Source organism: Gilliamella bombicola, from assembly GCF_900094945.1.
GTDB classification, from domain to species: Bacteria; Pseudomonadota; Gammaproteobacteria; order Enterobacterales; family Orbaceae; genus Gilliamella; species Gilliamella bombicola.
This window is the reverse complement of sequence record NZ_FMAQ01000008.1, coordinates 1-57,671: the sequence shown is the minus strand read 5'-3', so window position 1 is coordinate 57,671 and position 57,671 is coordinate 1. Positions and strand designations below refer to the sequence as shown.

Sequence of the window (57,671 nt, the reverse complement as noted above, 5' to 3'; positions counted from 1 at the left end):
GTAAAATACGATGTCTTAATAAATAAGCTCAGTTCTTTATAAAACAGTGCTTAATTGAGTGTTTTCCTTACTGCTAATGTAGCTTCAACAAGATGCTGTAAGCTTTCAACCACTTCTTTTTCACCACGTGTTTTTAAACCACAGTCTGGGTTAATCCATAATTTTTGTTTATCGATCTTCGCCAGTAACTTTTCGATCGTCGCTTTAATTTCAGCAACAGGTGGAACGCGTGGCGAATGGATATCGTAAACACCTGGCCCAACTTCGGTTTTAAAATTATTGGCATTGAGCACATCAATTAATTGCAGATTAGAGCGAGAAGCTTCGAACGAAATTACATCAGCATCCATGGCATCAATATCTTTAATGATGTCAGCAAATTCGCTATAACACATATGTGTATGAATTTGGGTATCAGCTTGTACTTTGCTATGTACTAATCTAAATGCCGGAATCGCCCAATCAAGATATTCGCTGTTCCAATCCGCTTTACGCAGTGGTAATTTTTCTTTTAACGCGGCTTCATCAATTTGAATAATCTTAATGCCTGCAGCTTCAAGATCTAACACTTCATCACCAATGGCCAATCCAATTTGGAATACCGATTCTTTTTGCGAAATATCCTCACGTGGGAATGACCAGTTAAGAATCGTTACCGGTCCAGTTAACATCCCTTTAACTGGTTTATCTGTCAGACTTTGTGCATATTTTGAATATTCAACCGTAATCGGTTTAGATCGTGAAATATCACCCCAAACAATCGGTGGCTTAACGCAACGTGTACCGTAAGATTGTACCCAAGCTTTTTCGGTAAACACAAAGCCATTTAAGCTTTCGCCAAAATATTCGACCATGTCATTACGTTCAAATTCACCATGCACTAACACATCAATGCCGATCTCTTCTTGCAATTTGATACACTCAGCTATTTTTTGTTGATTAAATTCAGTATATTGATTCAAGCAAATTTCGCCTTTTTTGAATTTAGCACGATTTAAACGCACATCAGGTGTTTGTGGGAATGAGCCAATGGTTGTAGTTGGTAATAGTGGTAAATTAAAGGCTTTCTTCTGCGCCGCTTCACGCACTGAAAACTCTGGTAAACGGGTAAAATCAGACGCATTTAATGCCGCCACTTTTTGGCGAACCGCGTGGTTTGCACCTTCACGTTCACGGGTAAATAGTGTTTGATTAGCTTTATAAGTCGCATTATTTTCAGGATTTGCTTCTTTAAATAACTGACCTAGTTCAGCAAGCTCTTGCAGCTTTTCTTGGGCAAAAGCAAAATAAGCACGTTGTTGAATGGTTAATTTGGTTTCATTTTGCAATGTATAAGGAACATGCAGTAATGAACAAGACGTATTAATGACAATATTTGTGGCTTTTTGTTTGATTTTACTAAGTAAAGCTAAAGTTTTTTGGTAATTGTTTTTCCAGATATTTTTGCCATTAACAACACCGGCAAATAATACTTTATCAGCAGGGAAGCCATTATTTTCAAGTAAAGCTAATGATTGCTTACCTTCGACAAAATCAAGCCCAATACCATCAAAAGGCAGTGCCACTAATTCTTTATAACAATCACGCACATCACCAAAATAGGTTTGTAGAACAATTTTGGTGTTACCTTTAACTGATAAAATCGCTTGATAAAGTTCGGTAAATAAGGCGATATCGTCTTTATTTAGATCGGTCACTAAAATTGGCTCATCAATTTGGATCCACTCAGCACCAAGCGTTGTAAATTTTTGGATGATTTCTTGATAAGCTTTAATAATATCGGCTTTAAAATCACCAAGCTGTTTTTTACCTAAATACTGCGCTAATTTAAAAAAGGTTAACGGCCCAACCACAACCGGTTTGGTTTGCACACCTAGCGCTTTCGCTTCTTGATATTCGTCAAAAGGTTTCGTACCTGTTAACTTAATTTGTACTGAATCTTCTATTTCAGGAACTAAATAGTGGTAATTGGTATTGAACCATTTTTTCATAGCCAGTGCGCGCACATCGCCTTTTTCGCCCTGATAACCACGTGCCATGGCAAAATAACGGTCAAGCTCAGGTAAACCTAAATCTTGGTAACGTTTTGGAATAACATTAAGTAAACACGCTGTATCTAACACCGCATCATAGAATGAAAAATCATTAGATGAGATAAAAGCAATTTTTTGAGCAGCTTGTTGTTTTAAATGCTCAGCTCGTAACGCTTTGGCTTCGTTTAATAATTCGGCTTGAGTTTTATTACCTTTAAAATAGGCTTCTGTTGCAAATTTAAGTTCACGAAGCTTACCAACACGAGGATATCCAATAACAGCAGTATTCATTTTTATTTCCTTTTATCCATTTTCTTATAGTGATAAAAAGATAACAAAAAAAATAGGTATTGAATAATTCTAGTTTTTTATTGATTGTTATAGTTTTTAACTATATCAATTCAAATAAAAAATCCCACTATGGTTAAATAGTAGGATTTAATATTAACTGATGAAAGCTAAGCCAATTATTGACGCCACTCACCATGAATTGGTCTTGCAAAATGAGCAAGTACTGCAATCATACACACTTCGATCGATACACCCCAATAGATATGACCTAGAATTTCACTCCAAAGTTCATAACCATTTAAGTTCCATAACCAACCAACCGTACCTTCCGCATCATAAGCAGGATGACGGAAACCAAGCAATGGAATTAAAAAACCGTGCATCACAACAGTAATAATAATGCCGTACAATGCCCCATACCATAAGCGGATTTTGTTGCAATAATATGCACCTGCAACATAAACAAAGGCGAAAGCAAAACTAAATAACCAGTGATAAAGTGTCACTGCACCTAAAACGCTTGCCCCTTGATAAATATAATCAAGCGAGTGAGAGTTAATCCCAAGCCAACCCAGCCATGCATCAATATGTGCCGCAGGTGGAGAAATTTCACCAGGTACTCGTGGAGGCATATTAACTTCTGAACCCCATTTTACTAATGAACTGAAAAATCCGCCGATAATTGTTGTCCATATAATTACTTGGCGATTTGTTTTATTTCCAAACATACTTAGTTTCCCATAGTTATAATAAATAGGTGTTCAAATTATACTACTGTGTAATTTTAGATAAAAGAAGAATAAGTTGGGGGGAGGTGTAAAAGTATTTTGATGAGTGGTGGTGATTATATAATCCTAGCTTAAATGAATCAGATATCATGATTATTTGCTATTAGACGATATAGATAGGCTTATGAATCTTTTTTACAATGTGATAAGTTTATTTGTAAGCTAATAAAATATGGTAAAGTTTTAAAGTTTGTTAGGGATCTTTTAGCTAACTTAGGGTTGTCAATAAAATCAATTATTCTTGTTCCGTGGAATGAAACCTACTTATTCTGCATTACTAGAAGGATGCTCAAGTATTGGTGTTGATCTGTCGGTTATTAGTGAAAAAAACTATCTCCGTTATGTAGATTGTGCATTTCGGATGTTAGATGAATTAGTAACATTAATTTTTGATGCATATAAAAATAAAAAATATCGTTATAATTTGTGATAGTCATTATTCCATCATAAAACGAAAATAAACCAACCAATAAAAAGGTGAGTTTATTCATTCAACTGATTAATCGCGATTAAAGATTAAATTCTAATCATTTGATTAACAAATTATACTCTATATGGGTAACTAACCTTTTATTTTAATCTTCAGTCTGTTCTTCAAATACTGACATATCAATGCTAAGTAATTCTAAAGAATGATTTCGTTTAATACCTACTCCATTTTCAATAAGTAATTCAATTAATCGAGTGCCATCAATTAAAGTAATTGGGGCGGCACCCGGATAATTCGCAGCTTCGGCACAACCAGATGAAAATTTGCCTGTTGTGATTAATGTACCTCTAATTGCTTTATGATAAGGCAAAGCCCCTCTTAACTGATCAATCAATGGGCGATTAACAGAATTTTGCATGCGTTTTACCTGAACGACTTCAGTAATACGCGTAATACCCACTTGCACATTGCCAACAACATCAATTCCTTTATCTCCAGATGCTTTCGTCACATTCACATCTTCATAACCCATCGCTTGTAATAATTGACCAATTAATATTTCAAAATGATATGGATTCATATTCTGTAACTGTTGTGATAATAATAGTTTTTGCTGCTCATTATATCGAACAATAGAATCCATAATATCATCTAATGGATCGCATAGCTTCCCTTGTGGCGCTGCATCTAACCATTTCCGACCACTATCTGTTATTTGATAAATAATTCCTTCACGTTTTAAGAGTTTTCGATCAACTAAATTTACAAGGCGAGCATATAACGTAGATTTACATGCTTGTTCACTATTCCACTTAGAATTTTGACGTAAATAAGTCATCCATTCTGGTAATAAATCTCCATTTTTAGCTTGTCCACGAACGCTAAGCAATTCTAATAATTGCAATATGCCTTCTGAATCATCTAGTTCTAGCCAAACATCTTTATCCCCCTTTAAAAAAGCTCGCCCTTTTGGTGAAGGTTGCCAATAACCTTGCATATCGACAGTCATTAGATCGCTATTATTTATAAACAAATAAGCACCATAGCTATGGCGAGGATTTAACACATGATTATCCTGCACCCATATTTTATTTGCTATTTCAGCATATTCACCACTTAGTCGTTCACTAATCCAATCATCAGGTTCTGACCAGTCAACTGGATTCTGTGGAGTTCCAGACTGGCCACGAATATCACTAATCATCCCGTGTACAGACTTTTTACTGTAACCTGATACCGCTTTAATCATTGCAATAGTTCGTGCATATGTTGGAAATAGTGGCGTTATTGTCTTATGCTTCACAGCTGATTCCTTATGTCTTCGAGAGAAGATAACATATTAAAAATAATTAATTAAATAATGACTATTTTTAATTAATCTAAAGTTTAATTGATTTTATAACAAAAAATAAGTCTCATAAACAAAAACACAAACCTGTATTTATTTACAGTGTTTTTACTGCTATACTGCCAATATGATAACTAGCCTTATGTATTAATTTATTATGATAACTCAACTAACTATTAATAATTTTGCTATTGTAGATCAGCTTCTTGTCGACTTTACTACTGGGATGACCGCTATTACGGGTGAAACGGGCGCAGGGAAGTCGATTGCTATTGATGCATTGGGATTATGTTTAGGTAATCGTTCTGATGCTTCATCTATTCGGCATGGCGCTGATCGTGTTGATATTTCGGCTTGTTTTGTGCTTGATGATACGCCAGCGGCTTTTGCTTGGTTACGCGAAAATCAACTTGATGAGGGTAATGAGTGCATTTTACGCCGAGTGATTAATCAAGATGGGCGTTCTAAAGCATTTATTAATGGTCGTGCGGTACCTATTTCGCAATTAAAAGATTTGGGGCAAATGTTGATTCAAATTCATGGGCAACATGAACATCAGCGCCTGTTACGCAGTGATTATCAACAACTGTTACTCAATCATTATATGAATGAGCCCACCTTGCTTGCCCAAATGCAGCAAGCCTATAGACAGTGGAAAGAAGCAACACGAGCTTATCAGCAGTACGAAACCTCACGACAAGAGCGTGATGCGCATATGCAGCTTTTACAATATCAATTGAAAGAACTTAATGAGTTTTCGCCAATTGAAGGGGAATATCAACAAATTGACGAAGAATACAAACGATTATCTAACAGTGAACAATTAATCAATCTAAGCCAACAATCTGTGATGTTGTTAGATGAAGCCGATGAATATAACGTCAGTAATTTGCTTAGTAGTGTTAAAAATAGCGTTCAAGAATTGGTTGAGCTCGATCCAACTTTAAATAGTGTTTGTAATATGCTGGAAGAGGCATCAATCCAAATTAAAGAAGCAAGCGATGAACTTCGTCATTATAGTGAACGTTTAGAGCTCGATCCTGCTCGAGTCATGCAACTTGAACAGCGGTTATCAAAACAAATTGCTTTAGCGCGTAAGCACCATGTCACCCCTGAAGCATTGCCCGATTTACATCAAACCTTGTTAACTGAATTTAAACAGATCAATCAGCAAGATGAACAAAGCGAACAACTTAAAACCGATATTACCAAATACCATCAACTCGCGGTTGAAATTGCCACAAAATTGCATCAAAAAAGATTAACGATAAGCAAAACTTTAGCCAAAAAAGTAACCACTATTATGCATGACTTATCCATGCCTAATGGACAATTTAGTATCGATGTCACTTTTGACGAAAACCGATTAAATGAAGACGGTGCCGATCAAGTCACCTTTTTAGTCAGCACCAATGCTGGGCAAAGTCCACAACCGCTTGCTAAGGTGGCCTCTGGTGGTGAGTTATCACGTATTGCCTTAGCTATTCAAGTTTTAACTGCGCAAAAAATGGATACACCAGCATTAATATTTGATGAAATTGATGTCGGTATTAGTGGATCAACTGCCGCTAAAGTCGGCCAGTTATTAAGGCAACTGGGTGAATCAACGCAAGTGATCACTGTAACCCACCTGCCACAAGTTGCTGGGCAAGCAAATCAGCACTATTTTGTTAACAAACAAACCAATGGCAAACAGACTTCAACTGATATGCAAAAGCTAGATAATACTGGACGTTTAAACGAACTTGCTCGCTTATTAGGAGGAGACAAAATTACTGACGCAACATTAGCCAATGCGAAAGAGCTACTTATTATCTAGCTGAATTGTGGTAATATAGCGCTTTCATCTTGATGTGAAGGAAGCTTGATCATGAGTCTATCGGGTAAACATATTTTGTTAGGCATTACTGGTGGTATTGCCGCTTATAAATGTCCTGACCTTGTTCGCCATTTAAAAAAAGCGGGTGCGCAAGTACGTGTTGTTCTGACTGATTCTGCTAGCCATTTTGTGACTAAAATGACTCTGCAAGCTGTTTCTGGCAATCAGGTTTCCAGTGATCTCTTTGATCCATCAGCCGAGCTGTCTATGAGCCATATTGAACTGGCCAAATGGGCTGATTTAGTCCTCATTGCCCCAGCAACGGCCAATATTATTGCCAAAATGGCTAACGGCATTGCTGATGATCTGCTGTCAACAGTCTGCTTAGCAACCCCATCGCCAATTGTTATAGCGCCAGCCATGAATCAACAAATGTATAAAGCGGCAGCAACGCAACATAACTTATCAGTATTGGCCTCAAGAAATACCTTAATTTTAGGGCCTGACAGCGGCTTTCAAGCCTGTGGTGATATAGGGCCTGGGCGAATGTTAGAGCCTGAAACGATTGTTGAAAATATTAGGCAGTATTTTTCAACCACTGCTGCGCTTTCAGGTATATCTATAACCATCACGGCAGGCCCAACGATCGAAGAAATCGATCCAGTTCGTTACATTAGTAATTACAGTTCAGGAAAAATGGGCTTTGCAATTGCAAGTGCAGCAGCGCAAATGGGCGCTACCGTTACATTAATTAGTGGACCGGTTCATTTAGATACGCCAAATGGTGTCAACCGAATTAACGTTAAAAGCGCTAAACAGATGTATGAAGAAGCATTAAATTATGCGCAAAAATCAACTATTTTTATTTCGTGCGCGGCGGTTGCCGATTATCATGCCAAAACAATTGCGACACAAAAAATCAAAAAAACTAGCGATAACAATGAACTTATTATTGAATTAGTGAAAAACCCCGATATTGTAGCAAGTGTCGCAGCACTAAAAACGAATCGTCCTTTTGTGGTAGGATTTGCTGCCGAAACTCATGATGTCAAAACTTATGCACTAAAAAAATTAACTACAAAAAATCTAGATTTAATTTGCGCTAATGATGTTTCAGACAAAACCATCGGCTTTAATTCTGATCAAAATGCATTAACACTATATTGGCAAAATGGTGAGCAAACGTTACCATTAAGCAACAAACAACAATTAGCAATACAGTTACTTGAAGCAGTTATAACACGATATAAAGCGAGTCATGATGAAAAGAAAAATTGATATAAAAGTATTAGACAAACGTTTAGGAAATGAATTTCCACTACCTACCTATGCAACCGAAGGTTCAGCAGGTATTGATTTGCGTGCAATGTTTGATAAAACCACCGAAATCAAACCCGGCGAAACCATCTTAACGCCAACAGGTTTATCGATGCATATTGCTGATCCTAGTTTAGCTGCCTTAGTATTACCACGTTCTGGACTTGGTTCAAAAAATGGTATTGTGCTTGGTAATTTGGTTGGTTTGATTGATTCGGATTATCAAGGCCAGTTATTTGTTCCTGTTTGGAATCGTAGTCAAACGCCTTTTGTGATTGAAGCTGGCGATCGAATTGCCCAACTAATCATTGTTCCGGTTGTACAAGCCGAATTTAATATTGTTGATGAATTTATTGAATCAGCACGCGGAGAAGGTGGATTTGGACATTCGGGTAAAAAATGATTGTGACAAATAAAAATAAAAATCGCAAAGAAGATATCTTACAGGCCTTGGCAAAAATGCTTGAATCTAATGAAGGCACTCAACGCATTACAACAGCTAAATTAGCTGCAACAGTAGGTGTTTCTGAAGCGGCGTTATATCGACATTTTCCAAGCAAAACAAAAATGTTTGAAAGCTTAATTGTCTATATCGAAGATATTTTGTTGTCTCGCATTAATGTCATTATGCAAGAAGAGCCCAATACCTTTACACGCTTACAACTTATTCTTGCGTTGATATTAGGCTTTTCTGAAAAAAACCCAGGATTAACCAGAATTATGACGGGGCATGCATTAATGTTTGAACAAGACCAATTACAAGAACGTATTAGCCAACTATTTGAACGAATTGAAATCCAAATCAAACAAGTTTTACGGGAGCGCAAAATACGTGAAGGTGTTGCTTTCATCACAGATGAACGGATTTTGTCTAGTCAGTTATTGGCTTTTTGCGAAGGCATGATGGCGCGTTATTCTCGTTCAGGTTTTAAATATCTACCAACTACTAATTTTGATACACGTTGGACTTTATTAGTTAAACAATTGGTTTAGCCAATTTTGCACTAAAACACATTGATAGAAATTACTATTCCGAATTACTGAGGATAATAAGATGAATTTTGAAGGTTTCTTAAATTACACCCTTAACTTTATCAAACGATATGATGGGGTTGTATTTAGCTATATCGCTCATTTCTGCTTTGCTATTCTTATTTTTGTTATTGGTAGAACTATTGCTAGATTTATTAGCAACCAATTAAAACGGATATTATTTAAACGGCACGTTGACCCAACGGTTGTTAAATTTGTCAGTGCTTTGTCGTACTATGCCGTTATTGTTATGACATTAGTGGCGGTTTTAGGCCAATTAGGAGTACAAACGGCTTCTATTGTTGCTATCATTGGTGCGGCTGGTTTAGCTGTTGGTTTGGCGTTGCAAGGTTCGCTATCTAACTTTGCGGCTGGGGTGATTTTAATTATTTTCCGCCCATTTAAAGTAGGCGAAACAGTTGTAATAAATAGCCAACAAGGCGTGATTGATTCAATACAGATCTTTTCAACATCGATGATCACATCAACTAACGAATTAGTGGTGATACCCAATAGTCAGGTCGTCAACACCAATATTATCAACTATACCCGTTTACCAGAAAGGCGTTTAGATTTGGTCATTAATGTCGGCTATGATTCTGATATTCAAAAAGTTTACCAAGTGTTAAAGCAAGCGGTTGATAAAACACAAAACATATTAACATCCAAAGAGCCAACGATTCGATTAGATGTGTTAGATGCTTCCTCAATGAATTTTAATGTATTAGTTTGGACATTAAATGAAAACTACGGAGCAGTAAAAGGGGATCTGCTTGAAAATATCAAAAATGGATTAACTGCAAATAATATTAATATTCCATATCCAACAATGGATGTAAATCTTAACAATAAATAATCCGTTATAAAAATGCCGTCGATACAAATCAACGGCATTTTTCATTATACGCATCGCAATTAAATATCTTGATCCATATTTAAAGCAGGCTTATCGCAATCAGGGCAACCCACCACTTTTGCGGGCACACCGGCAACGGTAGTATGTGGTGGCACAGGATCTAACACCACAGAACCCGCACCAATTTTAGCGCCTTTGCCTATTTCAATATTGCCTAAAATCGTGGAATGCGCACCAATCATTACACCCTCACGAATTTTTGGATGACGATCACCATTTTGCTTACCGGTGCCACCTAAAGTGACGGATTGCAAAATAGAAACATCGTTTTCAATTACCACGGTTTCACCAATCACAATTCCTGTCGCATGATCAAACATTACCCCACAGCCAATTTTTGCCGCAGGGTGAATATCCACACCAAACACTATCGCAATCTGGCTTTGTAAAAAAATGGCCAATGATTTACGGTTTTGCTTCCAAAGCCAATGTGCAATTCGATAAGCTTGTAGTGATAAAAAACCTTTGTAATAAAGAAGAGGGGTTGAATAATAGTTGGTTGCAGGATCACGAATATAAACCGCAATAATATCACTTACTGCAGATTGGATAAGGCGTTGATCAGCTTGATAAGCCTGCCGAGCAATCTCACGAATCTCAATAGCAGGCATTACTTGTGTTGCCAGTTTATTAGCTAAAATATAACTTAATGCACTGCCTAAATCCTCGTGATTGAGTAAAGTCGCGTGGAAATAACTTGCCAGCATTGGCTCGCTTTCGACTAACTCAAAGGCTTCTTGCCGAATGGTTTGCCACAGCCGTTCGGGTTTTACAACTATTTTTGCATCGCTCACAACAAGTCCTTATACACAATAACTAAAATTGTTCACATTGTTTCGCAAACTTAACCTAGAAGCAAGTTTTGTATTCATTTATCATCACGTTAAAAAGCCCAAAAGAGCCAATATAGATAGCATCACCTTATTAAAAAAAGCCTCTTTGTAAGTGGAATAAAGTATATTAGATCAAACCAAATAAAGGCATAAAAAACAGATCTAAAACATTGTTTAACCGCCAATGCCTAATCCCATTTTCAATTTTGTCTATTTTACTTTTAATGATGACGGTTAATTCCGTCATTAAATCCTATAATAAATAGATCTATGACATCGGCATCATTTAAATTTGTATGGTTAGATTAAAATTTTTAAAACAATAAAATATTATAACTTTCAACGATAATAAGAAAATTAGCCATTGTACAATGGGTTAAGTTCTATTATTATAAAAATATAATTTCATTATGGAGTATACCTGTGTAACTTTTTGCGCGTTCTTTCTATTAATAATAATTATAGTTACTCGCGTGATGCACAGAAGTCATATCTTTCCTATCAACTTTTGATAACCTTATAAATGCATTGCTTCACGCGGCAATTTTCCTTTTTTTCAGTGGTGATTAAATTCAATGCAATCTTTACGCACACAATGGTTTTCCAATATCAAAAATGATGTTCTATCGGGCATCGTTGTAGCACTTGCCCTTATTCCTGAAGCAATTGCTTTTTCTATTATTGCCGGTGTTGACCCTAAAATGGGGCTGTATGCGGCTTTTTGTATAGCGGTTATTACTGCTTTTGCCGGAGGTCGCCCGGGTATGATATCTGCCGCTACCGGTGCAATGGCGCTAGTGATTGCTGGACTGGTTAAAGCACATGGGGTTGAATATTTGCTTGTTGCGACAATCTTATGCGGTATTTTTCAGATTATTGCCGGTTTTCTTCAATTAGGGAACTTAATGCGCTTTGTTTCTCGTTCTGTGGTAACAGGTTTTGTTAATGCATTAGCCATCTTAATTTTTTTAGCACAACTTCCTGAGCTAACCAATGTCACATGGCATGTCTATGCAATGACCATTGCTGGGCTTGGCATAATTTATCTGTTCCCTTATATCCCCAAAGTAGGAAAAATGATTCCTTCACCACTACTTTGCATTCTTATTCTTACCGGTATCTATATGTATTTTGGCATGGATATACGCACGGTGGGTGATATGGGTACATTACCCACTAGCTTGCCTACATTTTTACTGCCCAATGTTCCTTTTAACCTTGATACCTTATTGATTATTCTGCCTTACTCTCTTTCATTAGCCATTGTCGGCTTATTAGAATCAATGATGACCGCAACCATTGTAGATGATATTACCGATACACCGAGTGATAAAAACCGAGAATGCAAGGGGCAAGGTATTGCCAATATCGTGACAGGATTCTTTGGCGGTATGGCTGGATGCGCGATGATTGGGCAATCAATTATCAATATGAAGTCTGGCGGACGAACGCGTCTATCCTCATTTATAGCCGGAACTGTACTTTTATTATTAGTAGTTTTTTTACAAGACTGGGTAAGCCAAATTCCAATGGCTGCGTTAGTAGCTGTGATGATCATGGTTTCCATAGGAACCTTTAGCTGGGACTCGATTAAGAACCTTAAATCGTACCCACTTTCAACCAATATTGTGATGCTGGCAACTGTAGTTGTCGTTGTATTTACCCATAACCTTGCTTATGGCGTATTTGTTGGGGTATTACTAGCATCACTGTTTTATGCCAATAAAGTCGCTCATTACCTACAAATTCAAACTGAGCAACCCAGCAAGGAACAACGTATTTATACCGTGTATGGACAAGTATTTTTTGCTTCTTCTACCAAATTTATTAGCTCATTTGATTTAAAAGAAGTTGTACAAAAGGTAACAATTGATCTTACCCACGCACATTTTTGGGATATAACCGCTGTAGCAGCTTTAGATAAAGTGGTAATTAAATTCCGCAAAGAAGGGGCACAGGTGGAAGTGTTAGGGCTAAATAAAGCCAGTAGTACAATTGTAGACCATTTTGGCGTTTATGATAAACCCAAGGCGAAACAAACACTAAATAATCACTAAACCAATAGGTAATAAAAAATAGCTGCATTGATAGTTTTACTATCATGACTTATTGGTTGTGATTATGTGGAATGAAACAATAAAAATACAGATTTTAAAACGAAAATTCACTGCCAATAGGCAGTGAATAGACATTACGCATAAATAGGCTGCAATTGCCAACTTTCCAATTTTGTTACTTTCGCTTTTCCGTTTTCAGCAAAGAGGTTGATAACTCGCTTGGCTGGTAATTGCGGGTAAATACGACTAGTGAGACTATACAAATCATCATTAACAAAAACCTCGACAGATGAGGCATCAACAAAAATATGCAAAGTTAGCTTATCTGTTTTTGGTAGCGGTACGCTACGATAACCGGTTAATTCAAGACCGGATAAACTGCGATCAAGTATAATTCGCTCGGATTGTAAATCAACATATAGTAATGTTGCTTGTTTACCATCTTCTGTGGCTGCAAGCTGCAAACCAAAACGCTCAGCATCGCTTTGGATTAAATCAAACTCAACGTTAATCTCACAGCTAATCGATTGAATATCGGTGTTTTTAAGCTCGTTTTTTAAGAGGATATTACTTAGCGATTCTGGTTTTTCGCGCAATGCTTCAAGTTCTTTAATGGGGCGATTACGAACATAATTATCCTTATCTAAAAACAATTCACGCGGCAAAGTAAAAGCGCCTACCCATTTATCTTTTTTACTTGGCATGGTCGATTCCCACATATCCATCCAAGCGAAAACAATACGACGCCCATCAGCCGCAAGAAATGATTGCGGTGCATAAAAATCGTGTCCAAAGTCCATTTCTTGGAACGGTTTAATGATTGAAAATCGCTCGCCTGGTTGCCAATTACCCACAATATAACCTGATTGGAACAAATTACGATATTGATAGCCTTTCGCTTGCATACCTTGTGGTGAAAACATCAACACCCACTTATCACCAAGGGGAAAGAAGTCAGGACATTCAAGCATATACACATTTGGATCGATATGACTAACAACAACATGATCGAACGTCCAATTTGTTAAATCACCTGAACGATAAAGCAATACTTCACCCACATTATCTGGGGTTCGTTGCCCTACCACCATCCACCATTGACCATCTTGTTGCCAAACTTTGGGATCACGAAAGTGCATAATCCCGACTTTAGGCGCAAGTACCGTACCGTGTTTTTCAAAATGAATACCATCTTGGCTACTTGCAAGGCATTGAGTTTGGCTTATCTGCTCGTCATCACCTTGGCCACTCAACCAAACATGTCCAGTATAAAATAAACACAGCTCACCATCGTTATCAACAGCAGAGCCCGAAAAACAACCGCTTTTATCAAATTCTTGATCAGGGGCAATTGCGATTGGTAATCTACGCCATGTCACCAAATCATCGCTAACAGCATGCCCCCAATGCATTGGACCCCAGTTTTCATCGTAAGGATGATGCTGATAAAAAGCATGATATTGCCCTTTAAAATAGATCAAACCATTAGGGTCATTCATCCAACCAGATTGTGGCGCTAAATGAAAATGTGGGTAATACTGTTTATTAACAAGCTGCGCTAATTTGTTAACTGCTTGGTTAGCTTTATCGATAGCACTAGACATACAATCCCCTTATTAACCCAATATTTGATAGCATTAATCGTAGCCGGATTTACCTGTTAACATTAACCTATGGTAAAATAGCTCACCAACAATGTGACAAATGTCATACTTTTTAAATATTATCCATGATTTTTTTGATCGACGATTTATCCTATTATTAACCTTTGATCAATATATATCAAACAATAAAACCCTAACTTATTTATACAAAAACCAAAATATATTCACTGAATTTAACTAACCACAAATTGAGTCATAAAATGAATAATACTAAAGTTTGGTCTCTTGGAGATGCCGTTATTGATTTATTGCCATTTGGTGATATGAATTATAAAGCTTGTGCTGGCGGCGCACCGGCTAATGTCGCAATTGGTATTGCAAAATTGGGTCTACCCTCCGCTTTTATTGGCCGTGTTGGGAATGATCCCTTTGGTCATTTTATGGAAAAAACGTTCCTTGAATATCATGTGGATTGCCAAAGCCTTGAAAAGGACGAACACTATAAAACAAGTACTGTTGTTGTTGATTTAGGTCAAAATGGGGAGCGGAGTTTTACTTTTCTTGTTTCACCTTCTGCTGATCAATTTTTGTCTCAGCAAGCGATACCTGATTTTAAACAAGATATTTTACATTTTTGCTCTTTGGCACTCGTTGGTCACACTTGTCGGCAAACGCTTAAAACAGCCATTGAAAATCTTACCGCTAAAAATGGATTAATTAGCTTTGATGTTAACTTGCGTGAGCAGATGTGGGCAAATAAAGATGAAATGCGCACAACTATTACTCAATTTTGTCATGATGCCGATATCCTTAAACTATCAGATGAAGAATTATTTTGGCTGACGCAATGCAATGACTGGCATGAAGCATTAAGTAAACTACAACAACACTATAAAGCACCATTAAAGTTAATCACTAAAGGTAAAGATGGCAGTATTGTATTATGGCAAGGTAAAACTTTTTCGTTTGATTCGTACCAAGTAAATAGTATTGATACCACCGGTGCGGGTGATGCCTTTGTAGCAGGGCTACTTAGTAGTATTGCTTCATCAGGAATGCCTGAAGATAAACTCATGTTAGAAAGCATGATGACGATAGCTAGTGCTTGCGGTGCCTTAGCGACAACCCAAAAAGGCGCGTTAACAGCACTCCCCGATAGCACATTTTTACAATCATTTATTAGCGATAATCCAACATTAACGGCTAAACAAATCGCTTAGTCAAGAAAAGCATGAATAAGGGCAGCCAACCACATTTTCAAAATAAATTGTGCTCAGCTGCCCTTATTGCCTATTTAATTCACTGCTTATAAAAATCAAATCGTCTTTAGTACCCGCCACATTGCGATCTTGCCCACTGGTCAATTATAAAAACTTCGTCAATGGTGGTTGGATCAGGGAAAGCTAATTGATCTAATACCTTTGCTACATTTTTGGCAATATCCATAAAACCAATTTTATGTTGCAAAAATGCTTCTACCGCAATTTCATTGGCTGCGTTAAGTGCCGTTGTGGCAGCTTGCCCTTGATTAGACGCTTCTATTGCCAATTTTAAACAAGGATAACGATTAAAATCAGGCTGTTTAAACGTTAAAGCCGAAATTTGACAAAAATCCAAAGGTGGTACACTGGATAGAACACGATCGGGATAAGACATGGCATAAGCAATAGGTGTGCACATATCAGGCACCCCCAGTTCTGCCACCACACTACCATCTTGATAACGTACCATGGAGTGAATAATCGATTGCGGATGAATAATAATTTCCATTTCGTCAGCACTTGCATTAAATAACCAACGTGCTTCGATATACTCAAGTCCTTTATTCATCATGGTTGCCGAATCCACAGAAATCTTTTTACCCATCGACCAGTTAGGATGTGCAACCGCTTGCGCTGGCGTAACCGATGCAAGCTTATCTATTTCCCAATCGCGAAATGGCCCACCAGAACCCGTTAAAACTATTTTAGTAATACCCTGTTCAGCCAAATTAGCAAAACCTAAATTATGCTGTACCGTCATTGGCAAACTTTGAAAAATCGCGTTATGTTCACTATCTACCGGTAACAGCTCAGCGCCATACTCTTTAACTGCTTGCATAAACAGATGCCCACAAGTCACAAGTGATTCTTTATTGGCAAGTAAAATACGTTTACCTTTTTTAATTGCCGCAAGGGTTGGTTTTAGCCCTGCAGCACCAACAATAGCGGCCATCACTTGCTCTACTTCGGGCAACTGCGCTAAATCACAAATGGCTTGCTCACCGCTTAACACTTCAATATCCAATTTTAGATTGGCAAGATTTGCTCTTAGCTCATCAGCTACTTGCTCTGTTGCCATGGCAACATATTTAGGCTTAAATGCCAAACATTGCTCAGTCATTTTGGCTACATTATTGCCACCCACTAAGGCATATGCCTTAAACAGATGTGGATTTTGAGCAATAACCGCTAGCGTACTGCAACCAATTGAACCAGTCGACCCTAAAATTGTGATATTTTTCATATTAATACATCAGTTTTATATTATGGTTATTGAAAAAAGAGATAAATTCCTTAGTGGGGGCTTTATCGGTAATAATTTGATTAAACAGCGTTAATTCACTAATCAAAGCCGGTTTAACTTGATTAAATTTAGTATGATCGGCAATCAAAATACGCAGGTCAGATTGTTTCATGGCTTGCAACTTCATATCAAGTTCATCAAAATGATAACAAGTGACTCCTCGTGATATATCAACCCCAGCAGCTGAAATAAACGCTTTATTTGGGCAAATCGAATTTAATTGGCAATGCTGTCCAATAGAGGTAAAAATAGCATTATTAACCTGATAATAACCACCACATAAAATTGTCTTACAATTAGGTTTATTTTGTAATGCTAAAAATGCGTTTAATGAATAGCAGATAGCGGTAAAGGTTATTTCATCATCAATAGCATCAATGATAAAAGGGATTGTGGTACCGCAATCAAAAAAGACAGTATCATTTGCATAAACAAGTTTGCTGGCTAGTTTAGCAATATGTAGCTTTTCGTTAACTTGTTTATCTTGCTGATCTGAAACAAAATATTGCGTTGCTTGATAACGAGCTTCACTAACAATATAACCGCCTAAAACCGTTAATGATGTAGGAATATTATTTAAATCTCGTCGAATGGTCATTTCTGAAACAGCTAACAACTTAGCCGCCTCTTTTAAATGAACCTTATCTGTTTTTTTTAAAATTTGAATCAGGTCATTAATTCTTTTTTGCGATTGCGTTTCCATTCAGTTTCCATCAATATCAATAAGCGACATAAAGTAGCTTATTGATAAGTTTATTGATTAATAACTGCTTGATGATGTGGTATCACCCGATACAATAGCAATGCCTGCGCTTGCACCTAAACGCGTTGCCCCAGCTTGAATCATTTTTTCAGCGGTTGCACGATCGCGAATACCGCCCGATGCTTTAACACCCATCTCTTTACCTACAGTGTCGCGCATTAATTTAACATCCTCAACAGTTGCACCCGACACGCTAAAACCAGTTGATGTTTTTACAAACGCAACGCCAATTTCTTTACAAATTGTACAAACTTTGACAATTTCTTCTTTGGTTAATAGACAGGTTTCTAAAATAACTTTTAATGGCACAACGCCACAAGCTTTAAATACTGCTTCAATATCATGTTTAACCGCATCGAAATCATTGCTTTTTAACCAACCTACATTAATAACCATATCGATTTCTTGAGCGCCAGCTTTAACCGCCATTTCGGTTTCGAACGCTTTAGCGCTAGTGAGCATGGCACCAAGTGGAAAGCCAACCACCGCACACACTTTTACATCACTGCCATTAAGTAAGCTTGCCGCTAAAGGTACATAGCCTGAATTTACACAAACCGAATAAAAATGATATTGTTTGGCTTCATCACAAAGCTTACGAATTTGATCTTCTGTCGCATTCATTGCGAGTAAAGTATGATCAATATACTTTGCATAATTCATAACGAGATCCTTAAAATGTCTTTGTAATAATGTTTAATTAAATATTGTTAGTATCTAAATAAATAGAGATGTTATAAAAATAACAAATATAGCTAAATGTTGTTATTTTTATAACATTATGGCGAAATTGTTTGAAATAGTACAGATAAAAATCTGTGTTTGAGTTTAAGCTTTTTTTGAAATAAGTAACATTTATGTCAACGCTTAGGTTTCGGCAAATTTTGATGCCGGAATGAGACAAAGAAAATAAGCTATTGTTTTTTTGTTAAAAACAGAAACAAAAAACTTTAATAAAATCAATACCTTTTCTGACCGATTTTTACTATGTTTTTTTATGGATTGCCGTATGGTTATCTTTTAACTTTGTTTTGAGGGCCAAGTCAGTTGGTGTATAACTAAAATCAAAAATCATTCGCACCCCAGTCGGGAAGTTGCAACCTAAGATGCGTATGTCGCTGATTTAGCCATATCCCCCTAACTTTCTTCCCTTTTATCAGCAAGCTTGCATGACAATTTTAGGTTGAAAGTCTTGGGTGATGAATAAGTGCTGTGCTAGTAGTGCTAATTTTACTGTTAGGCATATTATGCCAAGTATTTAATTGATTCCATTCGTTAAACTAACACCACTATTTCAAAGTACACAACAAACACTTATCCACCAACTGCTTGGTTATTCTTATTTGTTTTATATTCACTCCCAATCTTATTAACTCGGCGCTTCACAGTACGGGGGCGCTGTTGTTTGTTAGATTATTCTCTATTTGCACCATAACCACCCCCGCGGCCCAAGGATTAAGGACTAAGATATAAAAGCTAAGGTGTGGTACAAAGGCCATAAAGGCTGTAACCGGCACTGAAGCTGTTAATGTCGCCGAGGTCCCAAGCGACAGTGAAGCTATTGCTACCTGAAGCGTCGCTCGTCCAGTAGATGTTGTCGACAAAACCCGCATCAGCGTAGTGGTAAAGGATGCCCCACTCCGTAAAAAACCCAGCACCTATGTGACGCTTGTAATGATTATTACTAGACGACGGCGTGGCACCTACTGCGCCTCGACACCAAAATCCTGAATGCCAACCAGAACAAACCGCATTAGTTAAATCCTTAACCTGTGGCGCACGATAACCCAAACGATTGCACCAAGATATTTGGTCAGACTGACTAGCGTCTTTATTACCCCGATGGACGAACCACTGCTTCAACACAAATCCATATTTAACCACCACATTATCCCTACTATCCCTACCCACCAACTCAAATGTCTGTGGCAAAGATGGCAATGGAGTAAGCGGACTAGGATTATCTGACCCTATCTGAGTACTATCAGCCCTAGGACCGCTTAACGTTACCCGTGCGACAACTTTTTCTTTATCAACACCAGGAATCCACCTATCATTAGCTGCTACACTTGTCACCGTAGCCGTTATTCCACCACGCGTGACCGGAGACCATGTCAATTGACTTCCATCCACTCCACCTATGAGCAAATCAAAATACAATCCATCGGCACCTGTAGTTGGAAAGTTTTGGTCGTAAGATAATGAATCATTTGACTGACTTAAAAAACCCTTTGTAAGAGACCATATGTTAGATGGGCCGGTGAAATCGTCTGTGCCATAACTAAGATTTGGCCTTGTGTGACAAACAACAGGACCACCATACGGATTGATATAATATGTCACCGTCTGACCACTAAAATTGGTCCTATTAGGAACTCCGTACTGTGTTTGTAAATATCCCCCTGAACTACTTAAAGTTACCCTATAAGGAGCCTTACATATACTTAATGCATCGTTACGATTAACTGTATTGTCATCCTTATCCGTAAATGATACCGATATATTCCCCGATGCGGTAACTCCATTTGTTCCCTGTCCATCCCCATCATCATCTCCCCAATTACCCTGAACAACCAAATCATTTATACTAATTGAACTCTGTGACGACGGAACAACCATTGCTATATGACTTAAGTTACTCCCCACATACGGCAAAATTATCGGATTTGTCACACTTGATGGATTAGTAGATGGCGTGATTACCCGACCATCCTGCAACTTAATAAACAATAAACTGTCTGTATCTGTTACCTTTGTCCAACCACCGTCAAACATTAAATACGGCAGAGTACCTTCAATTACTCTTGATGTATGCGCCGTTAATGCCACAGAACTCTGTGTATATGACAACAACAGCACGAAGAACAGCGACAATCTAGGTAAGCTAAATGATCTAAGTAAGCTTGGTAACTTAAGTAAGATAGAAAAATTAGAAAAACTAAGCGAGCTAAGTAAAAAACCTAACCACGACGAACACCCCGACGACCTCGCCAAGCGCAATGAGTTTGATAATTTCGGTGATGAAAATAAGAACTGTGTCTGATTTCGACTACGGTGAAATTGAAAAAGATTTAGGGCGTAGGTTTGGCATGCCAGATGCCAGATGCCAGATGCCATAAATGGTAGCGCATTTCGATCATCCTGTCAAGTAAATTTTTGTTTTATTTACATTTTTTGTAACTAACTGCTCGACTAACGAGCACTCCTTTGCTTTGAAAGCCCTTAAATTATAGCCGCTTGGTTAATAATGCGCTACTTTTTCCGTTAAAATTTTGTAAAGTTTTGTTAAAGCTTGAGTCAACATACGTTGGCGGGCTTTGGGGGAGGATTTTGGGTGGTGTTTTTTGACTAAAAAACACTGTATAAAAAATTTAATAAAATCAATATGTTTTCTGACTGATTTTTGGGCGGAAAATTAGGTCTTTTTTGGGTTTTGGTGAATAGAAGAAATTAAGTGCGCAGGTTTCGGACGTTTTGACCTTGGGTGGTCACAATAGCTATTTTATTCACCCAAAGTTAAAACGTCCGAAACCTTGCTGTACTATAAATAGACCACGAATTTAAACCGCTACAGCATAACCTTAAGGGAAATGCTCAACTTACGCGGGGGCTTTATTCTTTGATAAATTATCCTCTATCTGCACCATAACCGCCCCCGCGGTCCAAAGACTAAGGTATAAAAGCTAAGGTGCGGTGCAAACAGCGTAACCACTGTAGTAAACGTAGCCGCTGCCGACGTGGCCGTTGTTTGAGTTGACACTGAAGACATTGCGACCTGTTGTGTCGCTTGTCCAGTCGATGGCGCCGGGGACGAAGCCCGCATCAGCGGAGTAGGTCATGTAGCCCCACTCCGTGAAAAAGCCAGCACCTATGTGACGCATGTAATAATTATCAGATGAGGATGGCAAGGCGCCAGAAATAGAAGGACTATCTGTTTTGACTGCATTAGTTAAATCACTTACACTAGCAAGACGATACCCCAAACTACTACACCAAGTGGATTGGTTGGACTGAGTATCGAGTTTACTACCCCGATTGACGAACCACTGCTTTAACACAAATCCATACCTCACCTCATTACCACGACTATCCCTGCCCACCAATTCAAAGGTCTGCGGCAAAGATGGCAACGGAGTAAGCGGACTAGGATTATTTGAGTTTATTTGAGTACTAATTGCCCTAGGACCGCTTAACTTAACTCGTGCGACAACTTTTCCTCTATCAACACTAGGAAGCCAATTATTATAAGCTATTACACTTGTCACCGTAGCCGTTATTCCACCACGAGTGACCGGAGACCACGTCAACTGACTTGCATCGACGCCACCTATGAGCAAATCAAAATACAACCCATTAGCACCCGTTGTAGGAAAATTTCGGCCGTAAGATGATGAATCATTTGACTGAGTTAAAAAACCCTTTGTAGGAGACCATATGTTAGCTGGGCCTGCGTAACGAGGTTCATCATTAGAATTGATGCCAGTAGTACCACCCAACAACAAATTAGGCCTTGCGTAACAAACACTAGGACTACTGTCATACGGATTAATATAATAATCCACCATAGCTCCACTAAAACTAGTCCTATTAGGAACTCCGTACTGTGTTTGTAAATAACCCCCTACACTACTTAAGGTTACCTTATAAGGAGCCTTACATTTATCTAATGCATCACTACGACTTACTGTATTACTATCCTTATCCGTAAACGATACCGATATACTCCCTGATGCGGTAACACCACCTGAACCTTGGCCATCTCCATCATCATCTCCCCAATAATTATACCTAGTGACTAAATCACTTAAATCCACTGAATTCACTGATGATGGGATTAACATATCTATATCTCCCAAAGTACTTCCTGCATAAGGTAATCTTATTGGATTTGTTGAACTTGATGGATTAGTTGATGGCGTAAGGGTAGTACCATCAGGCAACTCAATAGCCAGTAAACTCTCGGTTGAAGTTACCCTAGTTCGGCCTCCATCAAACGTCAAATACGGCGCAGAACCTTCAATAGTTTGTGATGTATAAACCGATAACGCCTGTACACTAAATGAAGAAAGTAATAACAAAGGTGATAAAAATATTGATGTCAGTAAGAATGCTAATAATTTCGCGAAATTCATAGGTAAAAATAAAGCTCGTGAGAAATTTTGATAACTGCAACTTTGATAACCCAAAAGATACGTTGAGTAATTACAATACATAACGACCCACCTTTTAAGTGAACTTTTTATAATAATTTTAGAATTATTTGCTTATTTAATTATCCGGACCTTTGTCCATTAAACAAAATTATATTCTGCATCAGAATAAACAACTAGCTTTTTTTTGTTGATTTTTGTAAAGTTTTGTATAGAAGCGATGTCTTGGAGAATGTTTTTTTGCGGTTGTTTTGAGTAAAAACAACCAAACAAAAAATTTAATAAAATCAGTATCTTTCCTGACCATTTTTTAACAAAAAACATCAAAAAATATTCAAGCAACATATTGATTTTATATATTTTTAGTTATCTCTTGCCTCCGCTTCATTCACTAATTGGCATTTAAAAAGCCACCTTAGAACACTCATCTGTGTAAGTCCAAGGCTTATTGGACTTTTTGCAAAATGCTCTATACCAATTAACTCGCTCGACAATACTGAGCGGTAATAAAGAGTAACCTATCCAACTTAAGTGATTTGTGATAAAACATCTGATGATTTTTAAAAGATTATGTTAATAATGAAAAGTAGGCACACTTCATTTTCTGGCATAGCATCTTTTAAATATAAAATTTGAAGAATTGTTAAACAAGAATAATGGGAAAGGAAAATGATAGATATAAAAATTTTACGTTATTTTCTTGCGCTTGCTAAAGAAGAAAGTATTACCGCTGCCGCTAACCATTTGCATTTAACTCAACCTACCTTATCTCGTCAACTCATGGAGTTAGAACAAACGCTTGGCACCCCCCTATTTATTCGCGGCAGTAGGCGAATTACCTTGACCGATGAAGGAATACGATTACGTAAACGTGCCGAGGAGATACTGGAACTTGTGCATAAAACAGAAGAAGAGTTTCAAGCACCCAACGAAAGTATTGGTGGTGATATTTATATTGGTTGTGGTGAAACCGATGCAATGAAGTTGGTAGTAAATGTTATTAAATCAATGCAAGATGTATACCCTCATATCCGCATCCATATTTATAGTGGTAATGCAAATGATGTCACCGAACGTATTGATAAGGGATTACTTGATTTTGGTGTGTTAATTGAACCAACTCATCTAACAAAATATGAATCATTGTGCCTTCCTCAACAAGATACGTGGGGAGTGTTGATGAGAAAAGATTGTGCGTTGGCAAACCTTGAGGTCATTTCTCCATCTGATTTATGGTCATTACCACTGATTGTTTCCCAACAAAAATATGTTAGTGATAGCATTGAACAATGGTTTAAACGAAACTATGACAAATTAAATATTATTGCAACATATAACTTAATATTTAATGCCGCATTAATGGTTGAACAACATATCGGATATGCCTTGTGTTTAGATAAACTGATTAATACAGCTGGCGATAATCCGCTTTGTTTTAAACCGTTATATCCAAAATTAAAAGTGGATGTGAATATTGTCTGGAAAAAATATCATGTATTTTCTAAAGCTGCTGAACTGTTTTTAAAACAGCTAAAAAAACATTTTTGATATTCATCTGCTATTTTATAATGATGAGCAAAAGTAAGGGAGCAGCATAAATTCTTACTCCCTTTGCTGTGGAACAGCATTTCATTAAAAATTAATAGCTATTTCAGATATGTTTTAAAAAAGGTTGTTAATTTATCAAAAGGGATTAAATCGATTCGATCATAAAGATCAACATGCCCAGCTCCTTTTACATAATAAAGTTCTTTCGGTTCTATCGCGCGGTTATAAGCATCTTCACTGAACTCTTTAGAATGAGCCTGATCACCTGTGATAAATAACATTGGTCGTGGTGAAATGGTATCAATATCGTTAAATGGATAGAAATTCATAAATTTTACATTACTGGTTAATGTTGGGTGAGTCGTTAGTTCTGGCGTTGAACTTGCAGGCGTATATTCACCACGAGGCGTACGATAAAAATCGTAAAATTCATGGGCAATTGGACCATCTTCTGGTTTGAGTTGCCCTTTATTGACCGTACCACTTGTATATAATGTCTGCCCCCCAGAAAATTCAACATAACGTTGTTCTGCCGCCTGTTTAATAATCTGCTTTCGCTGTTCAAGTGTTAACGAGTGGTGAAGAGCATGGCGATTGGCTGACCCCATATCATACATACTTACCGTCGCAATGGCTTTTAAACGTGGATCAATTTTAGCAGCACTAATAACAAAACTACCACTACCACAAACACCAATTACGCCAATATTGTGACGATCTACAAAAGTTTGAGTACCTAAATAATCAACTGCCGCACTGAAATCTTCTGCATACATATCGGGCAATACAACATTACGTGGCTGTCCCTCACTTTCGCCCCAAAAAGATAAGTCAATGGCTAATGTAATAAAGCCTTGTTCAGCCATTTTAGTCGCATATAAATTGGCACTTTGTTCTTTAACTGCACCCATTGGATGTCCAACAATAATGGCTGGATATTTATTTTTTGGATCAAGCGTTTTAGGCATAAACAAATTTCCAACCACGTTCATCTTATATTGATTTAGAAAACTAACTTTTTGCATAGTGACATTATCGCTTTGATAAAAATTATTCGCATTGTTAGACATATCGGCTCCCATTACTGATGGTGATAAAAATAACCCAAAAAGACTTAAAAAGACGATTAAAGCAGTACTATCTTTGAAATAAAATAAAACCTTTTTCATTAATGTGATCCCTTTAATAAGTAAATGTTAATTCGATATTATCAAGCAATAAATAGTTAAAAATTATTACTATGCAATACGATTTCCTGTTACACGAGTAAATAATCGAAAACTGAGACGAGTTAATATCAAGGCACATAAAAAAATAAGTGCAGAACTAAAAAATATACCTTGCATCCCCGTATGATCAAAGATGATGCCTCCCATTGCCGCTGCCAATCCGATAGAAAATTGAATCGCCGCAACAGATAATCCGCCCATCATTTCGGCTTTATCGGCAAGTGTACGTACAATCCAAGTAGACCAACCCACCGGAATAAAACCAAACATAAATCCCCAAGCAATAACAAGTAACATGTTGAATGTTATATTTTTATCGATAAACATTAAAATAATAGCAAGCATCAATAAAATAAAATGAATAACTATCATCGTTATTTTAAATTGTTTACCCATCACAAAACCCGCAATAACGGTGCCAATACAATTAGCAATGCCAAATAAAAGTAAAAGCGTAGAGAGAGTATTTGTTTTTAAGGCAAGATTATGTTCTAAAAATGGTCTTAAATATGTGAAAAATATATGATATCCCCCATAACTAAATATCGTGGCTACTATTCCTATCGTTATCCAGCTTTGTTTTAAGAGAAAAAACATATTGTTAAAACTATTACCTTGCTGTGCAGGTAAAGTAGGCAATGCTATAAATTGCCAAATAAAGGCAATAGCCCCCAGTAATGCTGATAACAAAAAGATATTTCGCCAACCAATCAGATTGCCTAAATAGCTTGCTAATGGTAACGAAATAATCGTTGCCACTGAAACACCAGCATAGATAATGCTTAATGCACGAGATATATCTTTTGCTGGTACAAGTTGTAGCGTTACTGCTGAAGCCATAGACCAAAAGCCACCAACACATATCCCCAATATGCAGCGCCCTATCAATAGAATGATATAATTAGGGGTAAATGCGACCAATATATTAGCAATCACCAATAAAATAGAGAGCGTTAATAATACTAACCGCCTATTTATTTTTTTTGTTAATGGCGCCAAAGTCAAACTTGCAATAACAGCAAAAATACCCACAGCAGTGACCGTTTGCCCTGCCATTCCTTCAGTAATTTTTAATGTTTGTGCAATAGGTGTTAATAAACTAATAGGAATAAACTCAGCAGCAATAAGGCTGGTTACCCCCATGAATAATGAAAAAACAGCAGACCAATGGGATGGTTTTTCTGGTTCTGTCTGACACGATAATAGTGTTTTCATGACATAAAGTACCTTTTATTCAACTAGCTCCATAGTGGCATTAACGTTGAAACCTTGGCCAGTAAAATGCCTCTAAACCAAAAACCAACTTATCTATACAAATAAGATCAGAGCGGATAGCACAAGCAGAAATAGTTTAAATAGCTAACTTCAAAAAAGTATAGGCACTTCATCAATCTATGTAAAATACTTATATTTTATAGTTAGATATGCCTTAAAGGCATAAATTGTTTTTTGTAATTTAGATTGAATTATATTTTTTAAAAAATAATTCATATAGTTAAACATTTACATTGAAAGGTTTGTTGTGAAAATTGATTTTTAGATTAGGTATATTTTGCGTGTTGTATTTTATAGCTATTCACTTCAAAATTAGAAAACTATTGGAATAAAAAACGCTCTGCTTTATAAAACAGAGCGTTTGGAAGGAAAGGGAAAAAGTAGAAGAATTAGAATTCCATTAACTCTTTTTCTTTATCGGCAAGCACTGCATCTAATTTTTTAATTGCGGCATCTGTCGCTTTTTGGATTAAATCTTGTGCTTTACGCTCGTCATCTTCTGAAATTTCTTTATCTTTTAGTAACGCTTTTATTTGATCGTTGGCATCACGGCGAATATTACGGATAGATACTCGACCTTGTTCCGCTTCGTTACGAACAATTTTAGTCAAATCACGACGGCGTTCTTCTGTTAATGGTGGCAATGGTACACGAATAACGGTACCTGCTGATGCTGGGTTTAACCCTAAATCAGACGTTAAAATTGCTTTTTCAATAGCAGGAGTTAATGATTTATCAAATACTGTGATAGCTAGCGTTCTTGCATCTTCAGCAACAATGTTAGCTAGTTGACGAAGTGGCGTTGGGCTGCCGTAATATTCAACCATAATACCATCTAATAAGCTTGGTGATGCACGACCTGTTCGAACTTTAGAAATATGATTTTGAAACGCATCAATGCTTTTTTCCATGCGCGTTTGCGCTTCTTTTTGAATCTCGTTTAACATAATAAAAGCCTTATTTAAAATAAAGATAATTAACTGGTTACTGTTGCCTTGTTATTAATTAATGTCCCTTCTTGTTCACCTAAAATAACACGACGCAATGCACCAGGTTTATTCATATTAAAGACACAAATGGGTAGATTATGATCTCTTGCTAATGTGAATGCAGCTAAATCCATCACTTTAAGTTCATCATCAAGCACTTTATCATAATTTAATGTTTTATAAAGTGTTGCTGTTGGATCTTTAACAGGATCGGCTGAATAAACACCATCAACTTTGGTAGCTTTTAAAACAACATCAGCTTCAATTTCAATACCACGTAAACATGCTGCTGAATCGGTGGTAAAAAATGGATTGCCTGTTCCAGCAGACAAAATAACGACTCTACCATGACGAAGCAAACTAATTGCTTCGGTCCAGCGATAATCATCACATACACCGTTTAATGGAATGGCTGACATTAAACGGGCATTAACTTCAATTCGGTGCAGCGCATCGCGCATCGCAAGACCATTCATTACAGTTGCTAGCATCCCCATATGATCGCCAACAACACGGTTCATCCCTGCTTTAGCAAGCCCTGCACCCCGAAATAGATTACCGCCCCCAATAACAACAGCAACTTGAACATTCATTTCAATCAATTCTTTAATTTCTTGCGCCATGCGATCTAGAACGGTCGCATCAATACCAAAACCTTCGTCGCCTTGTAGTGCTTCGCCACTGAGTTTAAGAAGAATACGTTTATAGAAAGGGGTCACCATATTGAAGTCTCACTATTTCGTTGTTTTATTACTCAATAAGCTAAAAAATTAGCCTATAGTAATTTTAAAATATTTTGTAGATAAACAAAACCGCCTTAACGGCGGTTTTTTTGAAACGATTAAGATTGTTTCGATATTGCAGCAACTTCTGCAGCAAAGTCAACTTCGACTTTTTCAATACCTTCACCCACTTCAAAACGGATGAATGAAGCAACTGCTGCTTTTTTCTCTTTTAATAAGTCACCAACTGTTTTAGAAGGATCCATAACAAATGGTTGACCTGTTAGTGATACTTCACCTGTGAATTTACGCATACGGCCTTCAACCATTTTTTCAGCGATTTCACGAGGTTTACCTGATTGCATTGCGATATCGATTTGAATGTTACGTTCATGTTCAACCACATCAGCTGGAACATCGCTTGGATCAACATATTCTGGTTTGCTTGCAGCAATGTGCATTGCAATATGTTTAACTAATTCATCATCAGCACCATTAGCTGCGACTAATACACCAATACGCGCACCGTGTTGGTAACTACCCACAACATCACCAGCGATTTGAGCAACGCGACGGATACCGATGTTTTCACCAATTTTAGCAACTAACGCTGTACGTTCTTCTTCAAATTTAGCTTGCAGTGCAGCAATATCGCTAGTGCGTTCAGTTAATGCTGCTTCAGCAACTTTATCACTAAATGCTAAGAAGCCTGCATCTTTAGCAACAAAGTCTGTTTCGCAGTTTACTTCTAAGATAATACCAAATTTTTTATCTGCAGAGATTTTAGAAATAATAACACCTTCAGCCGCAACACGACCCGCTTTTTTAGCAGCTTTTGCTTGACCTGATTTACGCATGTTGTCAATTGCAAGTTCGATATCGCCATTAGCTTCAACTAATGCCTTTTTACATTCCATCATACCTGCGCCTGTTCTTTCGCGCAGTTCTTTTACCATAGAAGCGGTAACTTCAGCCATTTTTTAATCCTCTATTTAACCATTGTGATGATTTTCATTAGAATGGGTCGATATTACTAAATATCGACCCTGAAAATATTTGAGTTTATTACTCTACTGCTGGAGCTTCTTCTACGAAGCTTTCTTCAGATACTGGAGATTGGTTTTGCTCACGACCAGAACGCACTGCTTCAGCAACCGCATTTGCATATAATTGAATTGCACGGATTGCATCATCATTACCTGGTACGATGTAATCAATTCCATCAGGATCTGAGTTAGTATCAACAATAGCAATGACTGGAATACCTAAATTGTTAGCTTCTTTGATAGCGATATGTTCGTGGTCTGCACCAATCACAAAAATCACATCAGGTAAGCCACCCATATTTTTAATTCCGCCCAAGCTATTTTCTAATTTAGCCATTTCACGAGCACGCATTAGTGCTTCTTTTTTGGTTAATTTATCGAATGTACCATCACTAGCTTGTGTTTCTAAATCTTTTAAGCGTTTGATTGATTGACGTACTGTTTTCCAGTTAGTCAACATACCACCTAACCAACGGTGATTAACATAGTATTGTCCACAACTTTCAGCTGCTTGTTTAATTGCTTCGCTAGCTGCACGCTTTGTACCAACAAATAAAATTTTACCTTTACGAGCGGCAATCTTGTTTAATTCAGCTAATGCTTCGTTGAATAATGGTACTGTTTTTTCAAGATTGATAATATGAACTTTGTTGCGTGCACCAAAAATAAATGGTTTCATTTTTGGGTTCCAATAACGAGTTTGGTGTCCAAAGTGTACACCCGCTTGTAACATATCGCGCATTGATACTGTAGTCATGATTTCCTCATTTTGACGTTGGGGTTATGCCTCCACATATCCGCTTTAACCGACCTAATTACACAAGGTAAAAGGCACCCCGGAAAAGTGTAATAATATGTGTGTGTTATAACGTTAATTAATCATTAAATTTAATGCTTTTATTCGTCATTACTTTCGCAAAAAAATAATGTCAAATGTAGCGCGCGTTTTATACCATAAATAGTATAAGATTACCAGCTTTATTTGTATTTATAGGCTGTTAGCGAAGCTAATTATCGTTATTTAGATGTAGGTGAGCTTTATTAAGCTTTCATTGCTTATTTAACAAAAATAAATAAAATCAATATTTTTTATATTAGATTATTTTTTAGCGGGGTAGGTCGTTCTGTAAGCGAACGCTTACAGAACAATGATAATAAAACTAGCTAAATAACTTATGGCATTGTAGGCAGATCCAATCCCATACTCCACCAAAGAATCCTGTTTCTTCAATATCTTGTAAAGCAACAAGCGGTTGTTCGTTAATGACTTTTCCATCTAATAAAAACTGCATTTTACCTACCGCATTACCTTTGGTGATAGGTGCATAGATGTAATCATCAATTTTATATTCGACTTGTACATCAGCCGCACGTCCTTTTGGTACGGTAATAAATGCGCCATTAACTGCACCCAGTTGGATTTTGTTTTGGTCGCCATACCAGATGGTTTCGGTAGTGACTGGAGTTCCAGCCTTAACAGGGTTTGCGGTTTCAAAGAAACGGAATCCCCAAACTAATAACTTTTTACTTTCTTCTTCACGACCTTTAAAAGTGCGACCACCCAGTACCGCTGAAATTAAACGAGTATTGCCATCAACCGCTGAAGCAACTAAATTGTAACCTGCTGCATTGGTGTGGCCTGTTTTGATGCCATCTACATTTAATGTGGTGTCCCAAAGTAATCCATTTCGATTAAGTTGGGGTTTTGATAGAGTATAGGTAAATTCTTTTTCTTTATAAATGGAATATTCTTCGGGTAAATCACGAATTAAGGCCTGCCCTAAATATGCCATATCTTTGGCTGTGGTGTATTGGCCTGGGGCATCAAGTCCGTGTACAGTTTCAAAATGGGTATGATTTAGTCCAATTTTTTTGGCGTAATCATTCATTAAGTTTACAAAAGCACCTTGACTGCCAGCAACATGTTCTGCCATGGCGATACACGCATCGTTACCTGATTGAATAATAATACCTTTGTTAAGATCGGAAACGGAAACTGTTTTACCGACTTCTAAAAACATTAGTGACGACCCTTTTAATACAGGGTTACCCGTTGCCCAAGCATCTTTACTAACAACAACCATATCATCATTTTTTATGCGACCTGATTGCAATGCTTGCCCAACGACATAACTAGTCATCATTTTAGTTAAACTTGCAGGATCACGCTGTTGCTCGGCATTATACTGCGCTAAAATTTCGCCTGATTTTGCATCAATTAAAATATAAGCTTCTGCATCTAATTGTGGAATAGCTGGAATAGGAAAAGCCATTTCAGCCGATGCAGATGAACAAATAGCAAGCGCTAATAAAGCAAAAGATAATTTAAATTTACTTTTCATTTATTTAAATTCCGTCAAATATTTTTAGATAACATGTATCGATGAGTATGAATAGACATCATAATGCCAAAACTTGCCATTAATACGACTAAAGATGAGCCACCATAGCTTATTAGCGGTAATGGTACACCAACTACAGGTAAGATTCCACTGACCATACCAATATTAATAAACATATAAATAAAAAATACTAAAATAAGTCCACCAGAAAGGATCCGTCCAAAGGTTGTTTGCGCCTGTGCAGCAATAAACATCCCTCGTACAATTAAACATAAAAACAGAATTAATAAAATAATAGAGCCAATAAAACCAAATTCTTCAGCGATAACTGAAAAGATAAAATCGGTATGTCGTTCTGGTAAAAATTCAAGTTGCGATTGTGTGCCTTCAAGCCAACCTTTACCCCATATACCACCCGACCCAATTGCTGTTTTAGATTGAATAATATGATAGCCAGCTCCGTTTGGATCAAGTTCAGGATTAATGAGCATAAGTACACGTTTTTGCTGGTAATCGTGCATTAAGCAGAACCACATAATCGGTAAAAATATAGCAATTAAAATAAGCGCAATAAGAATATAACGCCAGTTTATGCCTGCTAAAAAGATAATAAAAATACCAGACATGGTTATCAAAATAGCAGTTCCTAAATCGGGTTGCATAGCAACCAGTAATGTTGGTACGCCAATAATAGCAAGTGTTTGTAGCGTGGTTTTTAATGGCGGTGGGCATCCATCACGATGAATAAATTTAGCAACCATTAATGGTACGGCAATTTTAGCTATTTCAGAGGGTTGGAACCGTAATACACCTAAATCTAACCAACGCTGTGCGCCTTTACTTGTGTAACCAAAAATGTCCACAAGTAATAAAATTAAAATACAAAAAACATATAGATACGGTGCCCATTTTTCATAAGTTCTGGGTGAAAACTGCGCCAACACAATCATTACAACAAAACCAAGCAATATTTGTATTGCTCGCTTTTGTATCATATCAATACTTTGCCCTGTTGCACTCCAAAGAATATAAAGGCTATAAGCAAGCAATAATGTAGTAAATAAAAAGAACAGGGGATCGATATGTATTTTTTGCCAAAAACTTTTTTTGATATTATTCATCATTAGTCCTCTATTCCTGTATTGGATGATGATTCATCAAGCTCTGTTGAATTATTGCCTAAAAGGTAAAAATCCAATATTTTACGCGCTACCGCACCACCGTTCGAGCTACCGCCACCACCATTTTCTAAAACAATGGCTAAGGCTATTTTTGGCTTATCATATGGAGCGTAAGCAATAAATAAGGCATGATCGCGCAGACGCTCCGGAATTTTATGGGCATTATAGATCTCGTCTTGCTTTAAACCATAAACTTGTGCTGTGCCCGATTTACCTGCTGCCTGATATTTTGCATCAGCATAAACTTTGCGGGCAGTTCCTCGTGATCCAAACATGACTCGGTGCATTCCTTCTTTAGCAAGTGACCAATAAGTTGGATTGACATCAACTAAGCTATTTTTTTCGATATAATTATCTGAATCAACCTGTGGTTGGTGTTCACTAGAGTTTAAAATATCGCTCTTTTTATATAATAAAAAATGTGGTGTGTAAGTTTTACCATTATTGATCAAGGTCGTTAATGCTTTCGCCATTTGGATTGGGGTTGCAGTCCAATAGCCTTGTCCTATGCCAACTGGAATAGTATCACCTTGTAACCAAGATTTTTTATGTCGCTTCATTTTCCATTCACGGCTCGGCATAACCGCTCGTGTTTCTTCGTTTGGTGATATATCAATGCCTGTTCGTTCACCATAACCAAACTTTGTCATCCATAAATTTAAACGATCAATGCCCATGTCATAAGCAACTTGATAAAAGTAAGTATCAACTGATTCTTCAATTGCCTTTAATACATCAACACGACCATGTCCCCATTTAAGCCAGTCTCGATAACGGCGTTCAGTACCAGGTAATTGCCACCAACCGGGATCATTAACCACGCTTTTTGGTGAAATAACACCTTCACTTAAAGCCGCAATAGAAATAAAAGGTTTCACTGTCGAAGCGGGCGGATAAGCACCCAGTAAAGCCCGATTAAAAAGAGGCTTACTTGGATCTTTAAGCAATTCGCTATATTTAGCACTTGATATCCCACCTACAAATGGATTGGAATCATAGCTTGGGCTAGAAACCAAGGCTAAAATCTCACCATTATTCGGATCAATAGCAACTACAGCCGCTTTGCGTCCAGCTAGTAATTGCTCAATATAAAGCTGCAATTTAAGGTTGATAGACAAATAGATATCCTCACCAGCTTGCGGCGGATGTTGATTTAGTTGGCGAACAATACGGCCTCGGCTGTTGACTTCAACCTTTTCATAACCCGGTGTTCCGTGTAATACTTCTTCGTAGTACTTTTCAATACCCATTTTGCCGATGTTAAACGTTGCTACATAATCGCTAGTCTTATTTTCATCTTCTAAACGCTGTTTATCTTGGCTGTTAATTTTAGAAATATAGCCAAGAATATGCGTCAGTGATGCACCATAAGGATAATAACGATGCTGTATACCAACAATGGAAACAAACGGAAAACGATGTTGATCTACAACAAAACGAGCTATTTGTTTTTCGGTCAAATTATCTTTTAATGGTACCGGACGATGAGCTCTATAGTTGCGACGTTCTTTTTGAAAAGTTTCAATATCTTCATCAGTCAAATCAACAATTTTTTTTAATTCCTCTAATTGTTCATTGAGGTTTTTAGTTTTATCGGGAATGATATTTAATTGGTAAGTAATATTATTAATCGCCAATGGCGTACCATTACGATCATAAATCATGCCACGATTTGGTGGAATAGGGATAATTTCGATGCGATTATCATTAGATTTCGTAGTGTAATAACCATAATTCAAAATCTGTAAATCAGCTAATTTTGTAATCAATACGACAATCAAAATAATAATTACAATAAAAGAAAACAGTGCTCGGCGTAAAAACAAGTTTGCTTCAGCTGAATGATCTCGAATATTAGTTTTCTTTTTTTTACTTGAGATAGGGGTAATCATACTCTTTCTACTAAATGCTTTTTTCTATTTGTGGCTTATGTTGCTGTTCTTCCCATTTTTCATAAGCGTTAACAATTTTAGCAACCACTGGATGACGTACCACATCTTCGCTATTGAAAAAATTAAAGCTGATTTCATCAACTTTGCTTAACACTTCAATCGCATGGCGTAAACCCGATTTTTGATGACGAGGTAAATCAATTTGGGTGATGTCGCCTGTGATGACCGCTTTTGAATTAAAGCCAATACGAGTTAGGAACATTTTCATTTGTTCTATTGTGGTATTTTGGCTTTCATCAAGAATAATAAACGCATCATTTAGCGTTCGCCCGCGCATATAGGCAAGTGGAGCTACTTCAATCACACTTTTTTCAATTAGTTTTTCGACTTTTTCAAAGCCAAGCATTTCAAATAAGGCATCATAAAGTGGACGTAAGTAAGGATCCACTTTTTGGCTTAAATCGCCCGGCAAAAATCCTAACTTTTCACCCGCTTCAACGGCTGGACGGGTTAGTACAATACGACGAATTTGTTGCTTTTCAAGGGCATCAACTGCGGCAGCTACCGCTAAATAAGTTTTACCTGTTCCAGCAGGTCCAATACCAAATGAAATATCATAATCTAAAACATGAGCAATATATTGTGCTTGGTTCGCTGTTCGGGGTTTTATCACACCTCGTTTAGTTTTGATCATCACTAACTTTCCACCTTGATGATCAATATAAGCAGGTAAGTGTTCACTTACTTTTTCAAGCACACCTGTTTCTTTAATAGCTAAATGAATTTGCTCAGGTTCAACATCAATAATTTTATCTTTTATTTTGGTTTGTTTATAAAGAGACTGCAAAATATCACCAGCAGCTTTAACACAAAGCTGCTCGCCAGTTATTGAAAATAGATTACCTCGGTGATTAATTTCTATACCAAGTCTGCGTTCTAACTGTTTAATATTGTCATTATAAGGACCACAAAGACTATTAAGCCGATGATTGTCGGCTGGTTCAAGCATGGTTTCATGTGTCGTAATATTCAAATGTAAGTCCTCAAATAATTAATTTTAACCGCTAATACGCCCTTCGCATAAAGAACACTTTTCAACACCTTTTAAAAAGTCCATTTTACACTGATGGCAAGAAACGATGTTTCCTTTAACAACATTATTAACCGCGTTTGTTGATTGTTGTTCATCAAATCCTTGTGCTTTTAATTTATTGACTAACATTGAAATAGGTGTTCCGCTTTTTAACTCTTGCTCAACATATGATGCAATTTGTTCTTCAAATGTTGGTGGTACATATTCGAGCACCTTTTCGTTGTAATCATTATTGCATTCATTACACTTTATATAACGTCCTAATGTTTCGTAACTAAAAATAGGAATAAAAAATAGCGTAAAATATTTTGCGATTTTTATTTGTGTATATTTTTGTTTTTTTTCGTCGGTAGTGGTGTTTTGTTGCGAACAGCAATTTGGGCAATTAAATTGTCCACTACGTTCGTTAACTTCTCTTCCGCGAGTTCCAAATATTATAAACATATTATTCCCCTTTTCCTTAAATTCATCTGTAAGTTATTTTATTATTTTATAAAAATTATAAAAGCCACTCTCATTGTGGCTTAATGATTATTACTTTAAGGTTGATAGATCCCAACCCCTAACTCGTTTTCTTTACGAGTGCGTGAAATAACTGACATTGGCGATTCACTAACACGTAAATCCATTTCATCTTCAGTACGAACAACTCTACCACGCAATGAATTTGGATAAACATCAGTAATTTCAACGTCAACAAACTTACCTATCATCTCAGGGCGACCTTCAAAATTAACAATTCGATTGTTTTCTGTTCGACCGGTTAATTCCATAAGATCTTTTTTGGATGGACCTTCAACTAAAATACGCTGTACAGTATTTAACATACGACGACTAAATTGCATGGCTTGCTGATTGATTCGTTCTTGAAGAATGTAAAGGCGTTGCTTCTTCTCTTCTTCTGATACATTATCTTCCATTTCAGCAGCAGGAGTACCTGGGCGCGATGAATAAACAAAGCTATAACTTAAATCAAAATTGACATCAGCAATCAGTTTCATTGTTTGTTCAAAATCTTCTTGTGTTTCACCCGGGAAACCGACAATAAAATCCGAACTAATTTGAATATCAGGGCGCACTTTGCGTAATTTTCGAATAATGGATTTATATTCAAGCGCAGTATGCGTACGTTTCATTAAGTTTAATACACGATCTGATCCACTTTGTACTGGCAAATGTAAAAAATTAACTAGCTCTGGCGTATCACGATAAACATCAATAATATCATCAGTAAACTCAATTGGATGACTGGTTGTAAAGCGAATACGATCGATACCGTCAATGGCTGCAACTAAGCGTAATAACTCAGCAAAGGAACAAATATCACCATCAAACGTAGGTCCACGATAAGCATTAACATTTTGACCTAATAAATTAACTTCACGCACACCTTGTTCAGCCAGTTGCGCAATTTCATAAATGACATCATCACAAGGTCTGCTGACCTCTTCACCTCGGGTGTAAGGCACTACACAGTAAGTACAATATTTATTACATCCTTCCATAATCGACACAAATGCGGTTGGACCTTCGCTACGAGGTTCAGGCAGACGATCAAATTTTTCAATTTCAGGAAAGCTTACATCAACCACGTGATTGTTGTTACCACTGCGAATCTGTTCAATCATTTCAGGTAAGCGGTGAAAAGTTTGCGGTCCAAAAATAATATCTACAAATGGTGCACGTTTACGAATTTGAGCACCTTCTTGCGAAGCAACACAACCACCAACACCAATGATGATATTTTTATTATGTTGTTTTAAGTTTTTCCAACGACCTAGTTGATGAAAGACCTTTTCTTGGGCCTTTTCTCGAATAGAGCAGGTATTTAATAATAAAATATCAGCTTCTTCGGCATTGTCTGTTAAGGTTAAACCATGGGTGGATTCAAGGAGATCAGCCATTTTTGTTGAGTCATACTCATTCATTTGGCAACCCCAAGTTTTGATATGTAATTTTTTGCTCATCAATAACTCAGCTATATTTAATTGTTAAAATGAAAACGGGTTTAAATCCGCGATTTTAGCGAGCCATATTGTAAACTGTTGTGATTGTAGGGTCTATAATAAATTAAAAAAGTGACACCACAAAACAAGGCTTATTTTGATAACATTGAATAAAGACTGTAAAAATGGGTTCAATAAATAGTTATTAACAATATTAAATATAAAACAATAATTTAATTTAAGATTTTTTATTGGAATATTAAAAATGAACAAATAGATTAAAAAGGTTTATTTATTTACTAAAAAACAACCAATTATAATCATCATTCTTTTTTAATATCTCTTTATTTTATGTTATTATCCGCGGCTAATAAGATCACAAATAAAGTGTTTAAGATATGACAAAAACATTTAGTTCAACAAAACGCCTTTTTATAAAAGGTATTATTGCTACATGTTTATTATCTGTCACTCGTGTTGGCTTTGCAGCAACCAAAGCCCAAGTTGTTGCTGTTCGTGTTTGGCCTTCATCAACTTATACTCGAATTACGTTAGAATCTAATATTAGTTTGAACTATAAGAGTACTTCACTTTTTAATCCAAATAGGATCGTTATCGATATTGATAATATCGATTTAACCCCTACTTTAAAAACGATTTCATCAAAAGTATTAAGTCACGATCCTTTTATAAAATCAATTCGTGTTCTTAAATTAGATGCTAAAACAATCAGAATTATGATCGAGTTGAAGCAAGGAGTTGAACCTAATACTTTTACATTGTCACCTATTGCTGAATTTAAACATCGTTTAGTGATGGATCTTTATCCATCAAAATCTTTTTCAAAAGAAGAAGACGACCCTTTACTTACGCTATTAGAAGAATATAAAGCAGGCAATCTTAGTAAAAAACAAGCACAGATCAAAACCCCAACCAATAAAAAGAAAAATGCACCTGTTATTGTTATGCTTGATCCTGGCCATGGTGGTGAAGATCCTGGGGCAATCGGTTACAGTAGAACCCGAGAAAAAGATATTGTTTTGCAAATAGCACGTCGTACTTATAACTTACTTAAAAAAGAACCGAATATTAAAGTCTATATGACTCGTAATGAAGATGTGTTTATTCCATTAAAAGTACGAGTTGCTAAAGCGCGGTCACTGCATGCAGATCTATTTATTTCTATTCATGCCGATGCTTTTGCTAACCGTTCAGTCGGTGGTTCGTCTGTTTTTGCATTATCAACTCGTGGAGCAAGTAGTTCGGCAGCAAGCTATTTAGCGCAAACTCAAAACAAGTCTGATCAGATTGGTGGCGTTAGCCGTAGTGGCGATAAATATTTAGATAATACTATTTTAGACTTAGTTCAAAAAACAACGTTAAGTAATGGTATATTATTGGGTAATGCTATTTTAAATCGTATGAAAAAAGTAAATAAAATGCATAAACCATCGCTTGAAAAGGCTGGATTTGCAGTGTTAAAAGCGCCGGATATCCCATCAGTTTTAGTCGAAACAGCCTTTATTAGTAATATCAATGAAGAAAGAAAATTAAAGACTGCTTCGTTCCAAAATCAAGTGTCTAAATCAATCGTTGATGGTATTAAAGATTACTTAAAAAACCGTAAAAATTAAAAAAACAAACTGTTTTACAATAAAACTATTGAATAATAATCAAACACCTTTCAGCATCTAATCCTGGTATAGTTAATTTAATATTTTGTTTAAGTGTAAAACCATCAGGAATAGGATCGATATCACTTCCTTTTAAAGCATAAAAAGATCCCTGTTGATCTGGAAGATGCTTACACCAATTAAGCATATCTTGTAAAGAAGCAAAAGCTCGGCTAATAACCCCATCAAATTTTTTATCATTATACTCTTCTATTCGGCTTTGTATTGGGTTAATGTTTGTTAGCTTTAATTCAAATTGTACTTGCTTTAAAAAGCGAATACGCTTACCTAAGCTATCCACTAAATCAAATTGTTTATCGGGGTTAATAATAGCTAATGGAACGCCTGGTAAACCAGGGCCAGTTCCTACATCAATAAAGGTTTTACCAGTTAAATAAGGTGATACAACTAGGCTATCCATAATATGCTTAACTAACATTTCGCTCGGATCGCGAACGGCTGTTAAGTTGTAAGTTTTGTTCCATTTGTTGAGCATCTCAACATAATGGATCAATTGATCTATTTGTGATTCAGAGATCGAAAGATCCGTTTGATCAATTAGATTAGTGAGTTTCTTTTTTAACATAATTCTTCTTTTTTAAATAAACTAATAACATTGAAATAGCAGCTGGTGTAATGCCTGATATACGAGAAGCTTGTCCTATAGATACAGGCTTATGCTGTTTTAATTTAGCCACAACTTCATTCGATAATCCCGATATTTCTGCATAATCAATATGCTCTGGAATAAGTGTTTCTTCATTGCGCTTTTGACGTTCAATTTCTTCTATTTGCAGTTTTATATAACCATCATATTTTACTTGAATTTCAACCTGCTCGGCAGCTTGTACATCAGATAAGCCAGGTGCAAATAATGAAAGTGATTTCAATGTGTTATAACTCATTTCGGGCCTTTTAAGTAACTCTTCACCATTGGCTTCTTTCGTCAAATTAGCACTTAAAACAGCATTGACTTCATCGATGGTTTCAATATGAGGATGTACCCATATATCCCGTAACCTTGCTCTTTCTTGTTCAATAGCTTCGAATTTTTCATTAAAACGACGCCAACGATAATCGTCGACCATGCCTAGTTTACGACCTATTTCAGTTAAACGAATATCAGCATTGTCTTCACGTAACATTAAACGATATTCAGCGCGCGAGGTAAACATACGATAAGGTTCGTTAGTGCCAAGTGTACAAAGATCATCAACTAGCACACCTAAATAAGCTTGATCACGATTTGGATACCATTGATCTTGATCATATGCAAAGCGCGCTGCATTTAAACCAGCAAGCATTCCTTGTGCAGCCGCTTCTTCATAGCCTGTTGTGCCATTGATCTGTCCAGCTAAAAAGAGTCCTTTGATCACTTTACTTTCAAGTGTTGGTTTAAGATCCCTTGGATCAAAATAATCATATTCGATCGCGTAACCTGGTCTTATAATGTTGGCTTTTTCTAATCCTGTCATACTGCGCACAAATGCAAGTTGCGTATCAAATGGTAAGCTTGTTGAGATCCCATTTGGATAGATCTCATTGCTATCTAATCCTTCAGGTTCTAAATAGATCTGATGAGAATTGCGATCAGCAAAACGCATGATCTTATCTTCAATTGATGGACAATATCTTGGTCCTACACCTTCAATAATACCAGTGTACATAGGGCTGCGATCTAAATTTGATCTAATAATATCGTGGGTTGTTTCATTCGTGCTGGTGATATAGCAAGGGATCTGTCTAGGATGTTCATTTGCGTTGCCTAAAAATGAGAATACAGGAACAGGATCATCACCATATTGAGTCCCCAATTTTGAAAAATCAATGGTTCTAGCATCAATTCGTGGTGGAGTACCAGTTTTTAAGCGCCCCATTCTAAACGGGTATTGATGTAGTGATTTTGATAAACCGATCGAAGCTGGATCGCCGGTACGGCCACCACTATAATTATCAAGTCCTATGTGGATCTTACCGTCTAAAAAAGTACCTGTTGTAAGTACAACAGCTTTGGCTTTAAAAGAAACACCCATTTGGGTTTTTACACCAATGATCTGATCATTTTCAATGATCACATCTTCAACCGATTGTTGAAACAACATTAAATTTTCTTGGTTTTCAAGTGTTGTTCTTATCACTTTTCGATACAGAGATCGATCAGCTTGTGCACGCGTAGCCCTAACGGCTGGACCTTTGCTGCTATTTAAGATCCTAAATTGGATCCCAGCACGATCGATAGCATGAGCCATTAAGCCACCCATTGCATCAATTTCTTTAACCAAGTGCCCTTTACCTATACCGCCAATGGCTGGGTTGCAAGACATTTGTCCTAATGTATTGATATTATGAGTTAAAAGTAGTGTTTTCCGTCCCATTCTTGCTGATGCCATAGCTGCTTCTGTTCCGGCATGGCCGCCGCCGACGATGATGACATCAAAAAGATCTGGATAAAACATAAAAAAGCCTCGTATTTATTTTGTGTAAAGAAGATCGCTAATTTAGATCTGAAGATTTGGTTTATTTAGGGTAGGGAATTTTACTCATCTTTTCGATTACGTCAAATGATCTATTTTGATCGCGATCTAAATAAAATAAGATCTTTTAGATGATCTTTTTATTTTTATTATTATTACTGTGGATCCTTTTTGTTGATAACTCGTTTTTATAATTATTTTATAGGATCTTATCGATCATCTAATTCTGTTAATTGATCGGATCTTTTTTTATTTTAACTTGTTTATAACTATTATATTTATCCACAGATGATTTATTAGATAAGGTTATTAATGCGATCATAACAGCTTGTGATCCTAATTTATCACAGAGTTATCCACAAAAAATAAATTTGTTTGCTTAAATTTTATCCTTTATTGCTTCTATTCTATACTTACTCAATGAGCTTTTATTAAAGATCTAACATATTTAATTCAAAAAACTGAATGATGAATATGAAACAAAATAGTAAGTAAATTATAATATGATACTAGGATATTTTTCTTTTCTATAAAAGTGATTGATTTTTATGAAAGCAAATTTATACTTAACATGATTATGTTTTTATTGTGAGGTTATTTTATTACTCTTTCGCAGCTACCTTTACCTTTTTCATTACCCAATAATGAAACTTTTGATAGTTTTTATGTCGGTGATAATCGATTATTGTTTGATTCATTGCAAACCTTATTAGGTAAAGAGGGGTTTAATATCTTTTATATATGGTCGGCTAGCGCTGCGGGTCGAACTCACCTTTTACATGCATCAAGTCAAAATAAATTAGCCAGTTATATTCCCTTAAAGCAGTACTATCATCTTGTGCCTGAAATTCTGCAGGGGTTGGATCATTATGATTTAGTCTGTTTAGATGATATTGATGCAATAGCTGGTCATAGAGATTGGGAAGAAGCTATTTTTGATTTATTTAATCGTTTAACTGAAAAAAACGTGAGTAAATTATTGATAACGGCAAGTAGACCGCCTAAACAAATCTCTTTTATATTACCTGATTTGGTTTCTAGATTATCTTGGGGGCAAGTTTATCAATTAAAAGAGCTTAGCGATGATGATAAGCTTAAAGCCTTACAATTAAGAGCGCAATTAAGTGGGTTTGAATTATCAACAGAAGTTGGGTTATTTTTATTAAAGCGCGTTAACCGTGATATGCGTACACTGTTTTCTTTATTAGAAAAGTTTGAAGTTGCAACGCTTGCGCAACAACGTAAATTAACCATTCCTTTTATTAAACATATTTTGGATTTGTAATATGAGCAAGAAACCTGATGCTATTGTTTTTTTTGATTTAGATGGAACATTATTTAATAGCCAAATTGATGTATTACCCAGCTCTTTGGAAGCTATAAACAAATTAAAACAAAATAATATTACACCAATGATAGCAACGGGTCGAACACCTTGTGAAGTGGTTGATTTAATGAAAAAGACTCAGATTGAGTCGATAATTGGCATGAATGGACAAGTTGTTTTATATCAAGGCGAAAAGGTTTTTACTAATGATATTGATAAGGATGTTATTGAGCGGTTGTATCAATTTTCTAAACAGCAAACAGGTATCCCACTGTCTTTTTATAACCACGAAATTATGCGAGTGTCGCAAGATAGTGAACCGGCTAAAAAATTTTATCATTTTCTTAAGCAGCAAGTTCCGCCTGTTGATGATCAGATTTATTTAAAAACATCTATTCAGATGCTTTTATTACTTTGTGAATCAGGAGAGGCACTTTATCGAGATGTTTTTCCTGAGCTAACCTTTATTCGTAATACGCCTTACTGTGTTGATGTTTTTAATCATGGTGGTTCTAAAGGTTATGGTATTACTAAGTTGTTAAAAAATAAAGGGTTTACTGATGTACCAACCTATGCCTTTGGTGATGGCATGAATGATTTTGAAATGTTTTTAACCGTTGATCACCCTATTGCTATGGGTAATGCTGTTGATGAATTAAAAGCACAAGCTGAGTTTGTGACAGATACTAATAATAATGATGGAATAGCTAAAGGATTACAACATTTTGGTTTGATTTAATCAAAATCTATCTATATTTTTAGTTTATTGATAATAAACTCCTAAACAAACAGCTTGACTTGCGCCAGTTACCTCTGGAATATTTGATGGAATATTATTGATTCGACAATAAGCAAGCCAAGCAAAGGCTATTGCCTCCATATCATCACCATTTATGCCTTTTGTGTCGGTTGTTAATACTGCCCACGATGGTAATAATGCTGATAATCTTTGCATTATTAGTGGATTTTTAGCTCCTCCACCGCAAACTAAAAGCTCACAAGGTAATGTGCTGACTATAGGTAATTTATTAATTTCGTTGGCAATGGATAAAGCAGTAAATTCAACAAGCGTTGCTTGAATATCTTCTGCTTTTAAATGTGTTCCTATTAATTTTTTATGTAACCAAGGTAAATTAAATAGTTCTCGTCCTGTGCTTTTTGGTGCGGGTATTTGAAAGTAGTCTTCTTTATATAAAAGCTTTAATAAGTCTTGATTTATTTTACCTGTTTTTGCCCATAAACCATTTTTATCATAGTTTTTACCTAAATGTTCTTTTATCCAACCATCCAGTAATACATTACCTGGACCTGTATCGTAACCAATAATAGTATGGTTAGGAATTAATACTGAAATATTACTTATTCCCCCAATATTTAATACTACACGATTGATTTGTGGATCTTGTAGTACCGCTTTATGAAAAGCAGGCACTAGTGGTGCGCCTTGGCCTCCATAAGCCATATCTTTACGACGAAAATCGGCAATAGTGGTTATACCTGTTTTTGCAGCAATAATATTGGCATCACCAATTTGTAAAGTAAATGGGTAATCGCCGTTTGGTGCATGGTAAATTGTTTGTCCGTGACAACCAATAGCTTTAATTTTTTGTTTATCAATATTATTATCTTTTAAAAACTGATTTATGCTATCAGCAAACAGTTTGCCTATTTGATAATCTATCTCACCTAAATTTTGTAATGTGGTTTGCTGGGTTTCACATAATGTTAGTAAATGCTTTTTTAAATCAGCGGGCATTGGATAGCAGTTGCTCGCGATTGATGTAACGTTTTTGGCAGTAATATTAACTAAAGCAATATCAATTCCATCCATGCTAGTACCTGACATCACACCAATATATAAATTTTGCATAAAGTTACCCTTGCCGAATGATTTGCCCTGTTTTGATGTCTTTAATTTGCGATGGTTGTGATCGATGACCTGTGTCACCGGCTAAAATTGGGAAATATGGACCAAATTGTTTGGCGACTTCGATGGCAGTTTTGCAAGGATTATGAGTAGAAAGATTAGCACTAGTTGACACAATCGGTTTGCCATAAAGATCACAAAGCTTGCAAACTAAAGGATGATTAGTGACGCGTACCGCAATAGAATCAAATTTACCTGTCAAAAAATAAGGCGTATTTTTATTTTTAGGAAAAACCCAAGTAACAGGTCCAGGCCAGCTAGTAAGTGCTAACTGTTTTTGTTCATTGGTAATGGCTGATTGATCTATATAAGGAACTAGTTGTTGGTAACAACTAGCAATTAAAATCAAACCTTTATCTATTGATCGTTGTTTTAGTTGTAGTAACTTTAATACGGCTGATTCACTATCCGGATCACAACCTAGACCAAAAACGGCTTCAGTTGGGTAAGCGATCACTTCACCATTTTTTAAATAATTACTTATTTCCGATAGCGTTAATAAATTAGCCATTAAATTTGAATATTAACTGAGTACAATTAATATTTATATTAAACCTAGGTTTTAGGTTTTGCAAATTAGCATGATTTAGCTTTTAAATGGTGACAATAGTGAATGCTATGGTCTATAGTCATTCCCAGTTCATTTGTGGAAAATGGTTAGCTGTAAGTTCAACGACCTGTTGCATATTAATAATTTTAAGCCTTGAATCGATAATATTACTTAGGCCTCGTGCTTTAATATCACTGTTAATTATATAGCAATGCTCGGTTTTATGGATAATATCATTTAATAATGGATTATTTTGTATAGCCAGAATAACGCCATTTTGCCAGAACAATACGGCATCTTGTGCCGATATTAATTGTGGATTTATGGTTGAAGGATTTGCTGTCGATATTGTATGTAGCATTATTTTTCACTTTTTATATTAAAACGTAAGTTTTCTTGAAACTTTTTGATAAAATCTAGATTATCTGTTTGGTACATATTTAATGGTTATTAGTATATAATAAGGAGTATTTATTGAGCAAAGAGTTCATCATGAATCCGATTATTTTAACCGATGAGCAACAAACGATTTTGTTTGGTAGTAAGCTTGCCAAACTGTGTTTAAACTATTTGTCTAAACATGATGATACTATTGTTATCTATTTAATTGGCGATCTTGGTGCAGGTAAAACGACTTTTAGTCGTGGCTTTTTACAACAATTAGGTCACACAGGTAACGTAAAAAGTCCAACTTATACATTAGTAGAACCCTATCATTTTGATAATTTTTCTGTTTATCATTTTGATTTGTATAGACTTTGTGATCCAGAAGAGCTAGAGTTTATGGGGATTCGTGAATATTTTTCTTCACGATCGATTTGTTTAATTGAGTGGCCAGAGCAAGCAAATGGTATCTTACCTAGTGCTGATCTTGAAGTCCATTTGGCTTATTTAGCATTTGAACGTACAGCTTCTGTGCAGGTAGCAAGCGAAAAAGGTCAAGCGATTATTAATTTATCACAATAGAAATAAACAATAAAAAGACAATGAAAAAACTAATCACTTTTTTTATGTTATTACTGCTTTGTAGCTCTGCTTATGCAGCTAAAGTTGTGATTGCCGTTGATGCGGGGCATGGTGGTAAAGATTCTGGCGCAATAGGAAAAAATAAGTTATATGAAAAAACTGTTACGTTTTCAATTGCAAAAAAATTGACTAATTTGTTAAACAAAGACCCTAACTTTAAGGGGGTTCTAACTCGTACTAGCGATAATTTTATTTCTGTTTCGCAACGATCCGAAATCGCTCGTAAAAATAAAGCTAATTTATTAGTTTCAATTCATGCCGATGCTGCACCAAATAGAAATGCATCTGGTGCTTCGATCTGGGTTTTGTCAACTAAACGTGCTGACACGGAACTTGGTCGTTGGCTTGAACAAGATGAAAAACAGTCGCAATTATTAGGTGGAGCTGGTGATGTGCTTAGTGATGATCATGATCCTCATTTAAGCCAAGCTGTGTTAGATTTACAATTTTCTTATTCTCAACAAGTGGGTTACGAGTTAGCAAAGCAAGTGTTAAAAGAGATGAAAGGAACAATAAAGTTACATAAATCTGCTCCAGAACATGCAAGTTTAGGTGTATTACGTTCACCAGATATCCCATCGATTTTAGTTGAAGTTGGCTTTATTTCTAATCAAAATGAAGAAAGTTTGCTTGGTAGTAATGACCATCAAGATAAGATAGCTAAAACTATCTATCAAGGTATAAAAAATTACGTTAAGCAAAATCCAAAATTTGGAGAACAGCATTAATGCCAATTCATATCCTTTCTCCCCAATTAGCCAATCAAATTGCTGCTGGTGAGGTGGTAGAACGTCCCGCGTCTGTCATCAAAGAGTTAGTTGAAAATAGCCTTGATGCGGGTAGTACTCAAATAGATATTGACCTTGAGCAAGGTGGCTGCAAATTAATTCGTATTCGTGATAATGGTTGTGGTATTGCTAAAGATGAATTAGCGTTGGCACTTGCTCGTCATGCGACAAGTAAAATCAGTACGCTAGATGATTTAGACGCAATTATTAGTCTTGGGTTTCGTGGTGAGGCGCTAGCGAGTATAAGTTCGGTTGCTAGATTGACATTAACTTCACGTACCGCTGAACAATCCGAAGCATGGCAAGTTTATGCTGAAGGGCGGGATATGAAGCCGATGATTAAACCTGCAGCCCATCCAGTAGGATCGACTGTCGAAGTACTAGATCTGTTTTATAATACACCGGCAAGACGTCGTTTTTTAAAAACAGAAAAAACTGAGTTTATGCATATTGAAGAGTTTGTTCGGCGTATTGCACTTACACGTCCTGATGTTACCTTTAATTTACAACATAATGGTAAACTCGTTAAGCAGTATCGTTCATCAACTCTTGAAAAAAGAGTCGAATTAGTTTGTGGCCGATCTTTTATGCAAAAAGCTGTAAAACTAGATTGGCAGCATGATGATTTACTCATTCAAGGTTGGGTCACCAGTAGTGAAAGTAGTGATTGGCAATATTTTTATGTTAATGGGCGGGTCATCAAAGATAAATTACTTAATCATGCATTGCGTCAGGCTTACATCAGTCGTACGAATGAACAACAAAGTTATGTGGTGTTTTTACAAATTGATCCAAAACAAGTTGATGTTAATGTTCACCCAGCCAAACATGAAGTCCGTTTTCATGAAGCAAGACTGGTTCATGATTTTGTTTATCAAGCGATTGTGATGGCCCTTGAATCAAATTTATCTGTAACAGAAGAAAAAGTAACCATAACACCCAATCGACAAGCTGCCGGTGAGAATATCTTTAATCAAAAAACGGTTGCTAATTCTTATAAAACAAGTAGCCAATTATCGAAAAAACCAAGCAATTATGCTAAAGAAAATGCATTATATGGTGAGTTAGTCAATGTTGCTCTTCCCCAAAAGACAGTGCAAATTGAGCAAAAACAGTCATGTTTATTGGCAGAAGATGATGGAATAACAGCACCACAAAAAGCGGTTATTGAAGCATTATTTCCTAAACGAAATACTCCGCTACAATCATTACAACAGCAACTTGATAGTTCATCATTAGTACAGTTTGGTCGAGTATTAACAGTTATTCATCCTGATATTGCACTGCTTGAAAAGTATGAAGATAATCAGCAAAAATTAATGTTGATGAAATTAACTATTGCTCAGCAAAAAGTGACTGCAATTAAACTATTATCACAAGACTCTGAAAAATTGCTTATCCCATTAACAATTTTAATTAATAGTAAAGAGCAGCAAGTGCTTTCCAGTTATCAACCTCAGTTGAATTTTTTAGGTTTTGATTTTTATATTGATAAAGCAAAATTGTATTTGCAAAATGTTCCTAAAATGTTGCGCACTATCAATTGGCAGCAATTATTACCGGCATTAATTGCTTTTATATCCGATTCAAAAAATGGAGAGTTAGATCCTACACAAATAGCGGCTTGGTTAGCTAATCAGTATGATGATAATCACACTATGATCTGGAGTGTGGCTAAAGTCATTCCGTTGCTTGCTCAATTAGAAGAGATAGATATTAATCTATTACAACAAGAATCATTTTTATATCCGATTGATATACAATCTTTAACTCAATCAATTTTATCATGAATAAACCAAAAATTATTTCGTTAATGGGACCAACAGCATCCGGTAAAACGGCATTTGCTATGGCGCTTTACGATCGTTATCCTATTGATATTATTAGTGTCGATTCTGCTTTGATTTATCGCGGTATGGATATTGGTACCGCAAAGCCAACTAAAAAAGAGCAACAAAATTATCCACATAAATTGATTGATATTTGTGATCCCGCAGAGAGTTATTCAGCGGCTAATTTTAGGCATGATGCAATTGTAGAAATTGAAAAATCACTAAAAAAAGGTCGAATTCCATTGTTAGTTGGTGGGACAATGCTTTATTTTAAAGCGTTAATTGAAGGGCTTTCACCACTTCCAGCGGCTAATAGTGAAATTCGTGAACAAATAGAAGAAAAAGCCAATAAATTAGGTTGGCAAGCGATTCACGATGAACTAAAAAAAGTCGATCCCATTTCGGCTAAAAGAATTCATCCTAACGATCCACAGCGCCTTAATCGTGCTTTAGAAGTTTATTTAATCTCGGGTAAGAGTCTAACTGAACTGACACAAGAAAGCGGTGAAGCATTACCTTATGATATTATGCAGTTTGCTATTATGCCGCAAGATCGGGCACAGTTACATAAACGAATTGAACAACGTTTTTTACAGATGCTAGATCAAGGCTTTGAAGATGAAGTAAAACTGCTTATGCAGCGATCTGATTTGCATTTAAATTTGCCTTCTATTCGTTGTGTGGGGTATCGCCAAATGTGGGAATATTTAAATGGTGAGACCAGTTATGATGAAATGGTTTTTAAAGGCATTTGCGCTACTCGTCAATTAGCTAAAAGACAAATTACGTGGCTTCGGGGGTGGAAACAACCTATAACATGGTTAGATAGTAATAGTATTACGGATAGTGCTTTTGATCATATTTTTTGAGTCGTATTGAAAATAATTCTTTTTTATTTTGTAAAGAAATTTTAGATTTGTGCGATTTTTTAGCTTTTTTTTGTTTTATTTTTGTAAATTTATTAAATTTTTAGTTATTTTTGCATAAATTTCAATTGGCAGGTTTAAGAGCTGAGTTTTTTATGTTATTTTGGTATATGTTATAGGTATCTTATATTTAAAGTTAAATAGATATTTATTTTTTATATAGTTATTTTATCTTCATATTATTATCATCTTAAAGGATAAACTCATGTCAAAAGGGCAGTCATTACAAGATCCTTATCTAAATTTGCTTCGTCGAGAACACATTCCTGTATCAATCTATTTAGTTAATGGTATCAAGTTACAAGGACAAATTGAATCATTCGATCAGTTTGTTATTTTGTTAAAAAATACTGTAAGTCAAATGGTATATAAACATGCTATCTCAACAGTCGTACCATCTAGACCTATTTCTGGATTGTTATCTCAACCCGAAGAGGAAGGCGAAAGCTGATATTTCTGGAGAATCTGATTGTTTGAGCGATATAAAGGCGGTGAAACTGCCTTATTAGTCCATGTATTCTTCCCTCAAGAAAACGATATCGAGGATCTAAAAGAGTTTGAAGTATTAGTTTCTTCTGCTCAAATAGATATTCTCGATATTGTAACAACTTCAAGAAAATCGCCTCAAACCAAATATTTTGTTGGTGAAGGTAAAGCACAGGAAATCGCTGAAAAAGTTAATCAACTTGATGCTTCTGTTATTTTAGTAAATCATACTTTAACCCCCTCACAAGAACGCAACCTCGAACAGTTGTGTAAATGTCGTGTTGTTGATAGAACAGGATTAATTCTTGATATTTTTGCACAACGAGCCCGAACACATGAAGGTAAATTGCAAGTCGAGTTAGCACAGTTACAACATCTTTCGACTCGATTAGTTCGAGGTTGGACGCATTTAGAACGACAAAAAGGTGGGATTGGCTTACGAGGTCCTGGTGAAACGCAATTGGAAACTGATAGACGACTGATTCGTCATCGTATTCAGTTGATTTTATCAAGGCTTGCAAAAGTTGAAAAACAGCGAAATCAAAATCGTCAATCAAGAAATAAAGCTGATCTCTCAACAGTATCTTTAGTTGGTTATACTAATGCGGGTAAATCAACATTATTTAATGCATTAACAAATGCTGATGTATATGCAGCTGATCAGTTATTTGCTACACTCGATCCAACACTACGACGAATTATTGTTGATGATGTTGGCGAAGTTGTTTTAGCAGATACGGTTGGTTTTATTCGCCATTTGCCACATGATCTTATAGCGGCTTTTAAAGCAACATTACTTGAAACGCAGGAAGCAACATTGCTATTACATGTTGTTGATGCAGCTGATCCTAATTTATTGGATAATATGCATGCCGTTGATGACGTTTTGCTCGAAATTAATGCATACGAAATACCAACATTACTTGTTATGAATAAAATCGATTTGATAGAGGGTAAACAACCAAGTATTGATCGAGATGAAAATGGTATTCCGATTCGAGTTTGGATTTCAGCGCAAAATGGTTTAGGATTAGATCTGTTATTGATTGCTTTAAAAGAAAGGCTTGCTAAGCAAATTCAGGTTTGCCATTTGAGTGTGCCAGCTTATTTAGCAAAACTAAGAAGTCGTTTATATCAGTTAAATGCAGTAGAAAATGAATTTATTAATGAGGATGGTAGTTTTCATCTAGATGTGAGAATTCCCTCTATTGAATGGAATCGCCTCTGTAAACAAGAACCAGATCTGTTATACTTAATCAATAAGCAAAATAACAACTAATTGTTAAATGGAGCATATAATATATGGCGTGGAATCAGCCCGGCAATAACGGACAAGATAACGACCCATGGGGTAATAATAACAAAAAACCGGCTAATAATTCTTCTAATGGTTTAATTGATAAAGTTAAGGGATTCTTAAAAAAAGGTAATTTTGGTAATAATAGAGGTAGTTCTGGAATTAAATTACCGATGAATACTACTAAAATTATTCTATCGGTAGTCTTTTTACTCGTTATGATTTGGGGTGTAAGCGGTTTTTATACGATTAATCAAAGTGAACTTGGGGTAATTACTCGATTTGGTAAAGTTCAACCCGAAATTCTTCAACCTGGGTTAAATTGGAATCCACCATTAATTGATAAAGTGTATAAAGTTGATGTACAAAGTACGCGAAATTTTAATCTAGACGGCTTTATGATAACAACCGGTGACGATTTGGACTTTGTTGAGATGAAGGTAGAATATAGTATCGTCGATCCAATTAAATATTTATTTAATGTTACTAATGTTAAAGATAGCCTACAACAAGCAGCGGATAGCGCTTTGCGTACTGAATTTGATAGATTTGGTATGAAGGGTGTTTTTACTAATGACAGTTTGACATTAGTAAACCGTATAAAAGATGAATTGACTAATATTATCAATAATTATGATATGGGCATTAATATAGTAGATATTAATTTCCAATCAGTTCGTCCTTCTACAACAGTACAAGAAGCTTTTAATGGTATTATGAAAGCTCAAGAAGATAAAAAACGTGAAATAAACAATGCTACAACTAAAAAAACCACACAAATTCAAGAAGCAAAAGCTCAATCAGCCGTAATTTTAGCTAATGCAAATGCATATAAAGTTAAAGTGGAACTTGAAGCCGCTGGCGATGTAGTTCGTTTTGAAAAAGTCTTATCACAATATAAAGAGGCTCCCGAACTTACAAAAGAACGTCTATATATTGAAACTATGGAAAGAATATTATCTAAGACTAGCAAAATTATAGTTAATGATAAAAGCGGAAATTCGGTGGTTCTACCATTAGATCAACTGTTAAAAAACAAAAATGAAAAAAATCCTGAGCCATTGACTTTACCAAACTCAAATAGTAAAGATATGCCGAATTCTTCTGAAGCAGTAAAAGATCAGTCTCAGACAACACAGGAATTACCAAAAGAGGCTAAAAATAGTACAGATAATTCCAATCTTGGAAATACTGCACGAACTCCGCGGTTTATAGGGAAGTAAGGAGATAAATATGCGCAAATTATTGATTCCTGTAATATTGATTTTAGTTGGTGTGTTTTTGTCTAGTACTTATGTTGTCGAAGAGGGAACACGTGGTATTGTTTTACGATTTAATAAAATTATAAGTGTATCAGAGCCTGGATTACATTTTAAAGTTCCAGGAATGGATAATGTCAAAGTTGTTGATGCTAAAATCCAAACTATAAATAATTCTAGTAAGTTAGATCACGAACAAAAACTCATAACTCATGATAATAAAGAATTAATTATTGATTATTTTGTGCAATGGAGAGTCGTTGATTTTAATCAATACTATAAAGCTATTGCAGGAAATAATAATATTGAAAACTTATTGTCTACTCGTTTAAATAGTCGTTTAAAGGCTGAAATTGGTAAATTAGATATCATTGATATTCTTAATAACACAAATAATAGCTCTCATAATTCTATCTTGGTAAGTATTAAAGATGCATTAAATGGCCTTGCTCAGGCGGTGGTTGAAAATAAATCAACAGGAAATCTTGCCAATGAGGCTGAAAAAGATACTGAAAATAATGAAATAAGTATAAGATCTTTTGGTATTGAAGTTATTGATATTCGTATAAAGAATGTTAGATTTCCTCAAGAAATATCTAAATCTATTTATGATAAAATGAAAGAAGAACAGCATTCTCAAGGTGTTCAGGTAGTAAATGAAATACAAGCAGAGACTATACTGGAAGTAACAAAGATATTATCTGAAGCTGAACGCGAATCTCAAGTTATTCGTGGTGAAGGCGATGCCAATGCCGCTAAACTTTATACGGATGCTTTTGGTAAAGATATAGAGTTTTTTAGCTTTATTCGTAGTTTAAAGGCTTATGAACAAAGCTTTACAGGTAATGATATTATGGTTATTAGCCCTGATAGTGAATTTTTTCAATATATGAAACTAAAATCTAATAAATAATTGAATGAGATAAATAATCTATGAGTAATAATGTTGTTGTGCTAGGTACACAATGGGGTGATGAAGGCAAAGGTAAAGTTGTTGATTTACTCACAGAAAAAGCAAAATATGTGGTTCGCTATCAAGGTGGACATAATGCTGGTCATACATTAGTGATTAATGGTGAAAAAACAGTATTACATTTAATTCCATCAGGAATTTTACGTAATGATGTAATAAGTATTATTGCTAATGGTGTTGTGCTATGTCCTGATGCTTTAATGAAGGAAATGCATGAGTTAGAAAAAAGTGGTATTCCTGTTAAAGAACGGCTCCTTATTTCTGAATCTTGTCCTTTAATTTTGCCTTATCATATTGCGTTGGACCAAGCACGAGAAAAAGCGCGTGGTAGTAAAGCTATTGGAACAACAGGGCGCGGTATTGGTCCAGCCTATGAAGATAAAGTAGCGCGACGAGGACTTCGGGTTGGTGATTTACGTGATCGCCAAGCTTTTGCTGAAAAATTAAAAGAAGTGATGGAATATCACAATTTCCAACTAGTTAATTATTACAAAGCAGAAGCAGTAGACTATCAACAAGTTTTAGATAATACATTAGCGATAGCCGACATTTTAGTTGCTATGATTGCCGATATTCCTGCACTTTTAGAAGAGGCACGCAAAAAAGGCGAAAGAATTATGTTTGAAGGGGCACAAGGTACATTACTTGATATCGATCATGGTACTTATCCTTTTGTGACCTCTTCTAATACTACAGCCGGTGGTGTTGCTACAGGTTCTGGTTTTGGTCCGCGTTATGTTGGTTATGTGTTAGGTATTGTTAAAGCTTACTCTACACGTGTTGGTGCCGGTCCGTTTCCTACAGAATTATTTGATGAAACCGGTGAGTACCTCTGTAAGCAAGGTAATGAATTTGGTGCAACAACTGGTCGTCGCCGTCGTACTGGATGGCTTGATGCAGTCGCTGTTCGCAAAGCGGTACAACTTAATTCTATTTCTGGATTTTGTTTAACTAAACTTGATGTTCTAGATGGACTTAAAGAAGTGAAGATCTGTATTGGTTATCAACTACCAAATGGTGACATCATTAAAAATGCCCCAGCGGCGGCCGAAGAGTGGAGTTTAGTTAAACCTGTTTATGAATCGATGCCTGGCTGGAGTGAATCAACCTTTGGTGTTAAAAGTTATGATGCTCTTCCACAAGCAGCTAAAGCTTATATTAAACGGATTGAAGAGTTAACTGAAACACCGATTGATATTATTTCAACAGGACCTGATCGAAGTGAAACAATGATTTTACGCGATCCATACCAAAACTAATTTAGCATCAATCAAATCGGGATAATTGTCCCGATTTTTTGTTTTTAGGATGTTGTTTTCCAGAAAAACTCACTGCGTAAGAGGAAATTATGACTAAACTAGGAACACCATTATCACCAACTTCAACTAAAGTATTACTTTGCGGTGCGGGCGAACTTGCTAAAGAAGTTGTCATTGAGTTACAACGATTGGGGTGTGAGGTTATTGCCGTTGATCGTTATGCAAATGCGCCTGCGATGCAAGTTGCTCATCGGTACCACATTGTTAATATGCTTGATGGGGATGCTTTAAGAAAAGTCATTGAAGCAGAAAATCCAGATTATATTGTTCCAGAAATTGAAGCTATTGCAACATCTACACTCATTGAGTTGGAAGAAGAAGGTTTTACGGTTATTCCAACAGCAAAAGCAGCACAACTAACCATGAATCGTGAGGGAATTCGTCGACTTGCAGCGGAAAAATTAAAATTACCAACCTCACCTTATCGATTTGCTGCAAATGCAACTGAATTTAGAAAAGCAGTCAAAGAAATTGGTTTTCCTTGTTTAGTCAAACCCGTTATGAGCTCTTCTGGTAAAGGACAATCGCTATTAAGAGGTGAAGCAGATATTGAATCTTCATGGACATATGCACAAGAAGGTGGGCGAGCCGGTGGTGGAAAAGTAGTTATTGAAGGCTTTATAGATTTTGATTATGAAGTGACATTATTGACCGTCAGGCATATTCATGGCGTCTCATTTTGTGAACCTATTGGACATCGCCAAGAAAAAGGTGATTACCGAGAATCTTGGCAACCACAACAAATGTCTAACAAGGCATTAATCTTAGCAAAAGATATTGCAACCAAAATAACTGATGCCTTAGGAGGGCGAGGCTTGTTTGGTGTGGAATTATTTGTTAAAGGAGATCAAGTATGGTTTAACGAGGTTTCTCCTCGTCCTCATGATACTGGTATGGTTACACTTATTTCACAAAATTTATCTGAATTTGCATTACATACTAGAGCCATATTGGGGTTACCAATTCCTATTATTGAACAATATGGTGCAAGTGCTTCAGCTGTTTTAATCGTAGAAGGCGATTCAAAACAAGTCTCCTTTGCTAATTTAGATAAAGCATTGAATGATCCACAAACTGATTTACGTCTATTTGGTAAACCAGAAGTAAAAGGAACAAGAAGGATGGGCGTTGCGTTAGCTAAATCGGTAACGGTCAAGGAAGCGATTAGTAAGGCCATTAATGTAGTAAAACAAGTAAAAATAACCTTGTAATTGGTTGTTTTGTGCAAAAAGCAATCATTCAATTTAAAAAAAGCAAAATTTCTAAAATAGGGGTTGACGTATACGAGTGAAGTGAGTAACATACGCAACCCTTGAGACAGCAAACTAAATCAGCGAAAAGTTGATTAAAAATAGAAGCTGTCAGCTCTTTAAAAAGAAGAAACAGACAATCTGTGTGGGCACTTGCGAGACGAAGAATTAAAAGTCTACGGACTTAAAAAAATCAAGTCTTGATAAGTGACACTGAAGATTCATTTGAATATGTCAGAGACAGTTATTGAGCATCAAACTTTAAATTGAAGAGTTTGATCATGGCTCAGATTGAACGCTGGCGGCAGGCTTAACACATGCAAGTCGAACGGTAACATGAGTGCTTGCACTTGAT

Annotated in this window: 47 protein-coding genes, 1 rRNA gene and 1 pseudogene; 22 read left to right on the top strand and 27 right to left on the bottom strand. The window is 36.2% G+C overall.

All coding sequences use genetic code 11. The annotated features are described in order from the left end of the window. Nucleotides 1–50: 50 nt before the first annotated feature. The 3 genes from metE to GA0061081_RS07635 all read right to left on the bottom strand — a co-directional run bounded on the left by metE (nucleotide 51) and on the right by GA0061081_RS07635 (nucleotide 4,791). On the bottom strand, nucleotides 51–2,324 hold the full coding sequence (metE, locus tag GA0061081_RS07645; protein WP_091349307.1) for a 5-methyltetrahydropteroyltriglutamate--homocysteine S-methyltransferase: 2,274 nt from the start codon (nucleotides 2,322–2,324) through the stop codon (nucleotides 51–53). 176 nt (nucleotides 2,325–2,500) lie between these two features. After that, nucleotides 2,501–3,052: a YagU family protein gene (locus GA0061081_RS07640; RefSeq protein ID WP_091349305.1), complete on the bottom strand. Its 552-nt coding sequence runs from the start codon at nucleotides 3,050–3,052 to the stop codon at nucleotides 2,501–2,503. A 635-nt stretch (nucleotides 3,053–3,687) separates the two neighbouring features. Beyond that, nucleotides 3,688–4,791 (bottom strand): restriction endonuclease, encoded by a 1,104-nt coding sequence (locus GA0061081_RS07635; RefSeq protein WP_091349388.1) that lies wholly within the window; start codon nucleotides 4,789–4,791, stop codon nucleotides 3,688–3,690. Between the two features lie 256 nt (nucleotides 4,792–5,047). On the opposite strand from GA0061081_RS07635, the gene recN reads away from it, so the two are divergent. From recN to GA0061081_RS07610, 5 genes are all read left to right on the top strand, one after another. Continuing rightward, nucleotides 5,048–6,709 (top strand): DNA repair protein RecN, encoded by a 1,662-nt coding sequence (gene recN, locus GA0061081_RS07630; RefSeq protein ID WP_091349302.1) that lies wholly within the window; start codon nucleotides 5,048–5,050, stop codon nucleotides 6,707–6,709. A gap of 51 nt (nucleotides 6,710–6,760) precedes the next feature. After that, on the top strand, nucleotides 6,761–7,987 hold the full coding sequence (gene coaBC, locus GA0061081_RS07625; RefSeq protein WP_091349298.1) for a bifunctional phosphopantothenoylcysteine decarboxylase/phosphopantothenate--cysteine ligase CoaBC: 1,227 nt from the start codon (nucleotides 6,761–6,763) through the stop codon (nucleotides 7,985–7,987). Further along, on the top strand, nucleotides 7,971–8,429 hold the full coding sequence (gene dut, locus GA0061081_RS07620; protein ID WP_065566139.1) for a dUTP diphosphatase: 459 nt from the start codon (nucleotides 7,971–7,973) through the stop codon (nucleotides 8,427–8,429). Before coaBC ends, dut begins: the two co-directional genes overlap by 17 nt. After that, nucleotides 8,426–9,019: a nucleoid occlusion factor SlmA gene (gene slmA / locus GA0061081_RS07615; RefSeq protein WP_091349295.1), complete on the top strand. Its 594-nt coding sequence runs from the start codon at nucleotides 8,426–8,428 to the stop codon at nucleotides 9,017–9,019. Before dut ends, slmA begins: the two co-directional genes overlap by 4 nt. 61 nt (nucleotides 9,020–9,080) lie before the next feature. Further along, nucleotides 9,081–9,914, top strand: coding sequence for a mechanosensitive ion channel domain-containing protein (locus tag GA0061081_RS07610; RefSeq protein ID WP_091349292.1), 834 nt, complete (start codon nucleotides 9,081–9,083; stop codon nucleotides 9,912–9,914). A 59-nt stretch (nucleotides 9,915–9,973) separates the two neighbouring features. On the opposite strand, the gene cysE is transcribed toward GA0061081_RS07610, so the two are convergent. Beyond that, a complete protein-coding gene (cysE, locus tag GA0061081_RS07605) occupies nucleotides 9,974–10,753 on the bottom strand; it encodes a serine O-acetyltransferase (protein ID WP_209435392.1) in 780 nt (259 codons plus the stop codon). A gap of 629 nt (nucleotides 10,754–11,382) precedes the next feature. Here cysE and GA0061081_RS07600 point away from each other — a divergent pair. Next, nucleotides 11,383–12,864, top strand: coding sequence for a SulP family inorganic anion transporter (locus GA0061081_RS07600; RefSeq protein ID WP_091349286.1), 1,482 nt, complete (start codon nucleotides 11,383–11,385; stop codon nucleotides 12,862–12,864). A 134-nt stretch (nucleotides 12,865–12,998) separates the two neighbouring features. Here the strand turns inward: GA0061081_RS07600 and GA0061081_RS07595 are convergent, their stop codons facing one another. Continuing rightward, the gene (locus GA0061081_RS07595) at nucleotides 12,999–14,468 is read right to left on the bottom strand and encodes a glycoside hydrolase family 32 protein (RefSeq protein WP_091349282.1); all 1,470 of its coding nucleotides are present in this window, start codon (nucleotides 14,466–14,468) and stop codon (nucleotides 12,999–13,001) included. Nucleotides 14,469–14,728: 260 nt separating this feature from the next. On the opposite strand from GA0061081_RS07595, the gene GA0061081_RS07590 reads away from it, so the two are divergent. Next, the gene (locus GA0061081_RS07590) at nucleotides 14,729–15,688 is read left to right on the top strand and encodes an aminoimidazole riboside kinase (RefSeq protein ID WP_091349279.1); all 960 of its coding nucleotides are present in this window, start codon (nucleotides 14,729–14,731) and stop codon (nucleotides 15,686–15,688) included. Nucleotides 15,689–15,794: 106 nt separating this feature from the next. Here the strand turns inward: GA0061081_RS07590 and ispC are convergent, their stop codons facing one another. The 5 genes from ispC to GA0061081_RS07565 all read right to left on the bottom strand — a co-directional run bounded on the left by ispC (nucleotide 15,795) and on the right by GA0061081_RS07565 (nucleotide 23,009). Continuing rightward, nucleotides 15,795–16,973, bottom strand: a complete 1,179-nt coding sequence (gene ispC, locus GA0061081_RS07585) for a 1-deoxy-D-xylulose-5-phosphate reductoisomerase (RefSeq protein ID WP_091349275.1) — start codon at nucleotides 16,971–16,973, stop codon at nucleotides 15,795–15,797. A 1-nt stretch (nucleotide 16,974) separates the two neighbouring features. Then, nucleotides 16,975–17,736 (bottom strand): DNA-binding transcriptional repressor DeoR, encoded by a 762-nt coding sequence (gene deoR / locus GA0061081_RS07580; RefSeq protein ID WP_091349272.1) that lies wholly within the window; start codon nucleotides 17,734–17,736, stop codon nucleotides 16,975–16,977. Between the two features lie 57 nt (nucleotides 17,737–17,793). Next, nucleotides 17,794–18,459, bottom strand: a complete 666-nt coding sequence (deoC, locus tag GA0061081_RS07575; protein WP_091349269.1) for a deoxyribose-phosphate aldolase — start codon at nucleotides 18,457–18,459, stop codon at nucleotides 17,794–17,796. An 813-nt stretch (nucleotides 18,460–19,272) separates the two neighbouring features. Then, entirely contained in the window at nucleotides 19,273–20,913 is a 1,641-nt protein-coding gene (locus GA0061081_RS07570) for a hypothetical protein (protein WP_141683353.1), read from the bottom strand. A gap of 566 nt (nucleotides 20,914–21,479) precedes the next feature. After that, nucleotides 21,480–23,009: a hypothetical protein gene (locus tag GA0061081_RS07565; protein ID WP_091349263.1), complete on the bottom strand. Its 1,530-nt coding sequence runs from the start codon at nucleotides 23,007–23,009 to the stop codon at nucleotides 21,480–21,482. A 609-nt stretch (nucleotides 23,010–23,618) separates the two neighbouring features. Here GA0061081_RS07565 and GA0061081_RS07555 point away from each other — a divergent pair. Then, the gene (locus tag GA0061081_RS07555; protein ID WP_091349386.1) at nucleotides 23,619–24,494 is read left to right on the top strand and encodes a LysR family transcriptional regulator; all 876 of its coding nucleotides are present in this window, start codon (nucleotides 23,619–23,621) and stop codon (nucleotides 24,492–24,494) included. Between the two features lie 98 nt (nucleotides 24,495–24,592). On the opposite strand, the gene GA0061081_RS07550 is transcribed toward GA0061081_RS07555, so the two are convergent. The 12 genes from GA0061081_RS07550 to miaB all read right to left on the bottom strand — a co-directional run bounded on the left by GA0061081_RS07550 (nucleotide 24,593) and on the right by miaB (nucleotide 38,230). Next, nucleotides 24,593–25,663 (bottom strand): alpha/beta hydrolase, encoded by a 1,071-nt coding sequence (locus GA0061081_RS07550; protein WP_091349257.1) that lies wholly within the window; start codon nucleotides 25,661–25,663, stop codon nucleotides 24,593–24,595. A 69-nt stretch (nucleotides 25,664–25,732) separates the two neighbouring features. Beyond that, nucleotides 25,733–26,938: an MFS transporter gene (locus GA0061081_RS07545; protein ID WP_091349254.1), complete on the bottom strand. Its 1,206-nt coding sequence runs from the start codon at nucleotides 26,936–26,938 to the stop codon at nucleotides 25,733–25,735. A gap of 449 nt (nucleotides 26,939–27,387) precedes the next feature. Further along, nucleotides 27,388–27,945: a ribosome recycling factor gene (gene frr, locus GA0061081_RS07540; RefSeq protein ID WP_065587087.1), complete on the bottom strand. Its 558-nt coding sequence runs from the start codon at nucleotides 27,943–27,945 to the stop codon at nucleotides 27,388–27,390. 29 nt (nucleotides 27,946–27,974) lie between these two features. After that, nucleotides 27,975–28,709, bottom strand: coding sequence for a UMP kinase (gene pyrH / locus GA0061081_RS07535; RefSeq protein ID WP_091349251.1), 735 nt, complete (start codon nucleotides 28,707–28,709; stop codon nucleotides 27,975–27,977). Nucleotides 28,710–28,828: 119 nt separating this feature from the next. Beyond that, on the bottom strand, nucleotides 28,829–29,686 hold the full coding sequence (gene tsf / locus GA0061081_RS07530) for a translation elongation factor Ts (RefSeq protein WP_091349250.1): 858 nt from the start codon (nucleotides 29,684–29,686) through the stop codon (nucleotides 28,829–28,831). 88 nt (nucleotides 29,687–29,774) lie between these two features. After that, a complete protein-coding gene (gene rpsB, locus GA0061081_RS07525) occupies nucleotides 29,775–30,512 on the bottom strand; it encodes a 30S ribosomal protein S2 (RefSeq protein WP_091349247.1) in 738 nt (245 codons plus the stop codon). Between the two features lie 403 nt (nucleotides 30,513–30,915). Then, entirely contained in the window at nucleotides 30,916–32,097 is a 1,182-nt protein-coding gene (locus GA0061081_RS07520) for a serine hydrolase (RefSeq protein ID WP_091349246.1), read from the bottom strand. Nucleotides 32,098–32,111: 14 nt separating this feature from the next. After that, nucleotides 32,112–33,218, bottom strand: a complete 1,107-nt coding sequence (gene mrdB / locus GA0061081_RS07515) for a peptidoglycan glycosyltransferase MrdB (protein WP_238786097.1) — start codon at nucleotides 33,216–33,218, stop codon at nucleotides 32,112–32,114. Nucleotides 33,219–33,220: 2 nt separating this feature from the next. After that, nucleotides 33,221–35,170: a penicillin-binding protein 2 gene (gene mrdA, locus GA0061081_RS07510; RefSeq protein ID WP_091349239.1), complete on the bottom strand. Its 1,950-nt coding sequence runs from the start codon at nucleotides 35,168–35,170 to the stop codon at nucleotides 33,221–33,223. A 10-nt stretch (nucleotides 35,171–35,180) separates the two neighbouring features. Then, the gene (locus GA0061081_RS07505) at nucleotides 35,181–36,203 is read right to left on the bottom strand and encodes a PhoH family protein (RefSeq protein WP_091349236.1); all 1,023 of its coding nucleotides are present in this window, start codon (nucleotides 36,201–36,203) and stop codon (nucleotides 35,181–35,183) included. Between the two features lie 24 nt (nucleotides 36,204–36,227). Then, nucleotides 36,228–36,707 (bottom strand): zinc ribbon domain-containing protein, encoded by a 480-nt coding sequence (locus GA0061081_RS07500; RefSeq protein ID WP_091349232.1) that lies wholly within the window; start codon nucleotides 36,705–36,707, stop codon nucleotides 36,228–36,230. Between the two features lie 95 nt (nucleotides 36,708–36,802). Next, entirely contained in the window at nucleotides 36,803–38,230 is a 1,428-nt protein-coding gene (gene miaB, locus GA0061081_RS07495; RefSeq protein ID WP_091349229.1) for a tRNA (N6-isopentenyl adenosine(37)-C2)-methylthiotransferase MiaB, read from the bottom strand. Between the two features lie 377 nt (nucleotides 38,231–38,607). Here miaB and GA0061081_RS07490 point away from each other — a divergent pair, with 377 nt between their 5' ends. Next, entirely contained in the window at nucleotides 38,608–39,843 is a 1,236-nt protein-coding gene (locus tag GA0061081_RS07490) for an N-acetylmuramoyl-L-alanine amidase (protein ID WP_091349227.1), read from the top strand. A 25-nt stretch (nucleotides 39,844–39,868) separates the two neighbouring features. Here the strand turns inward: GA0061081_RS07490 and rsmG are convergent, their stop codons facing one another. Beyond that, on the bottom strand, nucleotides 39,869–40,468 hold the full coding sequence (gene rsmG / locus GA0061081_RS07485; protein WP_091349224.1) for a 16S rRNA (guanine(527)-N(7))-methyltransferase RsmG: 600 nt from the start codon (nucleotides 40,466–40,468) through the stop codon (nucleotides 39,869–39,871). Further along, nucleotides 40,446–42,338, bottom strand: coding sequence for a tRNA uridine-5-carboxymethylaminomethyl(34) synthesis enzyme MnmG (gene mnmG / locus GA0061081_RS07480; protein ID WP_091349220.1), 1,893 nt, complete (start codon nucleotides 42,336–42,338; stop codon nucleotides 40,446–40,448). The genes rsmG and mnmG overlap by 23 nt, the downstream gene beginning before the upstream one ends. Nucleotides 42,339–42,957: 619 nt before the next feature. On the opposite strand from mnmG, the gene hda reads away from it, so the two are divergent. Both hda and GA0061081_RS07470 read left to right on the top strand, forming a co-directional pair. Beyond that, a complete protein-coding gene (hda, locus tag GA0061081_RS07475) occupies nucleotides 42,958–43,641 on the top strand; it encodes a DnaA inactivator Hda (RefSeq protein WP_085247622.1) in 684 nt (227 codons plus the stop codon). Between the two features lies 1 nt (nucleotide 43,642). Next, on the top strand, nucleotides 43,643–44,422 hold the full coding sequence (locus GA0061081_RS07470; RefSeq protein ID WP_091349217.1) for a Cof-type HAD-IIB family hydrolase: 780 nt from the start codon (nucleotides 43,643–43,645) through the stop codon (nucleotides 44,420–44,422). A 24-nt stretch (nucleotides 44,423–44,446) separates the two neighbouring features. On the opposite strand, the gene GA0061081_RS07465 is transcribed toward GA0061081_RS07470, so the two are convergent. The 3 genes from GA0061081_RS07465 to tusB form a co-directional block, all read right to left on the bottom strand. Then, complete coding sequence (locus GA0061081_RS07465; protein ID WP_091349213.1) at nucleotides 44,447–45,553, bottom strand: anhydro-N-acetylmuramic acid kinase; 1,107 nt, start codon at nucleotides 45,551–45,553, stop codon at nucleotides 44,447–44,449. A gap of 4 nt (nucleotides 45,554–45,557) precedes the next feature. Then, nucleotides 45,558–46,121 (bottom strand): L-threonylcarbamoyladenylate synthase type 1 TsaC, encoded by a 564-nt coding sequence (gene tsaC, locus GA0061081_RS07460; RefSeq protein WP_091349209.1) that lies wholly within the window; start codon nucleotides 46,119–46,121, stop codon nucleotides 45,558–45,560. 118 nt (nucleotides 46,122–46,239) lie between these two features. Next, nucleotides 46,240–46,521 carry a sulfurtransferase complex subunit TusB gene (tusB, locus tag GA0061081_RS07455; protein ID WP_091349206.1) on the bottom strand — a complete coding sequence of 94 codons (282 nt, stop codon included), beginning with the start codon at nucleotides 46,519–46,521 and terminating at the stop codon, nucleotides 46,240–46,242. Nucleotides 46,522–46,649: 128 nt separating this feature from the next. Here tusB and tsaE point away from each other — a divergent pair, with 128 nt between their 5' ends. The 11 genes and pseudogenes from tsaE to GA0061081_RS07400 form a co-directional block, all read left to right on the top strand. Further along, on the top strand, nucleotides 46,650–47,126 hold the full coding sequence (gene tsaE, locus GA0061081_RS07450; protein ID WP_091349384.1) for a tRNA (adenosine(37)-N6)-threonylcarbamoyltransferase complex ATPase subunit type 1 TsaE: 477 nt from the start codon (nucleotides 46,650–46,652) through the stop codon (nucleotides 47,124–47,126). 62 nt (nucleotides 47,127–47,188) lie between these two features. Continuing rightward, nucleotides 47,189–47,893, top strand: a pseudogene (locus GA0061081_RS07445) (N-acetylmuramoyl-L-alanine amidase); the annotation flags it as partial. A 20-nt stretch (nucleotides 47,894–47,913) separates the two neighbouring features. After that, the gene (gene mutL / locus GA0061081_RS07440; RefSeq protein WP_091349199.1) at nucleotides 47,914–49,764 is read left to right on the top strand and encodes a DNA mismatch repair endonuclease MutL; all 1,851 of its coding nucleotides are present in this window, start codon (nucleotides 47,914–47,916) and stop codon (nucleotides 49,762–49,764) included. Beyond that, nucleotides 49,761–50,675, top strand: coding sequence for a tRNA (adenosine(37)-N6)-dimethylallyltransferase MiaA (gene miaA, locus GA0061081_RS07435; protein ID WP_091349197.1), 915 nt, complete (start codon nucleotides 49,761–49,763; stop codon nucleotides 50,673–50,675). The genes mutL and miaA overlap by 4 nt, the downstream gene beginning before the upstream one ends. A 262-nt stretch (nucleotides 50,676–50,937) precedes the next feature. Continuing rightward, nucleotides 50,938–51,183, top strand: a complete 246-nt coding sequence (hfq, locus tag GA0061081_RS07430; RefSeq protein WP_085247646.1) for an RNA chaperone Hfq — start codon at nucleotides 50,938–50,940, stop codon at nucleotides 51,181–51,183. Between the two features lie 18 nt (nucleotides 51,184–51,201). Continuing rightward, nucleotides 51,202–52,497: a ribosome rescue GTPase HflX gene (gene hflX, locus GA0061081_RS07425; RefSeq protein ID WP_091349194.1), complete on the top strand. Its 1,296-nt coding sequence runs from the start codon at nucleotides 51,202–51,204 to the stop codon at nucleotides 52,495–52,497. A gap of 23 nt (nucleotides 52,498–52,520) precedes the next feature. Then, a complete protein-coding gene (hflK, locus tag GA0061081_RS07420; RefSeq protein WP_091349191.1) occupies nucleotides 52,521–53,738 on the top strand; it encodes an FtsH protease activity modulator HflK in 1,218 nt (405 codons plus the stop codon). Nucleotides 53,739–53,748: 10 nt separating this feature from the next. Beyond that, nucleotides 53,749–54,687 (top strand): protease modulator HflC, encoded by a 939-nt coding sequence (gene hflC, locus GA0061081_RS07415; protein WP_091349187.1) that lies wholly within the window; start codon nucleotides 53,749–53,751, stop codon nucleotides 54,685–54,687. 20 nt (nucleotides 54,688–54,707) lie between these two features. Continuing rightward, the gene (locus GA0061081_RS07410; protein WP_091349183.1) at nucleotides 54,708–56,006 is read left to right on the top strand and encodes an adenylosuccinate synthase; all 1,299 of its coding nucleotides are present in this window, start codon (nucleotides 54,708–54,710) and stop codon (nucleotides 56,004–56,006) included. Nucleotides 56,007–56,095: 89 nt separating this feature from the next. Further along, complete coding sequence (purT, locus tag GA0061081_RS07405) at nucleotides 56,096–57,277, top strand: formate-dependent phosphoribosylglycinamide formyltransferase (RefSeq protein ID WP_091349180.1); 1,182 nt, start codon at nucleotides 56,096–56,098, stop codon at nucleotides 57,275–57,277. A 302-nt stretch (nucleotides 57,278–57,579) separates the two neighbouring features. Next, a 16S ribosomal RNA gene (locus GA0061081_RS07400) occupies nucleotides 57,580–57,671 on the top strand; the annotation flags it as partial.

Coding starts and splice junctions, on each gene's coding strand:
- metE (WP_091349307.1), bottom strand. CDS start 2,324: ATGAATACTGCTGTTATTGGATATCCTCGTGTTGGTAAGCTTCGTGAA.
- GA0061081_RS07640 (WP_091349305.1), bottom strand. CDS start 3,052: ATGTTTGGAAATAAAACAAATCGCCAAGTAATTATATGGACAACAATT.
- GA0061081_RS07635 (WP_091349388.1), bottom strand. CDS start 4,791: ATGATTAAAGCGGTATCAGGTTACAGTAAAAAGTCTGTACACGGGATG.
- recN (WP_091349302.1), top strand. CDS start 5,048: ATGATAACTCAACTAACTATTAATAATTTTGCTATTGTAGATCAGCTT.
- coaBC (WP_091349298.1), top strand. CDS start 6,761: ATGAGTCTATCGGGTAAACATATTTTGTTAGGCATTACTGGTGGTATT.
- dut (WP_065566139.1), top strand. CDS start 7,971: ATGAAAAGAAAAATTGATATAAAAGTATTAGACAAACGTTTAGGAAAT.
- slmA (WP_091349295.1), top strand. CDS start 8,426: ATGATTGTGACAAATAAAAATAAAAATCGCAAAGAAGATATCTTACAG.
- GA0061081_RS07610 (WP_091349292.1), top strand. CDS start 9,081: ATGAATTTTGAAGGTTTCTTAAATTACACCCTTAACTTTATCAAACGA.
- GA0061081_RS07600 (WP_091349286.1), top strand. CDS start 11,383: ATGCAATCTTTACGCACACAATGGTTTTCCAATATCAAAAATGATGTT.
- GA0061081_RS07595 (WP_091349282.1), bottom strand. CDS start 14,468: ATGTCTAGTGCTATCGATAAAGCTAACCAAGCAGTTAACAAATTAGCG.
- GA0061081_RS07590 (WP_091349279.1), top strand. CDS start 14,729: ATGAATAATACTAAAGTTTGGTCTCTTGGAGATGCCGTTATTGATTTA.
- ispC (WP_091349275.1), bottom strand. CDS start 16,973: ATGAAAAATATCACAATTTTAGGGTCGACTGGTTCAATTGGTTGCAGT.
- deoR (WP_091349272.1), bottom strand. CDS start 17,736: ATGGAAACGCAATCGCAAAAAAGAATTAATGACCTGATTCAAATTTTA.
- deoC (WP_091349269.1), bottom strand. CDS start 18,459: ATGAATTATGCAAAGTATATTGATCATACTTTACTCGCAATGAATGCG.
- GA0061081_RS07570 (WP_141683353.1), bottom strand. CDS start 20,913: ATGGCATCTGGCATCTGGCATCTGGCATGCCAAACCTACGCCCTAAAT.
- GA0061081_RS07565 (WP_091349263.1), bottom strand. CDS start 23,009: ATGTATTGTAATTACTCAACGTATCTTTTGGGTTATCAAAGTTGCAGT.
- GA0061081_RS07550 (WP_091349257.1), bottom strand. CDS start 25,663: ATGAAAAAGGTTTTATTTTATTTCAAAGATAGTACTGCTTTAATCGTC.
- GA0061081_RS07545 (WP_091349254.1), bottom strand. CDS start 26,938: ATGAAAACACTATTATCGTGTCAGACAGAACCAGAAAAACCATCCCAT.
- frr (WP_065587087.1), bottom strand. CDS start 27,945: ATGTTAAACGAGATTCAAAAAGAAGCGCAAACGCGCATGGAAAAAAGC.
- pyrH (WP_091349251.1), bottom strand. CDS start 28,709: ATGGTGACCCCTTTCTATAAACGTATTCTTCTTAAACTCAGTGGCGAA.
- tsf (WP_091349250.1), bottom strand. CDS start 29,686: ATGGCTGAAGTTACCGCTTCTATGGTAAAAGAACTGCGCGAAAGAACA.
- rpsB (WP_091349247.1), bottom strand. CDS start 30,512: ATGACTACAGTATCAATGCGCGATATGTTACAAGCGGGTGTACACTTT.
- GA0061081_RS07520 (WP_091349246.1), bottom strand. CDS start 32,097: ATGAAAAGTAAATTTAAATTATCTTTTGCTTTATTAGCGCTTGCTATT.
- mrdB (WP_238786097.1), bottom strand. CDS start 33,218: ATGAATAATATCAAAAAAAGTTTTTGGCAAAAAATACATATCGATCCC.
- mrdA (WP_091349239.1), bottom strand. CDS start 35,170: ATGATTACCCCTATCTCAAGTAAAAAAAAGAAAACTAATATTCGAGAT.
- GA0061081_RS07500 (WP_091349232.1), bottom strand. CDS start 36,707: ATGTTTATAATATTTGGAACTCGCGGAAGAGAAGTTAACGAACGTAGT.
- miaB (WP_091349229.1), bottom strand. CDS start 38,230: ATGAGCAAAAAATTACATATCAAAACTTGGGGTTGCCAAATGAATGAG.
- GA0061081_RS07490 (WP_091349227.1), top strand. CDS start 38,608: ATGACAAAAACATTTAGTTCAACAAAACGCCTTTTTATAAAAGGTATT.
- rsmG (WP_091349224.1), bottom strand. CDS start 40,468: ATGTTAAAAAAGAAACTCACTAATCTAATTGATCAAACGGATCTTTCG.
- mnmG (WP_091349220.1), bottom strand. CDS start 42,338: ATGTTTTATCCAGATCTTTTTGATGTCATCATCGTCGGCGGCGGCCAT.
- GA0061081_RS07470 (WP_091349217.1), top strand. CDS start 43,643: ATGAGCAAGAAACCTGATGCTATTGTTTTTTTTGATTTAGATGGAACA.
- GA0061081_RS07465 (WP_091349213.1), bottom strand. CDS start 45,553: ATGCAAAATTTATATATTGGTGTGATGTCAGGTACTAGCATGGATGGA.
- tsaC (WP_091349209.1), bottom strand. CDS start 46,121: ATGGCTAATTTATTAACGCTATCGGAAATAAGTAATTATTTAAAAAAT.
- tusB (WP_091349206.1), bottom strand. CDS start 46,521: ATGCTACATACAATATCGACAGCAAATCCTTCAACCATAAATCCACAA.
- mutL (WP_091349199.1), top strand. CDS start 47,914: ATGCCAATTCATATCCTTTCTCCCCAATTAGCCAATCAAATTGCTGCT.
- miaA (WP_091349197.1), top strand. CDS start 49,761: ATGAATAAACCAAAAATTATTTCGTTAATGGGACCAACAGCATCCGGT.
- hfq (WP_085247646.1), top strand. CDS start 50,938: ATGTCAAAAGGGCAGTCATTACAAGATCCTTATCTAAATTTGCTTCGT.
- hflK (WP_091349191.1), top strand. CDS start 52,521: ATGGCGTGGAATCAGCCCGGCAATAACGGACAAGATAACGACCCATGG.
- hflC (WP_091349187.1), top strand. CDS start 53,749: ATGCGCAAATTATTGATTCCTGTAATATTGATTTTAGTTGGTGTGTTT.
- GA0061081_RS07410 (WP_091349183.1), top strand. CDS start 54,708: ATGAGTAATAATGTTGTTGTGCTAGGTACACAATGGGGTGATGAAGGC.
- purT (WP_091349180.1), top strand. CDS start 56,096: ATGACTAAACTAGGAACACCATTATCACCAACTTCAACTAAAGTATTA.